Source organism: Achromobacter sp. SIMBA_011 (assembly GCF_046535435.1).
In the GTDB taxonomy this organism is placed as follows: Bacteria; Pseudomonadota; Gammaproteobacteria; order Burkholderiales; family Burkholderiaceae_B; genus Achromobacter; species Achromobacter dolens.
The window spans coordinates 279,092-335,230 of sequence record NZ_JAWRWN010000005.1; the positions used below are offsets into that span (position 1 = coordinate 279,092).

At 62.2% G+C, this 56,139-nt stretch carries 53 protein-coding genes (2 of these 53 only partly in view); 20 read left to right on the forward strand and 33 right to left on the reverse strand.

Annotation, left to right across the window (positions count from 1 at the left end; all coding sequences use genetic code 11):
* Positions 1-1,045: the 5' portion of a CaiB/BaiF CoA transferase family protein gene (locus tag SB816_RS19525; protein ID WP_006385429.1), read on the reverse strand. The gene continues 188 nt to the left of window position 1, outside the view; 1,045 of the gene's 1,233 nt are visible here — the first part of the coding sequence; the start codon lies at positions 1,043-1,045; its stop codon lies beyond the left edge, outside the window.
* A 193-nt stretch (positions 1,046-1,238) separates the two neighbouring features.
* Between SB816_RS19525 and SB816_RS19530 the strand changes: the two genes are divergently transcribed.
* Positions 1,239-1,700, forward strand: a complete 462-nt coding sequence (locus tag SB816_RS19530) for a MaoC family dehydratase (RefSeq protein ID WP_006385428.1) — start codon at positions 1,239-1,241, stop codon at positions 1,698-1,700.
* Positions 1,701-1,737: 37 nt separating this feature from the next.
* Here SB816_RS19530 and SB816_RS19535 read toward each other — a convergent pair whose 3' ends face one another.
* The gene (locus tag SB816_RS19535; protein WP_006385427.1) at positions 1,738-2,730 is read right to left on the reverse strand and encodes a Bug family tripartite tricarboxylate transporter substrate binding protein; all 993 of its coding nucleotides are present in this window, start codon (positions 2,728-2,730) and stop codon (positions 1,738-1,740) included.
* Between the two features lie 438 nt (positions 2,731-3,168).
* On the opposite strand from SB816_RS19535, the gene SB816_RS19540 reads away from it, so the two are divergent.
* A complete protein-coding gene (locus SB816_RS19540; protein WP_232295992.1) occupies positions 3,169-3,264 on the forward strand; it encodes a DUF2188 domain-containing protein in 96 nt (31 codons plus the stop codon).
* A 977-nt stretch (positions 3,265-4,241) separates the two neighbouring features.
* On the opposite strand, the gene SB816_RS19545 is transcribed toward SB816_RS19540, so the two are convergent.
* From SB816_RS19545 to SB816_RS19600, 12 genes are all read right to left on the reverse strand, one after another.
* On the reverse strand, positions 4,242-5,687 hold the full coding sequence (locus SB816_RS19545) for an IS1182 family transposase (RefSeq protein ID WP_006385425.1): 1,446 nt from the start codon (positions 5,685-5,687) through the stop codon (positions 4,242-4,244).
* A gap of 143 nt (positions 5,688-5,830) precedes the next feature.
* A complete protein-coding gene (locus tag SB816_RS19550; RefSeq protein ID WP_006385420.1) occupies positions 5,831-6,370 on the reverse strand; it encodes a carboxymuconolactone decarboxylase family protein in 540 nt (179 codons plus the stop codon).
* Between the two features lie 68 nt (positions 6,371-6,438).
* A complete protein-coding gene (locus SB816_RS19555) occupies positions 6,439-7,632 on the reverse strand; it encodes an MFS transporter (RefSeq protein ID WP_006385421.1) in 1,194 nt (397 codons plus the stop codon).
* Between the two features lie 57 nt (positions 7,633-7,689).
* Positions 7,690-8,448, reverse strand: coding sequence for an SDR family oxidoreductase (locus tag SB816_RS19560; protein ID WP_006385422.1), 759 nt, complete (start codon positions 8,446-8,448; stop codon positions 7,690-7,692).
* Between the two features lie 128 nt (positions 8,449-8,576).
* Positions 8,577-9,527: a GlxA family transcriptional regulator gene (locus tag SB816_RS19565; RefSeq protein ID WP_006385423.1), complete on the reverse strand. Its 951-nt coding sequence runs from the start codon at positions 9,525-9,527 to the stop codon at positions 8,577-8,579.
* Between the two features lie 120 nt (positions 9,528-9,647).
* Complete coding sequence (locus SB816_RS19570) at positions 9,648-11,006, reverse strand: MATE family efflux transporter (RefSeq protein ID WP_006385424.1); 1,359 nt, start codon at positions 11,004-11,006, stop codon at positions 9,648-9,650.
* A 202-nt stretch (positions 11,007-11,208) separates the two neighbouring features.
* Positions 11,209-11,331 (reverse strand): hypothetical protein, encoded by a 123-nt coding sequence (locus SB816_RS19575; RefSeq protein WP_080564215.1) that lies wholly within the window; start codon positions 11,329-11,331, stop codon positions 11,209-11,211.
* Positions 11,332-11,850: 519 nt separating this feature from the next.
* Entirely contained in the window at positions 11,851-12,642 is a 792-nt protein-coding gene (locus SB816_RS19580) for a transporter substrate-binding domain-containing protein (RefSeq protein ID WP_410547385.1), read from the reverse strand.
* 91 nt (positions 12,643-12,733) lie between these two features.
* Positions 12,734-13,504: an MBL fold metallo-hydrolase gene (locus SB816_RS19585; protein ID WP_006384551.1), complete on the reverse strand. Its 771-nt coding sequence runs from the start codon at positions 13,502-13,504 to the stop codon at positions 12,734-12,736.
* A 4-nt stretch (positions 13,505-13,508) separates the two neighbouring features.
* Positions 13,509-14,480 carry a Bug family tripartite tricarboxylate transporter substrate binding protein gene (locus SB816_RS19590; protein ID WP_006384550.1) on the reverse strand — a complete coding sequence of 324 codons (972 nt, stop codon included), beginning with the start codon at positions 14,478-14,480 and terminating at the stop codon, positions 13,509-13,511.
* Between the two features lie 27 nt (positions 14,481-14,507).
* Positions 14,508-15,554 (reverse strand): Ldh family oxidoreductase, encoded by a 1,047-nt coding sequence (locus SB816_RS19595; RefSeq protein WP_006384616.1) that lies wholly within the window; start codon positions 15,552-15,554, stop codon positions 14,508-14,510.
* Between the two features lie 34 nt (positions 15,555-15,588).
* The gene (locus tag SB816_RS19600) at positions 15,589-16,581 is read right to left on the reverse strand and encodes a Bug family tripartite tricarboxylate transporter substrate binding protein (RefSeq protein WP_410547386.1); all 993 of its coding nucleotides are present in this window, start codon (positions 16,579-16,581) and stop codon (positions 15,589-15,591) included.
* 109 nt (positions 16,582-16,690) lie between these two features.
* Here SB816_RS19600 and SB816_RS19605 point away from each other — a divergent pair, with 109 nt between their 5' ends.
* Positions 16,691-17,590: a LysR family transcriptional regulator gene (locus SB816_RS19605; RefSeq protein WP_006383830.1), complete on the forward strand. Its 900-nt coding sequence runs from the start codon at positions 16,691-16,693 to the stop codon at positions 17,588-17,590.
* Between the two features lie 325 nt (positions 17,591-17,915).
* Here SB816_RS19605 and SB816_RS19610 read toward each other — a convergent pair whose 3' ends face one another.
* The 6 genes from SB816_RS19610 to SB816_RS19635 form a co-directional block, all read right to left on the reverse strand.
* Positions 17,916-18,902, reverse strand: coding sequence for a GntR family transcriptional regulator (locus SB816_RS19610; RefSeq protein ID WP_006383831.1), 987 nt, complete (start codon positions 18,900-18,902; stop codon positions 17,916-17,918).
* A 58-nt stretch (positions 18,903-18,960) separates the two neighbouring features.
* The gene (locus tag SB816_RS19615; RefSeq protein ID WP_269875120.1) at positions 18,961-19,986 is read right to left on the reverse strand and encodes a Bug family tripartite tricarboxylate transporter substrate binding protein; all 1,026 of its coding nucleotides are present in this window, start codon (positions 19,984-19,986) and stop codon (positions 18,961-18,963) included.
* Between the two features lie 69 nt (positions 19,987-20,055).
* The gene (locus SB816_RS19620) at positions 20,056-21,363 is read right to left on the reverse strand and encodes a CitMHS family transporter (RefSeq protein ID WP_006383833.1); all 1,308 of its coding nucleotides are present in this window, start codon (positions 21,361-21,363) and stop codon (positions 20,056-20,058) included.
* 99 nt (positions 21,364-21,462) lie between these two features.
* Positions 21,463-24,114, reverse strand: coding sequence for an aconitate hydratase AcnA (gene acnA, locus SB816_RS19625; protein ID WP_006383834.1), 2,652 nt, complete (start codon positions 24,112-24,114; stop codon positions 21,463-21,465).
* A 12-nt stretch (positions 24,115-24,126) separates the two neighbouring features.
* The gene (gene prpF / locus SB816_RS19630; protein WP_006383835.1) at positions 24,127-25,323 is read right to left on the reverse strand and encodes a 2-methylaconitate cis-trans isomerase PrpF; all 1,197 of its coding nucleotides are present in this window, start codon (positions 25,321-25,323) and stop codon (positions 24,127-24,129) included.
* Positions 25,320-26,387 (reverse strand): lactonase family protein, encoded by a 1,068-nt coding sequence (locus tag SB816_RS19635; RefSeq protein WP_262761357.1) that lies wholly within the window; start codon positions 26,385-26,387, stop codon positions 25,320-25,322. Before SB816_RS19635 ends, prpF begins: the two co-directional genes overlap by 4 nt.
* A gap of 616 nt (positions 26,388-27,003) precedes the next feature.
* Here SB816_RS19635 and SB816_RS19640 point away from each other — a divergent pair.
* The 3 genes from SB816_RS19640 to SB816_RS19650 are packed head-to-tail and all read left to right on the forward strand — an operon-like array spanning position 27,004 to position 29,607.
* Positions 27,004-27,975, forward strand: a complete 972-nt coding sequence (locus tag SB816_RS19640) for a tripartite tricarboxylate transporter substrate binding protein (RefSeq protein ID WP_006383837.1) — start codon at positions 27,004-27,006, stop codon at positions 27,973-27,975.
* Complete coding sequence (locus SB816_RS19645) at positions 27,947-28,216, forward strand: hypothetical protein (RefSeq protein WP_157140411.1); 270 nt, start codon at positions 27,947-27,949, stop codon at positions 28,214-28,216. Before SB816_RS19640 ends, SB816_RS19645 begins: the two co-directional genes overlap by 29 nt.
* Positions 28,213-29,607: an Asp-tRNA(Asn)/Glu-tRNA(Gln) amidotransferase GatCAB subunit A gene (locus SB816_RS19650; RefSeq protein ID WP_006383838.1), complete on the forward strand. Its 1,395-nt coding sequence runs from the start codon at positions 28,213-28,215 to the stop codon at positions 29,605-29,607. The genes SB816_RS19645 and SB816_RS19650 overlap by 4 nt, the downstream gene beginning before the upstream one ends.
* Positions 29,608-29,619: 12 nt before the next feature.
* Here the strand turns inward: SB816_RS19650 and SB816_RS19655 are convergent, their stop codons facing one another.
* From SB816_RS19655 to SB816_RS19670, 4 genes are read right to left on the reverse strand one after another with little or no spacing between them, the layout of a single operon-like run.
* Positions 29,620-30,528, reverse strand: a complete 909-nt coding sequence (locus SB816_RS19655; RefSeq protein WP_269875123.1) for a LysR family transcriptional regulator — start codon at positions 30,526-30,528, stop codon at positions 29,620-29,622.
* 45 nt (positions 30,529-30,573) lie between these two features.
* Complete coding sequence (locus SB816_RS19660; protein WP_232295933.1) at positions 30,574-31,422, reverse strand: enoyl-CoA hydratase-related protein; 849 nt, start codon at positions 31,420-31,422, stop codon at positions 30,574-30,576.
* Positions 31,419-32,405, reverse strand: a complete 987-nt coding sequence (locus tag SB816_RS19665) for a Bug family tripartite tricarboxylate transporter substrate binding protein (protein ID WP_006383841.1) — start codon at positions 32,403-32,405, stop codon at positions 31,419-31,421. The genes SB816_RS19660 and SB816_RS19665 overlap by 4 nt, the downstream gene beginning before the upstream one ends.
* A 60-nt stretch (positions 32,406-32,465) precedes the next feature.
* The gene (locus tag SB816_RS19670; RefSeq protein WP_006383842.1) at positions 32,466-33,638 is read right to left on the reverse strand and encodes a CaiB/BaiF CoA transferase family protein; all 1,173 of its coding nucleotides are present in this window, start codon (positions 33,636-33,638) and stop codon (positions 32,466-32,468) included.
* Between the two features lie 235 nt (positions 33,639-33,873).
* Here SB816_RS19670 and SB816_RS19675 point away from each other — a divergent pair, with 235 nt between their 5' ends.
* Positions 33,874-34,677, forward strand: coding sequence for an IclR family transcriptional regulator (locus SB816_RS19675; protein ID WP_006383843.1), 804 nt, complete (start codon positions 33,874-33,876; stop codon positions 34,675-34,677).
* A 195-nt stretch (positions 34,678-34,872) separates the two neighbouring features.
* Here the strand turns inward: SB816_RS19675 and SB816_RS19680 are convergent, their stop codons facing one another.
* On the reverse strand, positions 34,873-35,826 hold the full coding sequence (locus SB816_RS19680; protein ID WP_175236162.1) for an aromatic alcohol reductase: 954 nt from the start codon (positions 35,824-35,826) through the stop codon (positions 34,873-34,875).
* Positions 35,827-35,919: 93 nt separating this feature from the next.
* On the opposite strand from SB816_RS19680, the gene SB816_RS19685 reads away from it, so the two are divergent.
* The 7 genes from SB816_RS19685 to SB816_RS19715 all read left to right on the forward strand — a co-directional run bounded on the left by SB816_RS19685 (position 35,920) and on the right by SB816_RS19715 (position 43,950).
* Positions 35,920-36,345: a winged helix-turn-helix transcriptional regulator gene (locus SB816_RS19685; protein ID WP_006383845.1), complete on the forward strand. Its 426-nt coding sequence runs from the start codon at positions 35,920-35,922 to the stop codon at positions 36,343-36,345.
* A gap of 346 nt (positions 36,346-36,691) precedes the next feature.
* Positions 36,692-37,258 carry a FlxA-like family protein gene (locus SB816_RS19690; RefSeq protein WP_232295934.1) on the forward strand — a complete coding sequence of 189 codons (567 nt, stop codon included), beginning with the start codon at positions 36,692-36,694 and terminating at the stop codon, positions 37,256-37,258.
* A gap of 296 nt (positions 37,259-37,554) precedes the next feature.
* Positions 37,555-38,823, forward strand: a complete 1,269-nt coding sequence (locus tag SB816_RS19695; RefSeq protein WP_006383847.1) for a PepSY-associated TM helix domain-containing protein — start codon at positions 37,555-37,557, stop codon at positions 38,821-38,823.
* 109 nt (positions 38,824-38,932) lie between these two features.
* Complete coding sequence (locus SB816_RS19700) at positions 38,933-39,442, forward strand: sigma-70 family RNA polymerase sigma factor (protein ID WP_006383848.1); 510 nt, start codon at positions 38,933-38,935, stop codon at positions 39,440-39,442.
* Entirely contained in the window at positions 39,439-40,386 is a 948-nt protein-coding gene (locus SB816_RS19705; protein ID WP_006383849.1) for a FecR domain-containing protein, read from the forward strand. The genes SB816_RS19700 and SB816_RS19705 overlap by 4 nt, the downstream gene beginning before the upstream one ends.
* Before the next feature lie 165 nt (positions 40,387-40,551).
* Positions 40,552-42,942: a TonB-dependent siderophore receptor gene (locus SB816_RS19710; protein ID WP_410547387.1), complete on the forward strand. Its 2,391-nt coding sequence runs from the start codon at positions 40,552-40,554 to the stop codon at positions 42,940-42,942.
* Between the two features lie 510 nt (positions 42,943-43,452).
* Positions 43,453-43,950, forward strand: a complete 498-nt coding sequence (locus SB816_RS19715) for a JAB domain-containing protein (protein ID WP_006383851.1) — start codon at positions 43,453-43,455, stop codon at positions 43,948-43,950.
* A 53-nt stretch (positions 43,951-44,003) separates the two neighbouring features.
* On the opposite strand, the gene SB816_RS19720 is transcribed toward SB816_RS19715, so the two are convergent.
* Positions 44,004-45,494, reverse strand: coding sequence for a tyrosine-type recombinase/integrase (locus SB816_RS19720; RefSeq protein ID WP_080564176.1), 1,491 nt, complete (start codon positions 45,492-45,494; stop codon positions 44,004-44,006).
* A gap of 507 nt (positions 45,495-46,001) precedes the next feature.
* Between SB816_RS19720 and proP the strand changes: the two genes are divergently transcribed.
* Both proP and SB816_RS19730 read left to right on the forward strand, forming a co-directional pair.
* Positions 46,002-47,540, forward strand: coding sequence for a glycine betaine/L-proline transporter ProP (proP, locus tag SB816_RS19725; protein WP_175189250.1), 1,539 nt, complete (start codon positions 46,002-46,004; stop codon positions 47,538-47,540).
* A 115-nt stretch (positions 47,541-47,655) separates the two neighbouring features.
* Complete coding sequence (locus SB816_RS19730) at positions 47,656-48,117, forward strand: carboxymuconolactone decarboxylase family protein (protein ID WP_144655296.1); 462 nt, start codon at positions 47,656-47,658, stop codon at positions 48,115-48,117.
* Here the strand turns inward: SB816_RS19730 and SB816_RS19735 are convergent.
* The 3 genes from SB816_RS19735 to SB816_RS19745 form a co-directional block, all read right to left on the reverse strand.
* Positions 48,098-48,700 (reverse strand): LysE/ArgO family amino acid transporter, encoded by a 603-nt coding sequence (locus tag SB816_RS19735; protein WP_175189251.1) that lies wholly within the window; start codon positions 48,698-48,700, stop codon positions 48,098-48,100. The genes SB816_RS19730 and SB816_RS19735 overlap by 20 nt on opposite strands.
* Positions 48,701-48,821: 121 nt before the next feature.
* Entirely contained in the window at positions 48,822-49,073 is a 252-nt protein-coding gene (locus tag SB816_RS19740; RefSeq protein WP_054501140.1) for a hypothetical protein, read from the reverse strand.
* A 207-nt stretch (positions 49,074-49,280) separates the two neighbouring features.
* Positions 49,281-49,505, reverse strand: a complete 225-nt coding sequence (locus SB816_RS19745; RefSeq protein WP_049075356.1) for a YdcH family protein — start codon at positions 49,503-49,505, stop codon at positions 49,281-49,283.
* Between the two features lie 271 nt (positions 49,506-49,776).
* On the opposite strand from SB816_RS19745, the gene SB816_RS19750 reads away from it, so the two are divergent.
* Entirely contained in the window at positions 49,777-50,922 is a 1,146-nt protein-coding gene (locus SB816_RS19750) for a sterol desaturase family protein (protein ID WP_054501141.1), read from the forward strand.
* A gap of 11 nt (positions 50,923-50,933) precedes the next feature.
* Here the strand turns inward: SB816_RS19750 and SB816_RS19755 are convergent, their stop codons facing one another.
* The 4 genes from SB816_RS19755 to SB816_RS19770 form a co-directional block, all read right to left on the reverse strand.
* Positions 50,934-51,662 (reverse strand): anti-sigma factor domain-containing protein, encoded by a 729-nt coding sequence (locus SB816_RS19755; RefSeq protein WP_410547388.1) that lies wholly within the window; start codon positions 51,660-51,662, stop codon positions 50,934-50,936.
* Positions 51,659-52,228, reverse strand: coding sequence for a sigma-70 family RNA polymerase sigma factor (locus SB816_RS19760; protein ID WP_054501143.1), 570 nt, complete (start codon positions 52,226-52,228; stop codon positions 51,659-51,661). Before SB816_RS19760 ends, SB816_RS19755 begins: the two co-directional genes overlap by 4 nt.
* Positions 52,229-52,325: 97 nt before the next feature.
* A complete protein-coding gene (locus SB816_RS19765) occupies positions 52,326-52,889 on the reverse strand; it encodes a DUF3455 domain-containing protein (protein ID WP_064524082.1) in 564 nt (187 codons plus the stop codon).
* A gap of 138 nt (positions 52,890-53,027) precedes the next feature.
* Complete coding sequence (locus SB816_RS19770; RefSeq protein WP_064524084.1) at positions 53,028-53,963, reverse strand: AraC family transcriptional regulator; 936 nt, start codon at positions 53,961-53,963, stop codon at positions 53,028-53,030.
* 312 nt (positions 53,964-54,275) lie between these two features.
* Here SB816_RS19770 and SB816_RS19775 point away from each other — a divergent pair, with 312 nt between their 5' ends.
* The 3 genes from SB816_RS19775 to SB816_RS19785 form a co-directional block, all read left to right on the forward strand.
* Entirely contained in the window at positions 54,276-55,322 is a 1,047-nt protein-coding gene (locus SB816_RS19775; RefSeq protein WP_410547389.1) for an aldo/keto reductase, read from the forward strand.
* A 137-nt stretch (positions 55,323-55,459) separates the two neighbouring features.
* Positions 55,460-55,849, forward strand: a complete 390-nt coding sequence (locus SB816_RS19780) for a hypothetical protein (protein ID WP_175189252.1) — start codon at positions 55,460-55,462, stop codon at positions 55,847-55,849.
* A 9-nt stretch (positions 55,850-55,858) separates the two neighbouring features.
* Positions 55,859-56,139, forward strand: partial view of a YoaK family protein gene (locus tag SB816_RS19785; RefSeq protein ID WP_054501147.1) — the beginning only. Its footprint extends 478 nt past the window's final position; only the first 281 of its 759 coding nucleotides appear in the window; its start codon is at positions 55,859-55,861; its stop codon lies off the right edge, out of view.

The window sequence follows — 56,139 nt, forward strand, 5'->3', positions numbered from 1 at the left end:
CTCGGACCTCCATCTCTCGATGTCTAACCTGAGGATCATCGAAAACCTGGCTTAAATCGTTGACGGGTCCGCAGGGGACGCCATTTTTTTCTAGTTCAGCTAGTAGGTCCTCTGCCTTCCATTCGGCCACGATGGGATCCATGATTTCCGCCAAGGCCTTTCGATTCAGACCGCGCCCAAGGTTCTTCTCGAATCGAGGATCAACCGCGAGTTCCGGCGTCCCGATGACGCGGCAGAACCTGACGAACTGTTCGTCATTGCCGATAACGATAACGATGACTTGATCCGCGCAAGAGAACGTCCGTTGGGGCATGCCACCATTGCCTTCGTTCCCACGGCGTACGGGAACTTCGCGCGACAAGAGATAATGACTCGAATAGTGCGAGATGGATGCGACAATTGAGTCCAGCAAAGCGATGTCGATATGCTGACCTTGACCGCCACTCACATCGCGATGATATAGAGCGGCCAGTACAGCGGATAAGGTGAAATGGCCCGCTTGTATGTCGGCGAGACTTGGGCCGACTTTCATCGGTCCCGCACCGGGTAGTCCTTCAGCGACCCCGGTGACGCTCATAAGGCCGCCCATGGCCTGGAAGACGAAATCATAGCCAGGCCGGTGACTGTACGGCCCTGATTGCCCGAAGCCGGTGACGGAGCAATAGATCAGTCGAGGATTTACGGACTTCAGGCTTTCGTAGTCCAGCCCGTAGCGCTTCAGATCATTGACTTTGTAGTTCTCGATCAGAACGTCCGATTTCGCTGCCAGGTCGCGAATCAGCGCTTGTCCCTCCGGCTTGGTAATGTCTACCGTGATCGACTTCTTGTTGCGATTGGCGCTCAGATAGAACGCCGACTCTTGCGTGTCATTACCGTGGGCATCCTTTACGAAGGGGGGGCCGAAACGGCGAGAATCGTCTCCTGACTTGGGCCGCTCGACCTTGATCACTTCGGCGCCGAAATCGCCCATTAATTGGGCCGCCCACGGGGCAGCGAGGATGCGACTGAGATCGAGAACACGGATTTTTTCGAGAGGTAGCGACATAAAGAACCTTCGTACAAAAGATGTGAGGCTAGCGTAGCGTTGAGCGTTAAGCGCAGATGCGAAAAAGATTGATTTCTGCTTGATACAGGGTAGTCGTTGTGACAGTATCCGCAACACGCACGGCTCGACCGTTGACTTATGCTGACTGCCACGGCCGTGAGCGCCTGGTTGCAGGGACAGAACAAGGAAATGTATGCAAGTATTCAATTCCCAAGCTGAACTTCTGGCATTCGTTGGTCGCGCGGCCAGATCGCCCGAGTCTTTGATCGAGCAGGCCTTGGTCGATTCCTTCGCAGAAATTACTGGCGACCGGCAATGGATACACACGGATCCGCAGCGCGCGGAAAGAGAGAGCACGTATGGTGGAACGATCGCTCATGCCATGCTAACGCTATCGCTTTTACCGAAGCTCTATGCGCAGACATTTGAATTTCGAAATCGAAGCTTTGGATTGAACTATGGTTTCGATAAAGTGCGGATACCCTCGGCCTTACGGTGCGGGCAGCTGATAAGCGCTGCATTTCTGCTGGTCGCGGCTGAGCCACAGCAGGGTGGTGTCCGTTGCACGTGGGACGTAACAGTAACCGCTTCCGGTGCTGCGAGGCCCGCCATCGTGGCCCGATGGCTGACTCTCAATCAGTACCAATCCGCCTGATGATGAGTGCAAGCCACCGTAGCCACTCGCGTCCGTGCTACTGGCGCTGGAAGTTCAGCTTTTTGGTAACGGGCGTCCAGCGCTTTATCTCGTCGCTAACGAATTCGGCATACGCCTGGGGGCCCGATGGCGGAATGGTCATCCCAGCTTCCTCCGCGCGTTGCTTGAAGTCGTCCGACTTCACGGCGACAGCGGCTGCTGCGCTCAATTTGGTGATGACTTCAGGGGGCGTATCTTTCGTGACGTTCAAGCCCGCGAAGGTGTGCACTAGTAAGTCCGGGTAGCCGAGGCTCTGGAGGGTCGGTAGGTTGGGGAACAGCGCATTGGGCTTGTCTCCGGTGGAGGCGTAAGCCTTGACCTTGCCTAACTTGATCATGGACTGTGCGGTCGTCGGCGTGGCCATCATCAGATCGACCTGACCGGCGGCAATGTCGACCGCAGCGGGCTGCTCGCCCTTGTACGGAACATGCACCATTGGAGACTTTAGCTCGTCGGCAAGCATTTCCATGCCGAGGTGTTGGATGCCGCCCACCCCGCTCGATCCGTAGGTGAACTTACCTGGGTGCGCCTTGATGTTGGCAATTAGCTCCTGAGCGGTATCCGCTTTGATAGTGCTTCGGCCAATCAGTATGTAGCCGGTCTTGTAAAGCATGCCTACCGGCGCTAAGTCGCGCGGATAGTTCTCGGCTGCCTTGTCGATCAAAGGCAGCAAAACTTGAGGGCCGGATCCGCATACGCACACCGTATAGCCGTCGGGAGGGGCAGCGATGGTGGCCGCCGCCATGACGGAACCCGCTGCGCCCGTGCGATTTTCAACGACAACCGGTTGACCAAGCTCCTTGGACATTTCAGTCGCCGCGGCTCGACCCATAATGTCGGTGGTGCCGCCGGCAGAGAAGCCGATGATCAAGCGAATCGGGTGGTTTGGATATTCGTCCTTGGCATTGGCGTGGGACGTGTACAGCATAGGCAGCGAAAAAGCGTAAGCCATTACCAGCCGTTGCATAGGGCGCCGCAGGGAAAAAGGCATATGTCTCATAGTTATTGTCCTTTGTTAAATAGGTTGCAGCGATAGGTTCCGCAGTGTGGAACCGGTATCTTGCTGTGGAATCAAAGTTTAGGCCAGTCCATGGCGATGTCAAGCAAAAGCGCTTAGTGCGCCGCTCTGGGTATGTAACGTGCCGGCTGGATGGGCAGGTCTGACGTGGCGTTGGCCCGAGCGAGCTCACAACGGTCATCCACAGCCCCGGCTTTCGATGTGATTTCGGGGCATGAAATCTGAGTCGTATCGTGAAGTGCAATTGGGACCACGTTGACGTTCACGTCGCCAAAGGGAGATATCGGATCGGAAAGAACCTGCACGTTGCAAATACGGATGACGGGTGGGAGTTCGTGGCAAAGGAAATGGTCACGATAGTCTCATCATCAGACGCATGAGAAGACGCGCCAAGCAGCACGGGGCATCGCGATCAATCAATGCAGCGGAGTAGTAATTCATCGAGAGGACGGTCGCATCCGGGACAAGGACAGCTACGGGACCGATCCTGATCCCCCGAAAGGCTAGAGAAGCAAGGCGGCTGCAGGTTCATTCTGCAGCCGCCTTGCCGTGCCCAATGAGCGCAACCTTGTTCTCCGGGACTCGACAAGCTGTCAGTTAGTTGTCCTTATGCGGGCCATGAACGTGGCTGGCCCGATAGCTTAGGAGTTGGCCACATAGGTCACTACCTTACTAAAGGGCCAGCCCAGCAATGTTTGAACGGGTGGTGACTCAGTGCATGGCCTGGTTGGCTTCTGAAATCGGCCCGCGGGGTGCGATACCTTGCTGTGCGTGTACGCAACAAGCTGACCGATGGCGATGCGCTGCTCAAAGCTTGTTGAAGAAGTGCGGGATTGACGAAATTTTCAGGCTGGCTTTCTGAAGATGGACTGCGCTCTGGCTCGTTGAGCGAAGTGCATCTGATGCTCATCACAACGATGCCTATCAGTGTACTGTGGCAGAAGACCCGGAACCCCCGCCAAAAAATGCGGCTCACAGAGTATGAATTGTTGCGGACAGCTGATCTTAATCCTCCGTTCTTTCGCCCCTAGATCGGAAAATTTCGCGGCCGCGGAATCCCCAGAGAAAAGATGCTATCGGACTACTGAGTCCCTTGTGCGGGGTTTTGGCTTTTTTTGCCTGAGAGGGACTATCGAACTGGAGCTCTAAGTTGGGCGATTGGCGGAACAGATTGAACGAATGCGCTGACCCTCCGTCGCTAGACACTGGCTCCTTGTGGTGGGCTCCAGAGAATGACCATTGGTCATTGGCCAGAGCCAACAGCGCATAGTGACGCCAGTTTCGACACCTCTCTTTGTTGACGACCGATCGCCAATGGGTCGAGGCTGTGTGGAAACTCCACTCGCCCTAACAACCACAGCGAATTCACCTGGACCGCATCAACTTGGGCGGTCCTCACTTCGATTTTTCGACGCGAGACGCCCTAAAGGCTGTTTGAGCGGCGCGGATAGGATTTGAAGTGCGTCATTGGTCACAAGAAGGGCTCAGCCCCCCATCGACAGCATCGCTTTCATCGTTTGCTTGAAGCCCAGGATGCGCATGACTCGCTTAAGGTTATAGGCCAGTACATTCAAGCTCATCTCCGTGCTCACATTTCCCAAGCGACGAGTTAGGAAGTGCGTATAGCCCATCCAATGCTTGAACGTGCCGAACACATGTTCCACCGTGCGCCGCCGCACCTTCATTGCATCTGGCATTCGGTCTAGACGGCGCTGCGCCGCCTCAAGCACGGCCTCATGTTCCCATCGACTGATGCGCCGATACGCGCTAGGTGTGCATCGCTCCTTCATAGCGCATTGTGGGCAGGCACTACTCCAGTAGCGCCGCAATTGAAGACCATTCTCCTCTCGCGTAAACCGGTGGATGGCGCGCTGGCCCGCAGGGCACTGGTACTCGTCGTCCTTCGCGATGTAAATGAAGTCCGAACGGTCGAAGCGGCCTTCGGCCTTGGCATTGGAAGTCGTCGGCTTGGGCAAGATCGCATCAATACCTGTCTCTGCACATGCCTTGATCTGAGGCGCGCTGTAGTAGCCACGATCGGCAATCGCGCGCAGTCGCTTCTTGCCCATCGCCTCCCGCGCAGCTTGTGTCATCGATGCCAAGAAGTCCCTGTCATGTCCTCGGTTCGTCACTTCGTGCGCGACGATCAGATGGTGCTTGGCTTCGACAACCATCTGCACGTTGTAGCCGACCATCCCCGAGCCCCGACCGCTGGTGGCCATCGAGCGGGCATCCGGGTCGGTCACCGACAGTTGACCGTCTGGACTGTCTTTGAGCTTCTCCTTGACTTCATCAAGCGTGCGCATTTGTTTGCGCAGACGTTCGATCTTGTCATTGAGCCGATTGGTCCTGGCCTCGATCTCGACAGGTTGCGTTCGGTCGGCTGTGTCGAGCGCCGCCAGATAGCGGTGGATGCTCTCCTCAATCTGCTGCTGACGTTTGTCTATCTTGGCAGCCGTGAAGTTCTTGTCGCGCGTGTTGACTGCCTTGAACTTACTTCCATCAACGGCAACCAGGGCTTGGCTGAATAGCTTGAGATCTCGGCATACGGCAACAAACCGCCGGCAAACGTTGCGAATGCCCGAGCCATTATCACGGCGGAAATCGGCGATGGTCTTGAAGTCTGGCGCCAGACGGCCGACGAGCCACATCAGTTCGACGTTGCGTTGGCACTCTCGCTCGAGTCGACGACTGGACTGGACCCGATTTAAGTAGCCGTAGATGTAGATCTTCAGCAGCACGGCCGGGTGATACGACGGGCGGCCGGTAGCTGCTGGTGCCGCCTTCTCAAATCCCAGCGATTCCAAGTTGAGCTCGTCGACGAATGCGTCGATTATGCGCACCGGGTTGTCGTCGGCGATGAAGTCATCCAGGCATTCCGGGATCAACGCTACCTGCTGCCGGTCCTGACCTTCGATGAATCGGGGCATGTCGACTCCCGTTATCGAGATACCAAACTCTATCTAGATCACCGTAGCGGCGTCAAAGAGTTTTCACACAGCCTCGGTCGGGAACGATCATCGACCCGACCCGACCGCCCCTCCTTACTGCTCCCCTTCCCCCGTCACTCCCATTACTTCAGTTCTGGAAATTCCACCACGGTGTCATTCGCACGATTGAACACGTTCGTAAACGTGATGACGGCGATGGCCAATGCGATATCCACGACGGCCTCGTCCAGATAACCCGCCGCGCGCAAGGCCATGAATTGCTCGGCGTCGAGGGTGCCTCGGCCTTCTTGAAGGTGCCGGACAAATTGGATCAGCGCATCGCGCTTTGCATCGCCGGTCGGCTGCAGCGCCCTGATGGCGCGCACGGTGTCCACGGGCAGGCCGGATGCCTTGCCCGCCAAGCTGTGTGCAGCGACGCAGTAGTCACAACCGGCAATCGCGCTCACCACCAACTTGATGGTTTCGCGGTCCTGCGCGGACAGGACGCCTTGCGCCAGCACCGCGTCGGCGGACAGCATCACCTTAAGTGCGGGCGTATTCAAGGCGCCAATGGCCGCATAGGCGTTGGGGACCATGCCCACCGCTTTGCGGATAGCGGCGAAAACGTCGGCGGTTTCGCCGGAGGCGCTAGCGGCGGCGGGCGTGTTGATACGGGAAGTCATTTTCTTGGTTCCTTTCAAAGTGGTGTTGCTGAAAACCGGCAGCCGTGAACCCGCCGATACAGAGAAATTCAAGTTCTACGCGCAATGGCGGCGTTCAGGCCCAAGGCGATCAGTTCCGCCATGGCCGCCACGACGCCAATTGCCCAAATGGCGCCAGCGCCCAACACGGTGGCACCTAGGGCGCTGCCGATTGAAAATCCGAAATACATCGTCGAGGTGTTAAGCGCTAGCGCAACGGGCGCTTGCGAGGGGACGCCCGCGCCGATAAGCCGTGCCATCTGCGCGGGAAAGAATGACCACACCGTGAAGCCCCACACAGCCACGGCGCTCATGACCAGACCCAACGAAACTCCCGGTGGCAGCACCGTTGCAACGGCCAAAGCCAGGAACGACAACGCCAACAGCACGAGTGACCCGCGCACCACCGTGCCAGCCCCGAAGCGATCGTTGAGAACCCCACCGGTCATGACCCCCGCCGCTGCACAAAGCCCCCAGAGCGAGACAGACGCTGTGATCTCCAATGGGCCAAAGGCCAACACGGCGCTCAGATACTCGGCGATATATGGGTAGGCAGCAAAGGCGCCGATTGACCAGAACAGGCTGACCGCCAGCAAGCGCAACACGGAACGCTGCGCCACCACCGAGACACGTTCGCGCAAACTGGCCACCGCGATGCCCTGCCCCGCGTCACGGTCGATGCCAGTCAAAATGCCTGCAATGGCCACCAGGCTCATCGCGCCGACCAGCAGAAAGGTTGCCCGCCAGCCGAACGCGTGGCCGATCAGTCCGCCAAGTGGCAGACCCAGTGCGATGGCCAATGTCTGCCCCCCGCTGACAATGGCAAGCGCACGCCCCCGCATCGTGGGTGGGACGATGACGCCGGCCAGGCCATTGGCGGCGGGCACATATAGCCCCGCCGCAATGGCCATCAGCACGCGCGCGGCGATCAGCACGGTGAACGACGAAGACAGCGCGGCCACGACGTTGCCAATGGCGAACAGGGCCATCGCAATCAGCAGCACCTGCTTGCGGGCCATGCGGCCGGTCGCCACGGTGGTCACCGGCGACGACAATGCCAGCACCAGCGTGAACACGATCACCAACAGCGCGATGGTGGGCACGGGCAGCGCAAAGTCCTTCGCCATGACCGGCAGCAAGGGCGCGATCATGAAGCCTTCGGTGCCAATGGCGAACGTTCCCAAGGCCAGGAATCCCGCCGGTAGCAACACCGTGCGCGAATTGTTGGCAAGCGTTGCGGTCATGACGCAACTCTCCTACAAGTGCAGTCTGTGCGGGCACGAGCCCGCCTGTCAGGCGTCTTAGACGGGGATGGGATTGGCGGCGATTTCAGTGTTGAAACCGTCAATCAGCTCATGTTCGCCAATGCCGGGGTTGTCGCGCAGGGCACGAATCGCCTCAACAAATACTTCCGGTGCGTCGGTCGCCAGCCCCTTCATCGTTTCGGCGATGAAGGCGTCCAGCGGCATGGCGCGAGGGTCACCGCTCTTTTTGATCAGGTCGGTGTCGACCCACGGAGGCGCGATTTCCTGGACGGACACGCTCGTGCCTTTGAGCATGAAGCGTTGCGACAAGGCATACGAGTGCAGCGCCGCCTTCGAAGCGGAATAGACGGCATTGGTGGCGATAGGCACGTAGGCCAGGACCGAGGTGTTGTGAATGATCGTCGCGCGCGGCTGCGTCTTCAGATGTTCGATCAGCGCAGAGGTCAGCCGGATAGGGCCAAGCAGGTTCGTGTCGAGAATCTGGCGCGACACGGCATCATCGATTCGGCCCGAGGGATCGTCGAACGGCATGATCCCCGCATTGTTGATCAGTACATTCAGCGTCGGGTAGTCGCGGATCAGTTGCGCGGCAACGCGGTCGATGTCGGCCGCATCCGAGATGTCCAGGGCGATGCCCTCGATCCCCGGATGGGCGGCGGCCACTTCATCCAGCAGGGCCTGACGGCGCCCGGCGATGATGACCTTGTTACCCAGGGAATGAAACTGTTCGGCAAGCGCGCGGCCAATGCCCGAGGTGCCGCCCGTGATAAAGATTGTGTTGCCCGTCATCTGCATGATTTGTCCTTGTGTGGCGCCTGGATGGCGCCTTCGATGGACGTACTATGCGCGGGTCGGGTGAAGTCTCAAATGCCATAGATCCGTCAAAAACGGACACCGGTTATAAGCAGGCCGCCCAAGGTCACTTAGGCGGCGTCGCGGTCTTGCATCGACACCAGGCTCCGCTTCACGCTGGCCGGGGGCTGGCCAAGGTTGCGCAGGAAGGCGCGCCGCATTCGGTCACGGTCAGCAAAACCCGTGTCACGCGCCACGATTTCCAAAGGGTGACGACCGTCTTCCAACATGACGCGCGCAGCCTCCAAGCGCAGCATTTCCACGGCTTTGGCCGGAGACCGCCCGGTTTCTTCGCGAAATACCCGGCTGAACTGACGCGGTGAAAGGCTGGCAGCCTCGGCAAGCTCTTCGACAGACAAGGGATTGCGCAGGTTTTCACGGGCGTAGGCCAGCGCGCGCTTTACCCGGTCAGAGCGAGGCTCCAGCGCAAGCATCGCCGAAAATTGCGATTGCCCGCCGTGGCGACGATGGTAGACGACAAGCCTACGAGCCAGTGCCCGGGAAAGCGCAGCCCCATGGTCGTCCTCGATCAGCGCAAGCGTCAGGTCGATGGCCGATGACATTCCCGCCGACGTCCAGATGTTGCCGTCACGGATGAAAATTCGGTCCTCTTCGACCCTGACCTTCGGAAAGCGCGCCCGAAGCGCCGGCGCATGCGCCCAGTGCGTGGTGGCGGTACGGCCGTCAAGCAGACCGGCGTGCGCTAGTACAAAAGCGCCTGTGCATACCCCAGCCACCCGGCGGGCTTGTTCCCCCGCACGGGCGAGATACGCACGCAGCCCGGGCGAAATATCCTGGGGCGCCAATTGGCCGGCAACCATCAGGGTATCGGGTATGACACCTAGCGGCGTTGTTTCGATACCTGCGTTCATGGACGACCTGACCGTGCCGCCTTTTTCAGAGAGCACCGTCAGCCGATAGCCCTTATCGCCCAGCTCAGTATTGGCGAGCTCAAAGGCAGAGAGCGCCGCCAAACCCATCAGCTGGAAGCCATCTTCCAGGATTAAACCAACGTGCCGCATCATGCTTCCTTTTCAGGCAATGAAAGATCAGCTTAATCCGGCACGGGGAACTGCATCCACGTTGTTGAAAAATATCGGCCCACTTTGTTGCGCCATTTGGACGTCGAAAGCCATCCTTCGTTATTCCTGTTTCCGGCAATCGCGCAGCAGCGCATAAAGCCCCGCCGCACCAAAAGCCGCCATACCCAGGCCCACGCTGACGAATAGCCCGGTCTGCGTGGTGGCGATCAGCCCCCCACCCAATGCCACCACCGTGCGCGCCAAGGCCCCCGCCAACGGTACCGCCATCTTTCCGGTGCCTTGCGCGGCGCAGTACTGGGTGAATCCAAGCCCGAAGAAGCCAAAAAAGGGGCCAACATGGCGCAGGTAAACGCTTCCCGTCGCCACACTTTCGGGGTCCGTCAAAAACGCGCCCAGCCATAACTCGGGCCATATCGCAACCACCAACCCAATAGTCTCGGCAACGCCGAACCCCAGACAGGCTGCGATCAACGCGGCGCGGCGTGCGCGATCGATCCTGCCTGCCGCCGCGTTGGTGCCAATCAGGATCGCGGCAGGCCCGCCGATGCCGAAACTGAGCGGCACCAACAAGAATTCCAATCGCGCAGCCGCGCCGTATCCGGCCACGGCCGCCAGACCGTACGCCCCAACGTAGCCGGTAACGATAGCGATGGTGAGATTGGTACTTGACGCGATAACGGCCGACACGCCGCCGACCTTGAGAATTTCGGCAAATAGCCGACGTTGCAGCCGCACCGGTCTGGCGGCCGGCTGCAGCACCCCTTGGCCACGCCAAAGATATATTGCGAAAACCAGGCTACCAACGGCGTAATACAAAACCATTGCCAACGCGCCGCCTGTCACGCCCAGCCCCTGAAAGCCTGCCGCGCCAAAGATCAGCAGCCACGATACCGGTATCAGGATGACGCCGCCGCCGCACACCACCCGCATCGGCAAGCGCACATTGCCACTGCCCCGAATGAGCGCCAGCAGTGCATTGAACAGCCATATCAGCGGTGCGCCGCCAAAGACGACGGCGGCATAGTGGTCGGCGTGCGCAAGCGCTTCGCCGCTAGCTCCCATGGCACTGAACGCCGCAGAGCCAAAAGCCAAGACGAGCCCTGCCGTGACAAGCCCAAACGCCACCGCAATGGCGACAGCATGCCAAACCAGCGCATTGGCTTGCACGCGGTCGTTGCGCCCCAGCGCCCGCGCAACCGCGCCAAGCATTCCCCCACCGACCGCGCCGGTCGCAAGCGCCGTCGTCAATGCCAGCAGTGGAAACACAACCGACACGCCAGCGAGCACGTCTTCACCGAGCTGGGAGAGAAACCACACCTCCATCAGTCCAACAAACGTTTGGCTGAGCATCACCAGCAGTGTCGGGCCGGCAAGCGACAACATCACAGGCAAAATCGGGGCGGTCAGCAGGCGCTCGGTCTGGACGTCACGGCTGCGGGAATCGGTCTGCGCGGTCATGACGGCACTCGAAGACGGTTCTGGGCGGGCGCAGAATAGGCCAATGTCGTGTTGGCGGGAATGTCGAATACACGGCAATTCGCGCCATGCTGATAGCCAGATGCGAAAAAATGGGGTCAGGCTGGACTCACCCGGATTTCCCCGGTTGCTCAAACCAGCCCACATCTGACTCATGCGCCCACGCGCTGAAGCGTCTTCAGTTTCAAGCCATGTGCAGTAGCAGCTTGCCCACGGTGAAACGGCTTGCCATCTCTACGGGGGCCCTTGCGGCTTCGGCAAGTGGATACTCGCCTCCGATAAGCACTCTGAGCTTGCCTTCGGCTATCCAATCGAATTTCCGCTACCGGCCGAGGTTGTGTGAGAACTCACCGTGCTGAGGGTCATGTCGGAAGTTGGCCTCTCAGATCAACTCAGGATCGACGATCGGAGTTGAGGGAAGGGTTTGAACACCCTCGAAAACAAGTCCATCACGAGTTTTCACACAGTCTCGGCCGGAACCGGTCAGTCGTGAGATGTGGGCAGGGAGAGTCGCTAAGAATGTGAGCCAGTGCAGGAGCATCTGTCGCGGGGGGGCGGCTGCCTGCCCAGATTCGGGAGAGGAGCGGCATCGCCGTCCAGAGTAGGCGACGACGCTGCACTGACGCCCACGCTATCTGGTCGAGACATTGCATACCGAATTCAATGAACGTGTCGTCTAAGACTTCCATGGTCAACGAACCGCGCAGCCCAAGGTGCATGCATCAGATTTCACTACGCCTTCGATTTAGATAGAGCATTCGGTTCGAAGTTACATGAAGTTCGACATTCTGCCGATCCCATCGGGGCTTCTCAAGCATCCCCTCCTTTATCGACTTGTAGGCGCGACGGCCGCGCCCTCAACACCAAGGCTAGCCAAGGATTGCTCGACGAATCCGCTCAGTTTCATTTCTTCTACGAAGCCGGCCAGGACCTTTTGCGCCACTTCGCCGCGGCTGCGGGGCAGGCCCATGGCCTGGCGGATAGTCATGAAGCTGCCAGGTAATAGGCGCAGGCCACCCAAGCGCGCGGCGTCGGCTTCGAGTTGTTGGCGTACACCGGCTGCCACGTCCGTGCCGTCTCGCAGGAAGGTGTCAACGACGGTTGGCGAGGTCGCGGCCCGGGTGATGGCGGCGCGTTGCAGTTCGCGGGTCAGGTAGAGATCGTAGGCGCTGCCCAGGCCAACGGTGACGCGGTGGCGCGGGTCGTCGACTTCGGCGATGTCGAGCAGGGGCGAATCGTCGCGCACCAGGTAGGCGCCTTCGATCAGGACGTAGGCGTCGGTAAAGGCGATGCCGGCGGCGCGCTTGGGGTCGATGGCGAAAAAGCCGATGTCGGCGGCGTCCTGGCTGACGGTGTCGACTGCCTTGCCGGCGCTGTCGAGGACGATGAGTTCCAGGGCAACGCCGAGCCGCTGCGCGAAGGCGCGGGCCAGGTCGACGGAGACGCCGGCGGGGGCGCCACTGGCGTCGCGGGTGGCCAGGATGGGGTTGCCCAGGTTGATGGTGGCGCGCAGCACGCCGGTGGGGGAGAAGGCCCGGACGATGTCGGCGGGGATGTTGGAGGTGCCGGAATGGACGGGGGCGTCCGAACGGGCGGTAGTGTTTGAAATTGTGGTCATTGCAGTCTTGGCAGAGGACAGTGGGAAATTCAAAGGCGGTGGCGGATGGCTGACAGGTCGTAGCGGATAGGTCATAGCCGTAACAGCCAACTCACACGCTGTACCGCCCCGCACCCGGCGCACAGCACAGGTCGATCCGTTGCGGCTCTAGGTCGTTCCCGAACCACGCATTGATCGCGGCGCGGCGTTCGCCGACATAGACCGGCGCGCCATCGGCGTCGAGCTTCATGCCAAGGTCATGGCCCGGCACGAGCAGCGTACCGGGGCGCTTGCGCCACCACTCCCAGATGCGTTCCAGGCTGGCGTGGCTGGCGGCGGCGTCGACGGTGTCGGCCACCTGGCCCGAGACCAGTTCGGCGCGGTTCTTGGCCGCGTCACCGGTGAACAGAATGGGTTGGCGTGGGTCATCGACGTAGAACAACAAATGCCCGGGAGTGTGGCCGGGCGCGGCGATGGCGGTGATGCCGGGCAGGAAGACGTCGCCGTCGCCGATGCGGCGCACTCGGTCGAGCTGGTCGAGTTCGCGCACGTACAGTTCGGGCAGCGGGTTGAAGCCGGGCGGCTGCGCGGCGGCCCATTGCAGTTCCTGCGCTCCGATCCAGACGGTGGCGTTGGGAAACAGGGTGAAGTTGACCGCGTGGTCGTAGTGGGCGTGGGTGAGGACGACCTCGGTGATGTCGGCCGGCGCGACGCCGCAGGCGTCCAGGTGGCGGCCGAGCAGGTGGCGCACGCCGAACGCTCCCACATCCACCAGGATCTTGTGGCGGTCCGAGCGCAGCAGCGTGCTGGTGCTCCAGCCCAGGCCGCCGTGGCAGACGGCGCGGCCGGGGTAGCCCTGGATCAGGATGTCGATCTGGTACATGGGGTCACTCCGCGGTGATGTGGGCCTGGCTGATCAACTGGCGATAGCGTTGCAGGTCGTCGCGCAACTGGCGCGTGAATTCCTCGGGCGTGCCGGCGACGATTTCATTGCCGCCTTCGGTGGCGAGCTTGCGCACCACCTCGGGGTCCTTGACCGCCTGCACCACGGCGTCGTGCAGGGTGGCGATGATGCGCGGATCGGTGCCGGTCGGAGCCAGCAGGCCCTGGAACTGGGTGATGACGAAGTCCTTGTAGCCCAATTCCTGCATGGTGGGTAGGTCGGGCAGGCTGGAGGCGCGGCGCGGGCCGGTGACGGCGTAGGCGCGCAGCTTGCCGGACTGTATGTGCGGGGTGGCGGTGACGGTGGTGTCGAAGGTGAAGGACAGCTGCCCGCCCAGCACGTCGGTCAGGGCCTGGGCGTTGCCTTTGTAGGGCACGTGCGTCAGTTGAGTGCCGGTGCGCAGGGCAAGCAGTTCGCCGGCCAGGTGGCCGCCGGCGCCCAGGCCGGCCGAGCCGTAGGTGACCGCGCCCGGCTTCTTGCGGGCGGCGGCGAGTAGGTCTTCGATGCTGTGTGCGGGCGACTGCTGCGGCACCACCAGCGCATACTGGTAGCTGGTGATCTGGCTGATCGGGGCGAAGTCCTTCAGCGGATCATAGGGGGTTTTCTTGTACAGCGACGGGTTCACCACCAGCGGGCCGCTAGCGTCCAGCAGCAGGGTGTAGCCGTCGGGCGCGGCCTTGGCGACGAAGTCGGTGCCGATCATGCCGTTGGCGCCGGGCTTGTTCTCGACCACGATGGTGCCCTTCAGGGTCTTGCCCATGCGGGCCGCGACCACGCGGGCGGTGATGTCGGCCGCGCCGCCGGCCACGTAGGGCACGATCAGGCGGATCGGCTGGCTGGGGTAGTCGGCGGCGCCGGCCTGCGGCGCGGCCAGGGCCGTCGCCAGGCCCAGGGTGAGCAGTGCGATGTGCTTCATTTTGGGGGTCTCCTCCGGAATGCCGGCTCAGCCCTGGCCGGCGTGTTGGCGCAGCAGCGCCAGGACGTCTGCGGCGACTTCGATGCCGTGGGCGCGCTGGCGCGCCAGCTTGGCCAGTTCGATCTCGCCGGGCTGGATCACGGGGCGGGCCGGGTCGGCGGTCGGGCTGGCGTGCAGGATGGCGGCGAAGTCGTTCATGCGTTCGGCCAGCCATTGCGTCGAGCCCAGGCGGCGGGTGTCGATCAGCAGGAAAAAGTGACCCAGGTTCTGCGGTTTGTCGGGCGCGTCGACCCAGGATTTGACGTGAGTGAGGTAGGCGGCGTTGGACAGCAGGCCCGCGAACAGGTCCACCATCAGGGCCAGGCCGTAGCCCTTGTGGCCGCCGATCGGCAGCAAGAAGCCGTCCAGGGCCTGCTTGGGGTCAGTGGTGGGCTGGCCTTGGGCGTCGGTGGCCCAGGTGTCGGGGATGGCCTGGCCCGCCTTCAGGGCGTTTCGGATCTTTGCGCGGGCCACCACGCTCATCGCCATGTCGAGCAGGAAGTGGGCGCCGTCCGGGTTGGGGACGGCAAAGCCGATGGGGCTGTTGCCGACGCGCGCGTCGGTGCCGCCCCAGGGGGCGATGGTGGTGGTGGCGTTGCTGCCGATGATGCTGGCGTAGCCGGCCTCGGCGGCGATCAGGCCGTAGGGCGAGATCGGGCCGAAGTGGTTGCTCTGGCGGGCGAATGCTAGGCCCACGCCGCATTCGCTGGCGGCCTGCATGGCGGCGCGCAGCGCGTGCATGCCGACCAGCGGGCCGACGCCGTTGTCGCCATCGACCAGGCGCAGCGCGGGGGCGGGGCTGTCCACGCGGATGCGGGCCTGGTGGTTGATGCCGCCGACCTGCAGGCGTTCGCCATACGATTCGATGCGCGACAGGCCGTGGGTCGACAGGCCGAACAGGTCGGCCAGCACCAGGATGTCGACCACGTCGACGGCGTCCTGGCGCGGCAGGCCCAGGCCTTCGAAGGCGCGCACGCCCAGGGCGCGCAGTTCGGTTTCCGGGACGAGATAGGGGGAGCCAGCGGTGGCGGCCATGATCAGCAATCCTTGTGTGAAATAAGAGAGGGGCTTATTCGGCGGAAAGACGCGCGTCTTTCACCACCTTGTTCCAGCGGCGCTCTTCGGCGTCGATGAAGGCGGCGAATTCGGCGGGCCCGGCGCCGGACGGTTCGGCGGCGTCGTGGGCCAGGCGCTGGCGCACGGCGTCGGTCTGCAGGGCGCGCTGGGCGGCGGCCTGCAGCCGTGCGATGGCCTGCGGCGGCGTGCCGGCCGGGGCCAGCAGGCCGAACCATTGGGAGCTTTCGAAGCCGGGGTAGCCCTGCTCGGCCACGGTGGACACGTCCGGCAGGATCGGCAGGCGCTGGGCCGAGCCGACGGCCACGATCTTGATCTTGCCGGCCTGCGAGTGCGGCAACAGGCCGGGGATGCCGGCCGCGGCGGCATCGATGTTGCCGGCCAGTAGGTCGGTGACCTGGGCGCCGGTGCCCTTGTACGGCACGTGCACCACGTCGATGGCGGCGGCGGTCTTGAGCATTTCGAAGGCCAGGTGGCCGGCGCTGCCGTTGCCGGCCGAGCCGTAGTTCAGGACGCCCGGTTTGGCGCGCGCCAGCGCCGCGAATTCGGGCAGGGTGGTGGCCGGCACCTTGGCGCCCACGGCGAATACCATGGGCAGCTTGGCCAGCAGGATGATCGGGGCGAAGTCGCGGCGCGGGTCATACGACAGGTTGGGCATCATGGTCGGATTCACCGCCAGGGTGCCGACGTGGCCTAGGATCAGCGTGTAGCCGTCGGGCCGGGCGCGCGCCGCTTCCACGGTGGCGATGCTGCCCTGGCCTCCGCCCTTGTTCTCGACGATGACCTGCTGGCCCAGGTCACGCGACATCTCCACGGCGACGGCGCGCGCCACCACGTCGGAACTGCCGCCGGGGCCGTAGGGCACCAGCAGCCGAATCGGGCGTTGCGGCCAGGCGTCGGCGTGGGCCGAGAAGGGGGCGGACGACAACAAGGGGGCGGCGGCCAGTGCCAGCGCGGTGCGCAGGCAGGCTCTCCGTAACGGCTTCATGGGTGAGGTCTCCTGTTCGGGCCGCTATTGGTTGCGGCTGGGAGACATCGTGCCCCGCCCTCGGAATCGAGTAAAGTGCAAAAATTCGTTCAATTCTTGATGAAAACGCATGAATTTCGATCTTGCCGATCTGCGCGCCTTCCTGGCGGTGGCCGACCTGGGCAGTTTTCGCGCGGCGTCCGAGGCGCTGCACCTGTCACAGTCGGCGCTGTCGCGCCGCGTGGACAAGCTGGAGGCGGCGCTGGGCGTGCAACTGATGACGCGCACAACGCGCAAGGTCGAGCTGACCACCATCGGCCGCGGCTTCGTGCCGCGCGCCCGCAGCGTGCTGAATGAGCTGGAGAGCGCGTTGGTCGGCATCCGCGACGTGGCTGAGCGGCTGTCGGGCATGGTGACGATTGCCTGCGTGCCTTCCGCGGTGGCGTATTTCCTGCCGGATGTGATCCGCGAATACCACGCCAGTTATCCGCGCATCCGCATCCGCATCATCGACGAGTCGTCCTCGCTGGTGCTGACGGCGGTGGCGCGCGGCGACGCGGATTTCGGCCTGACCTACATCGGCGCCAACGACGCAGAGATCGAGTTCAAGCCGTTGCTGGAAGAGCCGTTCGTGGCGGCGGTGAACCGCAAGCATCCGCTGGCCAAACGCAAGTCGGTGGATTGGACCGACCTGGAGGAGCATCCGTACATCACCCTGGCGCAGGGCAGCGGCAATCGTTTCCTGATGGACCAGGCGCTGGTGCACAGCGGCAGCCGGCCGCGCCATTTCTGCGAGGTGCAGCACGTGCCGGCGCTGGTCAGCATGGTGGAGGCGGGCCTGGGCGTGGGCGTGGTGCCGCGCCTGGCGATGCCGGATGAGAATCATGGCACCCTGGTCAGCCTGCCGCTGCGCAATCCAGCCGTGAGCCGCACGATCGGCCTGATCCATCCGCGCGGTAAGACCTTGAATCCAGTCGCGCGGCTGTTCTACGACCTTCTGGCGCAACGAGTAGGAGCGCGCCAAAAGTAATGGCCCTCTAATGGCGGCCTGATCTGCCGATTCCGATATGGCTTCAAAGGTCCGAACGGGAAAGCCGTTGGTCGCTGGGCGTCGTCCACTCTCTGAGCGTGTAGGGACGGCTGCGCCATGCCGAGATGGGCAGGAGTTTGGAGACGTGACGGCAATCTGATTGCCTCGGGCGGCGCGGGCGAGCCTATAAATAAAAAACTGAGATGGCCGTTCGCTCTTGGCCGCGAGCTGACCTTGGCGGCCGTCTGCGGAGACTCAAAAAGTCATATCGATGCTGGTCAGGCCCCCAGCATGGAGCCATATGCGATCCGCAATGCGATGCGGATCAAGACCTTTCTTGCGTGGAAGCCGTGGAATCTTCCATCCCTTGAAGCGCTAAGACACTATTTTGCCGGTCCTGGACCTCTTTGGCAGAGAACCCGCTCTGTCCGTAGACCTTCGCGCGTCTGGCATCCTCGAGATGTTTGCGCATCAGGCCGGCAGCTTCTATAAGATCCTGCGTTTGAATCGCGGCGAGAATGGCCAGATGCTCTTCTGCTTGGGTGCGCCGTGGCGTACGCGCACTGGCCTGGCGATACTCTACCAGGCGGCGAAGTTCATTTAGTCGTTGAATCGTCTGCAGGACAAATCGGTTGCCAGACCATTTTGCTAGGGTTTCATGGAAGTGGCAGTTTGCTTCAAAGAGCTCAATTGCAGTCATCGTTTGATAGCCACCGTCAACGATGAAACGCTGTTCTCGGATCAAGCCTTGGAGCTCGTTTCGATCTGCTGTAAACCACGGGCTCAGAATCGCGGCTGGTTCTATCGACTGCCGGAACAAATAGCTCTCTTCGTAGGCCTGTGGGGAGTCGATCATAGGTAGGAACAACCAACCGTTACCGACCCGCTGTTCCACCCACCCCTCTTTTGCTATCCGGGAAAGTACCTTTCGCAGAGTGCTGCGCGCGACGCCGAATAGCCTCATCAACTGAGCTTCACTGACCTCGTCAGGCAGTTCCCCCGCTTGCCGTGCGCGGGCGATCCTGTCGTAGAGAGGATCGTCTGGCTCTGCAAGCAAGGTCCGCGCCTCTTCTTCCAGGTCCTGCGCAGCGCGTGTCAGCACGAAGCGGCGGTTGGCGTCCCGGTGCACGAGGCCCAGCTCCGACAGATGCCGCAAGGCAACTTGTACGGGGCTTCGCGACGTACCGATCGCTTCCGCAAGCGCGACTTCTGCAAGAGGGCTCCCCGCCTCGCGCTTTTCACGGCGCACTAGTGCGACGATCTCGCGGACGACGCGGGCTTGTACCGAGGTAAGTTCCTTCGTCTTCTCCATGGCAGGATTCTAGCGCGTCGCCGTCGATGAAGCGGCGTAGCGGCCGCCGTTGCGAGTATCAGTCGATTTTGAGCTGGAACTTGGATATCAGCGCGGACATCTTTTCCGAATCCTTATTGATAATTTCGCGTAGCGCTTGCGGCCCGCCCGCAACAGGCGTGGTCATTGCGTCGTTCAGGCGCTGACGGACCGATGGATCTCCCATCGCTTGCCGCGTGGCGTCGGCCACAGTTTCAATCCGGTCCACGGGTGTCCCTTTGGGCGCGACCAGGCCCATCCACGACGTGAATTCATATCCCGGCACGCCGCTTTCAGCGACCGTGGGAACGTCCGGCAGAGCGGGGTTGCGCTGGCTGCTGGTAATGGCCAAGGCCTTCAGCTTGCCAGAGCGTATGTGCGGCAACGCGGCCAACGGAAAGGCAACGACCGTGGATATCTCGCCGCCCAAAACACCGATCATTGCCGGGCCGCCGCCTCGATAGGGCACATGAACGAGATCGACTCCCGCCATGGATTTGAGCATCTCTCCTGCAAGGTGATTGGCACTGCCATTGCCGGCAGTGCCGTAGGTGAAGCCGCCAGGCTGTTTGCGGGCAAGCGCCAGGAACTGGGCAAGGTTCGCGGCGGGTACTGACGGATGCGCGCAGATGATGAGATCAATCGACGTCATGAGGCTCACGGGAGCGAGGTCTGCCACGTGATAGCCGGGGTCCTTGTATAGAAACGGGTTGATGGTCATCGTTCCCTGGTTCACAAACGTCAGCGTGTAACCATCACTCGGCGCACGGGATCCGGCGGCTGTGCCGATGTTGCCCGCGGCCCCGGCGCGATTGTCTACGATCACGGACTGGCCCAGCGCCTTTTGCCAAAGGGGTTGCAGCAGCCGACACACGGCGTCCGCATCGCCGCCGACGGGTTGCGGAACGATGAGCGAAATGGCCTTTTCGGGATACTGGCCCGCCGCCAAGCTGACCCGGGACAGCGGCAGGGACAGCGCCGCCATGGCCAGGCCCGATAAGGATCGCATCGCGCGGCGCCGGGATTCGTTTTGAATGTGATACTTAGTAGCCATGTGAATGTCCATGGTTGTCTCCTCAGTTGTTTTGTAATGTGCTTCCGTTATGTACTTCAGTCTGGGCTTGGCTGCTGCGCGTTAGTACAGCGGCACCACGCCGATCAAACCGGCCACGGCAATCATCACCAGCGCCAGCAGCACTGCCCATTTCCACGTGAACCGCTGGTGCGCGCCGAACTCCACGCCCGCGATGCCTATCAGTACGTAGTTCGCGGCCACCAGTGGACTTAATTGGTGGACCGGCTGCCCCAGCAACGAAGCGCGCGCGATGATCTCGGGCGCGATGCCGTAGGCCTTGCCCGCCTCGGCCAGGATCGGAACGACACCGAAATAGAAGGCGTCGTTCGACAGGAAGAAAGTCATCGGTGCGCTGAGCAGCGCCGTGATCAGCGGAAGGAAATTGCCCGCCGACTCCGGGATGATGCCGATCACACTTTGGGCGATGGCGTCAGTCATCTTCGTGCCCGACAGGATGCCGGTGAAGATCCCTGCGGCAAAAATCACGGAAACCACGGCAACCACACTTGCTGAGTGTGCTGCCATGCGCTCTTTTTGGTCTTGCAGCGACGGGAAGTTCACCGAGATCGCGATCGCGAACGCGCCCATGAACAGCAGCGGCAATGGCAGTGCACCGACTACCAGCCCGACCATCAGCGCGCAGGTCAGGATCAGGTTGAACATCATCAGCGGCTTGCTGCGAGGATGGCTGGACAGCTGCACGTTGCCGCCCAGCGGAGATTCCATGACCGGCGCGGCGTCGCGCCATTGAATGGTCTTGAGCCGGGCGCGTTCCCGGCGACCAAACCACCATGCAATGCCCAGCGTCACGGCGGACGCGGCGATCATGCCCGGAATCAGCGGAAGGAAGACTTGAGAGGCATCCAGATGAAGCGCGCTCATGACGCGTGCTGTCGGGCCGCCCCAGGGGGAGATGTTCATGATGCTGTTGCTCAGCATCGCCAGGCAGGGCAGGATCAGCGGATTGATCCCCAATTGGCGGTGCAAGGGCAACATGGCTGTCAGGCACAGCAGGTAGGTTGTTGAGCCATCGCCATCCAGCGACACCAACAGCACGAGCAGGGTAGAGCCGACGATCACCCGCATGGGGTCGCCCTGGCAGACGCGTACGATGGCGCGAATGAGAGGGTCGAACAGCCCCACGTCGATCATCAGGCCGAAGTACAGAATGGCAAACATGAGCAAGACGCCGGTCGGTGCAATGGCGCGCAGGCCGCTCATGACCATCGGGCCGATCTCTGGGCCAAAGCCGCCAAGCAGGGCGAACAGAATGGGAACAGTGATCAAGGCGATCAGGGCGGTAGCACGTCCGCTCATGATGAGCGCCATGAACGCGATGATCATCCCGTAGGCAAGCAGGGTAAGCATGGGTTTGTCTCCTGGCTTTGTTATGGTTATCGAATTGCAGGGCGAACGATGCCCCGCCCGGTCGATGCCGGGCGAGCCTTTCGCGCCGCGGGGAGGGGGTTAGGGTTGGCTGTTTTGGTGCAAGTAGTCTCGCCAGACGAGGGGCATGATTCCGCCATGGCGCCAGTAATCGACGTCCTCGGTCGTGTCCAGCCGCACGATCAGCGCAATTGTGGTCGTGGTGCCGTCAGCTCGGTGAATGGCGGCCTTGACACGATCCCCAACAGCTAGTTGTTCGGTCAAGCCCAGGACATCAATCGTTTCAGAGCCGTCAAGCGCCAGCGAATCGGCTGTGGTGCCAGGTTCGAACTGCAAGGGCAGTATGCCCATGCCCACGAGATTGGTGCGATGGATGCGTTCGAAGCTTTCGGCGATCACGGTCTTCACGCCGAGCAATGCCACGCCCTTGGCCGCCCAGTCGCGCGATGAACCGCACCCGTAGTTGCGGCCTGCAATCACGGTAAGCGGCGTTTTCCGTTGCAGATAGGCCTCTGCCGCCTCGAAGATCCGCATTTGCTCGCCTTCGGGCATCAGGCGTGTATAGCCGCCTTCGACGCCGGGAACGATACGATTGCGCAACCGGATGTTCGCGAACGTGGCACGCACAGCGACGTCATGGTTGCCGCGACGCGTGGTGTAGTTGTTGAAGTCCGCCTTTTGCACGCCTTTGGCCAGCAAGAAATCGGCGGCGGGCGTGCCCAGGCTGATCGCGCCAGAGGGCGAAATATGATCCGTGGTGACGGAGTCGCCAAGGATGGCGAGCGGCCTCATGCCGATAATGTCGGACACCGGAGAAGGTTGCGCACGCAGCCCGTCGAAGTACGGGGGCTGGCGGATGTAGGTGCTGTCGGGCTGCCAGTTGAAACGTTCGCTGGCCGTACCCGACAGCGCATCCCACTGCGGGCCGCCGTCGAAAAGATCCGCGTATTTTGCGCGGAAGATTTCCGGTTCGTACGTGGTGTCCACCAGCGCGGCAATCTCCGCGGCGGTGGGCCACACGTCTCGCAGGTACACAGGGTTGCCGACCTTATCCACCCCGATGGGGTCGGTGGTGACGTCGCGCAGCAGCGTGCCGGTCAGCGCATATACGACGACCAGGGCGGGCGAGGCCAGGTAGGCGGCGCGCACATTGGGATGGATTCGGCCTTCAAAATTCCGATTGCCGGACAACACGGCGGTGGCTACCAGCTTTTCACGTTCGATGGCTTCTGCGATGGGCTGGGGCAGCGGGCCGGAGCCACCGTTGCACGTTGTGCAGCCAAAGCCTGCGACGTGAAAGCCCAGGGTATCCAGGGCGTTTTGCAAACCGGCCTTTTCCAGCACCGCGGCGGTCACATGGCTGCCGGGCACGAGTGATGTCTTTACCCATGGCTGCGTGCGCAGTCCCAAAGCAACGGCTTTCTTCGCCACCAGGCCAGCCGCCATCATGTTGACTGGGTTGGCCGTGTTGGTGCAACTGGTGATGGCTGCAATGACGACGGCGCCGTCGTGCAGCGCGTAGTCCGCGCCCTGTACGACCACCTTACGACGGTCATCCACGGGTATCCCGGCGATGTCGATGTGATGCTGTTCGAACGCGCGCCTCGCCTCGCCCAACAGCACGCGATCTTCGGGGTTGCGCGGGCCGGCAAGACACGGAGCGATGTCGTCCAGCACGATGGTGATGACACGGTCGAAGACCGGCGCCGGCGTGGCGGCATCGCGCCAGAGGGCCTGCGCCTTGGCATAGGCCTCCACCAGTTCCAGTTGGGATTCGTCGCGGCCTGTCATGCGCAGGTAGGAGAGGGTGCGGTGGTCGATGGGAAAGTAAACCGCCGTGGCGCCGTATTCCGGTGCCATATTTGCGATCATCCCCCGGTCGCCTAGGGACAGGGTTTCGAGGCCGTTGCCGAAGAACTCGACGAACTGGCCTACCACCCCGATCTTGCGCATCTGCTGCGTGATGGCCAGTACAAGATCCGTGGGCATGACACCTTCGCGCAGTTGGCCGCGCACCTCAACGCCTACCACTTCGGGCAACGCCAGCGCAACTGGCTTTCCGACCATCACGGCTTCTGCTTCGATGCCGCCCACGCCCCAGCCCAGGATGCCCAGGCCGTTGATCATGGGCGTATGGCTGTCGGTGCCGACACAGGTATCGGGAATGGCCAATTCCTCGCCTTGCTGCGTTTCGATGCGAACCACCTGCCCGATGTTTTCAAGGTGGATCTGATGCATGATTCCTTTGCCCGGCGGCACGATACGCACGCCTTCGAAGCTGCTGCTGCACCAGCGCAAGAACGCGAAGCGCTCGCCATTGCGTTCGTACTCTTTGTCCAGGTTGACCTGGCGCGCGTCGGCGCTGGCCCAGCGGTCCACCTGCAGCGAGTGGTCAATGATGACGTCCACCGGCACCTTGGGGCGCACCGCGCTGGCGTCGCCGCCAGCATCGGCGACGGCATCCCGCAGCCCCGCCATGTCGACCAGCATGACCTGGCCAAGGATGTCCTGGCCGAATACGCGCGCTGGGTAGAAGGTAAGTCCGGCCCCGGTGTCGCGATTCAACAGCGCGGACATCTCGGACGCGGTGTCCAGCCCCTGGCGCGCTTGTCGCGCCAGATTTTCAAGCAGGATGCGCAGGGAAAAGGGAAGCCGCTCCACACCGGGCAAGCTGGCGATCGGGACGTAGCGAATCGTGCGGCCGGCCAGCGGCAGAATAGGAAGATCGTTCATGATGCGTGGTAATTACAGAACAAGGGATTCGGGCACGTAGACCTGGCCGTCCATCAGGCGACGGGCTGACCGGCTCATCAAGGCTTTTTCCACGACCCATTCGCCGTCGTGTTGCGCCGCCTGTGCGCCGACGTTCAAGGTGCCGGACGGATGCCCAAAACGAATCTCCGCACGGGCGGTGTTGCCCAACAGTTCTGACACCTGAGTGCCGGGAATGGAAGCGGCAACCGCGATGGCAACGGCGCCGGTTCCCGTCATGGCGTGGTGCAGCTTGCCCATTGACAGGATTCGAGCGCAGATGTCGATGGATGCGGTATCGACGGGTTTGCCATCGGACGCGATGTAGCCTGTGGGCTTGGCGACGAAGGCGAGTTTTGGCGTGTGTGGGCGCTTCTCGGTCGCTTCCTGAGCGCTGGCGGCCAGGCCCATCGCAACCGTGGCATGTGCACGGATCGCTTCGCAGCGGGCCAACAGTCCGGCGTTGTTGTTGACGTCCTCCTGCAATTCGTTGCCCTGCAAACCGAGCGCCGAGGCGGCGACGAAGATCGTCGGGTTGCCGGCATTGATCAGCGTTGCCTGTACATCGCCAACCCCGGGCACTCGCAAGGTATCGATACGGTTGCCCGTGGGGAACATGGCGCCGCCTTCGCTATCGGCATCGGCGCCGGGATCCAGGAACTCGAGCTTGACCTGCGCAGCGGGGAACGTCACGCCGTCCAGCGTGAAGTCACCCAGTTCCACCACTTGGCCTCCACTGACGGGAACGTGCGCCACGATTCGTTTCTGGATATTCGCTTGCCAGATGCGAACCGTGGCCCAACCCTCGGCTGGGGCATCGACCAGCCCGCGCTGGATCGCGAACGGGCCGACGGCCGAGGTGAGGTTGCCGCAATTGCCGCTCCAGTCGACCACCGCACCTTCGATGGCGACGGCGCCGAACAGATAGTCCACATCGCAGTCGTCGCGCTCGCTGCGGCTGACGATCACGACTTTGCTGGTGCTTGAGGTCGCTGCGCCCATTCCGTCAATCTGTTTGCCATAGGGGTCTGGGCTGCCGATTACACGCAGCATCAGCGCGTCGCGGGACGCGCCGGGGTGACGCGCGCAATCAGGCAGGTCGTCAAGCGTGAAGAACACGCCTTTGCTGGTGCCGCCGCGCATGTAAGTGGCGCGGATTGGGGCTTGGCGGGGAAGGGGGGGCTGGGTCATGCTGAAACTCCGGGCTTGAATACGATGCAGACTGGGCTGCCGGTATGAACGATCGGTTGAAGTGGGCCGGTACCATCCAGGCACTCGATGACATCGCTGTCTTCGTTGGCGACCAACAGGCGCTGCTGATCAGGCGTCGCCGTAATGAAGCGAGGAATCGTGCCGTGCGTGAGGTACCAGCGTGGGGAAGTCATTCGGCTCCCTTGGACGCTGAACGCAACGACGCTGCCGTGGCCTCGGTTGGAAACAAACAGTCGGTCATCGGACAGCAACACAATGCCGGCGGCGGTGTTGTCGCCCGTGTAGGTGTCCGGCAGGGTCGACAGCCGCTGCGTGGGGGTGAACGTGCCGCTGTCGGGGCATACGGCGGCGGCAAGAACCTGGCTGGACAGTTCCAGCGTGATCCATGCAGTGGCGCCGTCGGGGCTGAAAACGAGGTGACGAGGGCCGCTGCCGGCGGGTAGGCGCGCGTTGCCTTGCCATTGCAACGCGCCCGTTGCCTCGTCGATGCGCACGGTATGGATGGCGTCCGTGCCTTTGTCCGGCACCGCGATCCAGTCGCTGGCAGGGTGGTAGACAAGCTGGTGCGGGTGAGCACCCGTTTGCTGCGTGCGATGCGGCCCGGCGTCTCCGGGCAAGGCGAGCGACGACGCAACGGGCCCCAATGCGCCGTCGGCGAGAATGGGCAACGCGCTGAGGGTTCCGGTGGCGTAGTTCGCCACCATCAGCCAGCGACCTGATCGGCTTACCAGCAGATGCACGGGATTTCTGCCGCCGCAGTCCCTCCGGCCGATAGGTGCTAGCCCGCCGTCCTCCGCTGCCTGGTATGCGCTGACCGTCGTGCCGTCGCCATGCACGGCATAAAGCACGCGACCGCTGAGGCCAAATGCTAGATAGGACGGGTTTTCCGGCGTTGTCTGCTCGCCCAACGAAGCCAACTGGCGTGGGCCGGCGAGGGCGAATACCGCGATACCCCTGCCTCGGCCCTGTCGAGCGGCAGAGCTTCTACAGCCCGTGTATAGGACGGCTCCCGAAGGCCGCCGTTGATCTGGTTGTGTCTCCATTGGATTCTCTAATGTATTTTGTGATTAGATTAATCCGAAAATTGAGCGTGTGCAAAGCCGTCTTTTAGGTCTGCTCCGAGTTTCGCTGCTAGAAATGCCGCTTTGCTCGCGAAGTCCTAGGGAAATCCCTAGATGAGGGGATCGGCTCCAGATCTGTCTTATGTGTACAGATAAATCAATTTGTCGCGCGAACCGTCCAAGAGGTTCTAGTTGTTGGAATCAAGTTTTCGCCCAACCGCGCACAGTTGACCGTGGCTGCGTTGAAGCAGACCAATCTCTTGCGGACAAGCGAATGGAAATTTGCCTCATGGAGGTATCAACGATTCGGCCGCAGGGGAGATGCTTTCGGCAGCCGGCCGAAGGCGGGCGCGGCTGCGGTGTCCAGGATCGTGCCAGCAGCATCACTGGACTAGATGCCGTCTTCCTAGATGGTCGTGCCTTTTCTCTATGGGGTGCTCCTCATGCAATGTGCCTATCGAGGATGCAGATAGTGGATTCAATCTTTTGAATTGGACGCCTCGGGGGGGGCGTCACTAGAGTGTCGGCTCATGGTTTGAAAGAACCGTTGTGCAGACTCGATAACGAAATCAACGCCGTCGCTTGGGGAAATGAATAAATGAAAAAACTTTGCAGAATCTTTTGTGGTGCGCTGTTGACTCTCGCGCTTGCACCGGCTCACGCCGCATGGCCAGAGCGCCCCATCACATTGGTGATCCCGTTTCCACCGGGCGGCGGGACGGATGTTATTGGCCGCATCATCGGGAAGGAGCTTGGCGATAGTCTCGGCGTCAACGTCGTCGTCGAGAACAAATCGGGTGCGGGTGGGAACATCGGTACGCGCTATGTGACGAGTGCCAAGCCCGACGGGTATACGCTGCTGATGGGTACGACCGCCCAGACCATTTCGGCCGCACTCTATAAGGCGCCGGGCTACGACCTTTTGAAGCAATTGGATGCCGTGGTGACGATCAATAGCGGCCCGATGATTCTGTTCTCGCGCAACAGTCTGGAGGTCTCTTCTGTCAACGATCTGATCAGCCTGGCAAAGCAGAATCCCGAGAAAATCAGCTACGCCTCCGCCGGCTATGGGACGTCCTCACACATGGCTGCTGAAGTCTTCACACTGGCGACGGGCATCAAGCTGTTGCATGTTCCCTTTCAAGGTGCAGCGCCCGCGATGAGTAGTGTTGTAGCTGGCCAAGTCGATATCACTTTCGACATGCTGTCCACCGCCAAGCCGTTCGTCATGGACAACAAGGTCAAAAGTATCGGGATGGGTGGTGGCGAACGCTCGCCGTTGATGCCCGAGTTGCAGAGCCTGAGCGAGCAGAATCCCGAGCTGTTGAAGAGCTTCAATGAAACCGCCTGGAATGTGCTCATGGTTCCCAAGGGGACACCGGTGGAGATCCAACAGAAGATCAATGACAAGATCAAGGTGATCCTGGACGACGAGAAAATCAAGGCCCGATTGATGGACATGGGCAGTGTGCCGTTCTGGAAGAACGTGCCGGACTCCGGCAGTTTCGTTGCTGACGATGTGGCCAAGTGGAAAAAGGTAGTTGAAGATGCCAACATCGAGCGGATGTAGTGGGCGTGCCAACAGTGAAGGGCAAGCCCACATTGTGGGCCAGGGCGATCAGCAGTCGTTGCAGGGCTTGCTGGATGCGCTTGCTGAACAGCGCATCGTTGTGCCACTGGATAGAATGGATTTGGTTCTCCACGAGTTCACCGTGTTGCAGCGTCAACGCGCCCTGATCAACGGCGTCGTCGAGAGCGAAGGCCTCTCAGGCATCCACACTGTCATTTCCCGTTCGAGAGGGGCGTTGTGAGCAGGGAACTTTCCATTAGCGAAATGGCGCGCGCGCTGCGGTCTGGCGCCGTCAAATCCGAGCAACTGGTCAGGGCTGCGCTTGACCGAATCAACGCCTGCGACACCCGCATTCATGCGTTCACTCAGTTGAACCGCGAGTATGCCTTGAATGAGGCTCGCGCCTGCGACTTGCGGCGTCGCGAACAGGGTGCCGACAATCTGCCGGTCTTGCACGGAATTCCTGTTGCGGTCAAAGACATCTACGATCTTGCTGGTCAACCGACGACCTGCCATTCGAAGTTGCGTTTGGATCACATCGCCGAGCAGGATGCGGGGAGTGTGCAACGCCTGAAAGATGCCGGCGCGATCGTGCTGGGAAAACTGGCCACGCATGAATTCGCCTTGGGCGGTCCCAGTTTTGATCTGCCATTCCCGCCAGCGCGTAACCCGTGGAGTTTGCGCCATATTCCTGGCGGATCATCGTCGGGGTCAGGCGCTGCCGTCGCGGCCGGTTATACGCGGCTTGCGTTAGGTAGTTGCACAGGTGGTTCGATCCGCATTCCGGCCGCATGGTGCGGCGTCGTCGGCCTGAAGCCGACTTACGGTAGAGTCTCGCGACACGGCGTGTTTCCCCTAGCCTGGACATTGGACCACTGTGGTCCCTTGGCACGCAGTGTGGAGGATACCGCCATCGGGCTACAGGTGCTTGCGGGGCACGACCCGAGAGATCCCGGCAGCGCTGACGAGCCTGTAGATGATTATTGCTCGATGCTGGATATCGGAGTTCGCGGGTTGCGGATCGGCGTGGCGCGCTCGCGGTTTCAGCATCTTGCCCAGACGTCTGCTGAATTCCTTCGAGGCTTTGACCGGGCTAGCCAATGGCTGGCGCAGGAACAAGCCAATATGGTCGAGGTGTGCCTGCCCGACGATGAAGAATGCGTGGCGGTAGGGCGGGTGATCCTGGCGGCCGAGTCTTTTGCGCTCCACGCCAAAGACTTGCGCAGTCGGCCGCTGGACTATGGCCACATTACGTTGTCCCGATTGGTCCAGGGTGCAGCGGTATCTTCCGAAGATTATCTGAATGCCTTGCGCTTGCGCCGTGAACTCGCGGCGCGCATGGACACTGTTTTCGAACGCTGCGATGTGGTGCTCACTGCGGTAACGCTGGACACTGCACCGGCGTTTACTTCGGCGGGGACGGCGCACGGCTGGCCCGCGCAAGCCTATGCGTTTAATGTCACTGGACATCCGGCCATCAGTGTACCGATCGGGCTTTCGTCACAAGGGCTGCCCATGGCTGTCCAAATCGTAGGTCGATATTTCGACGAGGCGCTCGTGCTCAGGGTTGCGCGGGCCATCGAGAAACTCTCTGGATGGGAGGCGCAGCCACTTCCCGAGTTGGAGTCGTGATCCCGAAATTTGTCATCCGGCCATCTGACTTCTCTGCTGCTTCCAACCGAGTGCTGAATCCCGGAAGCATGAGTAGAGGTGCGTCTCGCCTTTGCGCAGGTTGATAAGGCCCAGGTTCAGGCGCGGAGCTTCGATACCAGAGATGGCTCGGACGCCGACTTGCGGGGAAAATCGTTTGGCCAGACTGGCGGGCACGAGAGATAGCCCCAATCCCGCCTCGACCAGAACGATCACGGTCTGCACCTGAACGGCCCTGTGGGTAATATTGGGTGTCAGGCCTTCCGCTTCAAACAAGGCGTCGATCAAGGGCGCCAAGGCAGCCTGGACCTCGCCTGTGTAATGAATGAATGGATAGGGAGCGATCTGCGCCAACGTGACCTCTTCGTTCTCGGCCAGCGGGTGGCTTTGTGGCAGCGCAATGGTTAAATGGTCATCCAGCAAGTGGGTGAAGGCCAGGTCGGAATTCGACTCGGTGGGAAGTCGGCCGAGTCCGGCATCGATCTCGCCTGCCCTGATACGTTCTATCAGCTGTGAGTTCGTGGATTCATGCAGCTCAAGTTTGATCTGTGGGTACTGACCGCAGAATCTGGCCAGAAGCTCAGGTAACACTGTTCGGACGGCAGTTCCAACGAATCCCAGTCGCAACGTATTTCCATCGCCCGCCAGGGCGAGGCGGGCTCTTTCCCGGGCCATGCGCAAGCTCACCGCTGCAGCGCGCAGTTCAACGGCCGCGGCCTGACCAGCAACGGTCAGGTTCACGCCGCGGCTGGTGCGATGGAACAACTGGCAGTCAAACTCCTCCTCCAGCTTTCGAATGGAAGTGGAAAGTGCCGACTGGCTCAGGTGCAGCTTCTGCGCCGCCACGCTGAAGTTGCGGGTCTCGCTCAACACGATGAACTGCCGGATCTGTTTGGCGTCCATAGAATTCTGGTTGTTGATGGCGCAGCTACCGATCGGGTCTGCAGCCTACTGCTCGTTCGTCCACACTGGCGCGCGTTTTTCAGCGAACGCCTTTGCGCCTTCGGTCCTGTCACGGCTCGTGTATAGCGCTTTGACTGCGGGAAAGGCTTTTTGGATGGGGTACATCTCTTCTAGATTGCTGTTTTGGATGCCCTTGTAGGCCAGCTCTTTCGACGCCTTCACGGACATCGGTGAGCATTTCAGTATTTGGTCCGCCCAGCGGCGGGCGGCGTTGAGGGCTTCGCCTCTTGGAACCACTTCATTGACGAAACCCAGCGTCTGGGCTTCTTGCGCCATGACGCGGCGCCCAGTAAGGATGATTCCCATCGCCTGCTTCGTCGGGATTTGCTGCGGCAATCGGAGTATCCCGCCGCAAATCGCGGCCAGTCCCACCAAGGGCTCGGGTAGCGAGAAGAATGCGTTCTCAGACGCTACGATGAGATCGCAGGCGAGGGCAATCTCGAACCCCCCACCCATGGCGAGCCCATTTACCGCAGCAATGACGGGCTTGTTCATGGCAAACCTCGCCGTGATGCCGCCGAAGCCCGCCTCGGGGTAGGTCGTATCGTTGCCGGCTGCTTGGTACTTAAGATCGTTACCTGCGCAGAATGCGTCGTCGCCTGCGCCGGTCAGGATCGCCACCCTCAGATCAGGGTTGTTTTGAAAATCGTCGAACGCTTGTTGCAGCTCGAGGTTCGCTGGCCGATGCAGCGCATTGCGTACTGCAGGGCGATTGATCGTTATGATGCACAACTTGTCTTCGTGAGAGACATTACAAAATTCGTACATGATCTGATGTTCCGTTTTGGTGAGTTCTCGACGCAGGCTGCGGCCTGCGTCGAGACCGACGATCATTCCTGGCGAAGTTTGGTCTTCTGAGATAGGTCGGTGACGGTCTTGATGTCTCCGTTGATCTGATCTTTGAAGACCTCGGGCGAGCTGCCGATGATCTCGAGAGACATGCTGTTGGCGGCCTTGACCAGGTCGTCGGATTTCAGGGCCTTGTCCAACGCGTGGGAAAGGGTGGCGACCACGTCGTTCGATGCTTTTGCAGGCACCATGAGGCCAGACCACATGGGCATGTGGACGCCCTCTATGCCCGCTTCCTCGATGGTGGGCACGTCGGGCAGTGCACTCATGCGCTTGCCGCCTGTGATGGCGATCGCGCACAGCTTGCCGGCCTTGACCTGGGGCAGTTGAACCGGCGAAAGGAACGCGAGGTCGGTTTCCCCGCTGATCACGCTCATCGCAGCGGGCGACTCGCCTTTGTAAGGCACGTGCGTCAAGTCAGTCTTGGTGGCCAACTTGAGCATTTCGCCGATGATGTTGCCTGTGCTGCCGTAGCCCCAGGATGCGTAATTGAGCTTTCCAGGGTTCTCCTTTGCCCGCTTCACCAGGTCAGCAGGAGTCTTGATGCCTGAGCTGCAGGAAACCGCCATCATGAAAGGGACGTTGGTGATCATGCTGATCGGAGTGAAGTCGGTCCTGATGTCAAAGCCAGCCTCTTTGTTCAGCACGGTCTCCGACGCGGTTGAGGTGGTACCGAACAAGAGCGTGTATCCATCGGGCTTTGAGGCAGCTGCTGCGCGCGCGCCGATCGAACCGGATGCGCCCGCCTTGTTCTCCACGACGAACGGCTGCCCCATCACTGCCTGCAGGCTCTTTGCGACGAGCCGCGCCTGGACGTCCGTCGAGCCGCCCGCAGCGAACGGTACGATGATTGTGACTGGCCTGCTGGGATAAGGCGTCTCGGCTGTCGCGGTCGTTGTCCCGAAGCCGGATGCCAGCAATAGGGCCGCAGCCGCGGCTGCGCGCTGTGAAACTCGAATTTGCGTCATGTGTATGTCTCCTCGTAATTCTTTTTGGGGTAGATTCTGTCTGGATCAGTGATCGAGACTTCAGCTTTCAGAATCGGTCGTTAGTGCCTGCTCTGAAGCGATGCCGAATCTGGCAAAGATCTCCGCGTTGTGTTGGCCGATGCCGGGCGGTGCGAAGCGCAAGCTTCCTGGCGTGCGGCTAAGCTTGATGGGGATGCCGGCGCCGCGGTAGCCGTCCATTTCAAGAACCATCTCTCGGTCGCGGGTGTGCTGCAGCTTCAGGGCTTCGTCAACGGTTAGAACAGGGGCGCAGGGCACGCCCGCCGCCATAAGCGTGGAAAACAGGTGCATGCCATCGTGCTCGAGCAGCTTTTCCGCCAGGTGCGCGGTGAGTTGGGCGCGATGGGTCAAGCGGCCGACGTTGGTCGCGTAAGCGGCGTCCTGGACGATTTCCTGGAGGCCAAGATGTCGGCAAAGCGTTGCAAACTGCCGATCATTGCCAACTGCGATGAAGATGGGAATCGTGCCTGTCTGGTATAGGTCGTACGGCACCAGATTCGGATGTCCATTCCCTGTCCGGGGGGCTTCGCCGCCATAGAGCACATTGGCGGCGTGTGGATGAAGCAGGGACAACGCAGTGTCATACAGCGTGGCCTCCACCATCTGCCCCTTTTCGGAACGCCCGCGTTCATAGAGCGCAAGCATGACGCCAAGCGCAGCCTGCATGCCTGTGGCCGCGTCCACCAAGGGGATTCCAATCCGCGCCGCGTTCACAGCGGGATCGCCATTGGTGCTCATCAGACCCGACATGGCTTGAATGGCGGCGTCATAACCTGGCAACCCGCCGAACTGACCCGTCTCCCCAAATCCGGAAATCCGGCAATGGACCAGTCGGGGAAACCTCGCCGACAGCGTTGACAGGTCATCGATACCCCACTTGCGCCAGGTGCTCAACTTGAAGTTTTCGATCAGCACGTCGGCAGATGCCAGAAGCGAAAGGAGTGCGTCGAGCCCGCTGGCTGAATTCAGATCCAGCGCGACATTCTTTTTGTTGCGATTGAGGCCCTGGTAGTAGGGCGCGCTCCCATCCGCGACGGGAGGTCCATAGCGTCTTGTGTCGTCGCCGTCGAAGGCCTCTACCTTGATGACGTCTGCCCCATGGTCACCAAGAATCTGACCTGCATACGGGCCCGCCAGAACCCTTGATGCATCGACGACAACCACGCCCTCGAGCACGGACTGCGTTGCGCTCATAACCAATCTCCCATGAATGTACGGACTTCTTGCGCCTCGGAGGGCACGCGTCACGCCTTGGGCTGGATTCTATGGATGCGCACTTCATGTGTCAACGTGCAGTAATAAATACTGCATAGCAGAATTACAGAGCGGCGGTGCGGCAGGGGAGCAATACGTGATGGGGCGGGAGCATGCTCTACACTTCCGGCGTCGACTTCTACGGATAAGTGTCTTGGCTCGAACTTCAAACTTATTGACCGACCTGCGCGCGACGCTGGACGAGAAAAAGGATTCAAGGCATTTCGTCACGGCGCTGAGCCGCGGCTTGGATATCCTTGCGCTGTTCACGCGTGACGTCACAGCAATGGGCAACGAGGAAATCGCGCGCAGCACAGGGCTCGCCCGGTCGACGGTGACACGCTTGACCTACACGCTGGCAACAACGAAGCACCTGGTGTATGACAGTGCGCTCAAGAAGTACAAGCTGGGTCCTGCGACGATGTCATGGAGTTACGCTGTCATGGACAGCGTCGCAGGTGTCCAGGCGTTGAGCCCTTTTTTGCAGGACTTCGCGGACCAGATGAGGGCCTCCACGGTCGCGCTCAATATTCAGGCCGGCTCGGAAGTAATCTATGTCGCCCGCGTATCGGGACCTGCCCAGGTGCAGATGAGAACGGGCATCGGGACTCGGCTCAAGCTTTGGCAGGCTGCGGCTGGTAGAGTCTTCTGGTCGATATCTGATGAAACCAGGAAGCACGAGGTTCTACAGGAATTGCAGAACCAGCCAAGCGACATTCGGGACCGGATCGTGGAAGAAATGGAGGCGGCCCAGGCCGAATGGGACCGTTACGGATTCTGCACGAGCATCGGCGCCTGGCGTCTTGGAATCAACGCTGTCGCATGCCCTTGCGGAGATGGTTCAGAGAACGGTTGGAAGTACGTAGTGTCTTGTGCAGGGATGAGCGAGGAATACGATTTGGAAACGCTCAAGCACAAGATTGCTCCGCAGTTGAAAGACTTTGCGCGTTTTCTGGCGCCCAAGCTCGCTACTTGCTGATTCGCCACAGGTGGCTGATCGGTTGAGGCTATGGCAGTTTCGGCGAGCCCGCGACTTGCGCGTGCAGCAGGACTTTGATTGAACTGAGCCGCGTCCGCGCCGGAGTGCAGAAGCTGCTGCCCAGTTGGGCAACAGCGTCTTGTGTGGTGCCGCCTAATGGTTGCGGTCGCGGCTTGCCGGATGCCTGGCGGACGGTTACTGGGTTCGGAGCGACCCAAGATTTGCGCTGATCCAAGACGCGACGTCGGTAACCGGAATCCCTCTGCGCTGATTGAACGTCTCGCTTTTGTCCCACGACATACCCCTACCTTGTGCAAAGGCTGCGCGGTATTTACTCATCATGTTCTGCGGGTCGCGCGACAGTTCATCCAGCAAATATTCGACGCTCCAGGCCGAACGGGTGAAGGGACGGCCGAGGCCCGCTTGCAGTTTGTCGGCGACTTCGCCGTATGTCACGGTGTCGCCGGCCAGATAAACGATCTCGTTCCGGATGCGAGGCGTTGCGAACACGATTTCGGCGGTCAGCACGCCAATATCATCGGGCGTCGTCAGTGTGACGGCGGTGTCGAGCGTGCCAAGCCCATGGACGGCATCGTTCTGTAGGTCAACGACGCCGAACTCGGGCTCGAACAGGTAACTCATGAACATGCCGGTCGAGATGATGACCCACTCGGTCTGGTGCTGGCTGCGCAGCAGTTCGCGCACGTCCAACTGTGCGTCGAAGATGTCTTGCGGGCCGCCACGACCGATCACGTCAAAGTCGACTCCGAATTGCCACGGGAAATACCGCGGGATGCCTGCCTGCAAGGCGGCGCGGGCAAGCTTCATCGGCGTGTCGATTCCCGCTGCGTAGCCGGCACATCCGATCACGGTGTCATACCGCGCAAATACAACCGCCAGCTCATCGATGGAACTCCTTACAAGATCGCCTACAACGATTTCAATGCCGAGGCCTCGGATCTCCGCGATATCATTTTGCTTGCTTGGCTCGCGCGACTCGACGGCGCTTGCGCGCAGCAGCACGCTGATCTTTGCGCCCTCGACGTCTTTGGCTTTACGCGCAAGATTGCGTAGCACCGGGAGACCGAGTTCGCCTGCCCCAAGTACAAGGATGTTTTTAGACGTAGAGTTAAGGTCTGTTTGGTTCATGGTGAAGCCCTCTTCAGATTTCGATGAGGCAGTCTAGCAACGCTTTATCGTGAATGTAAGAAGGTACACGCGTGATACTGGGAGCTGCATGTGATGGATCGAGACGAAATTCTCCGATACTCACAGACCGTTTGTGACGGCCTGCGAGACGATGACGATGGGCTGCGGCGAGAGGTACTCGCACATGCTGGTAGCCGCTGGTCTCTGGGTGTTGTCCACACGCTCGGCGTTTATGGAAGGCTGCGGCATGCCGAGATCGGCAGACGCATGCATGGAGTCACGCAACGAATGCTGACGCTCACCTTGCGGCAGCTCGAACGGGATGGCTTAGTGTTGCGGCATGACTTCGAAGAGGTGCCTCCCAGAGTCGAATACGAACTCTCTGATACAGGCATGGAGTTGCTCGTCCGCATGGTCCCGCTGTGGACCTGGATTGTCGAGAATGCGGACCGCTTCCGAGAAGCGCGGCAAAAGTTTGACAGGCTCCAGAGTGACGGTGGGAAAGGCCACTCTACGTGAGCTGTTCTGGCCGGAGGGGGCTTGTCGCAGATCTACGCGAAAGACGCTTCTTGGCACAAAGCGGAGCGCATCGCCGCGCAGGGGAGTTACAGCGGGCGAGCCATGCCGCAAATGCTGGCTCGCCCCTGGCCTACTTGGTTTCGATATTCGCGACAGCAGAGACCTCGAGCATCATTCACACAGAGCGAAGACTGTGCACTTCCTACGGCTTCTTCGGAAAAAAGGTCGATCGCCCGGAACGTCACCCGCGCTTGCCCTTCGAAGTTGCCGGCTTGTGATTGCCCTTGTTCATCAGCTAAGCCGATCCGGCCGGATGGCGCCTGCGCAGGCATGCTGACCGGTCGGAATGTACATATTGGAAATTGAGCGTTTGATACGCAAGGCTCTGTTGTGTTTAACGCAAGTCACCTACTGCCTTGGCAACGTTAAAGTTCTGACGCCTCATGCCGTATTGGTGGTACCTCGACATTTACAGAAAGGAGCAATTATGGCGATAAACAGCATCAGTGGTACTTCTCGGATCAGCAGCCTCGCGGACCTGTGGGCAGAAAAGATCCAGGCCAACAAGGAAGCCAAGGGGGGCTCGCGGCAGGACGCAGTTTCGGTGTCAGAGGAAGGCAAGATCCGCGTTAATAATCCTGCCGCCGCTAAAGTGGCAAACGCACAGGCTGCCGAGGAAACCGACAACGAGGACGAGTTCACTCGCCAGATCAAGCAATTGCAGAAGCAGCTCAAGCTCATCATGGACCAGATCGCCAAAATTAAGGCGAGCGGCATGTCGGACGAGATGAAGGCGCAGCAGATGATGGCGCTCAATGCCCAGGCAGTGCAGATTCAAGGCCAGATCACGAAAGTGCTTGCGCAGCAGGCCAGCGCCGCGAAAAAGAACGGTGGGGTGTCCGCGACTGCCTGACCCTTCGCGAATTTTACCGGTGTGGGGCGCTCGAACCTTCGAGGCGCATCGAAGTGGAACTATCGCGCGGCCTTCGCGAGTGTCCATTCCATGACGTTGCGCCTCACACCGCTCCGCTGCCCTAAAGGCAGGATCCCAACTTGTGTGACGTAATCAGGCCGATGTCAGCGGCGCATCTCCCGCATTTTATTGTCCTGACGATGATGTCATTCCCCACTCGCACTGTCACTTTCTACGGCCTCGTCCGGTATAGACAGTAATGCCTCCGCATTCGGCGGGCGACGACGGGTCTCATCATGAAAGTTGCCTCACGCTCTATCGGTTCCCCATCCGGAAGCACGTCCAGCGACGCCTCGCCGCGCAAGTGGTTCTTTGTTATTCACGGCTGGGCGGGTCTGAAGCTAAGCGTGCTGATGGCGTTTATCTGTTTGACCGGAACCCTTGCGGTCATCTCGACCGAGCTGGATTGGCTCGTCCATTCTGAAATGAGAGTCGAGCCCGCATCGAGTTTGGCGAGTTGGGGAAAGATGGCCGGCGCCGCCCAGGCCGCGCATCCCGACTGGACGTTGCTATCGTTCACCGCGCCTTACGCCTCACGCTTCGCCGCAAGGGCGTTGATGCGCACGCCGCAGGGCGAACAGCGGTTTGTGTGGGTGGATCCTTACCGGGCGGTCGTGACGGGCGACACGTCCTGGTTCAACATCCAGCGCTGGTTGCGCAACACGCACCGGCATCTGTTCTTGCCGACCCAATGGGGGGTGCCGTTGGTGTCGGCGCTTTCGCTGTTGCTGATCGCGCTGGTGGTCACCGGCCTAGTCATCTACAAGCGCTGGTGGCGCGGCTTTCTGGCGTGGCCGCGCTGGGGAAAGCGCCGGTTGGCCTGGGCCGACGTGCATCGGCTGGTTGCGGTCTGGAGCTTGTGGTTCACCTTGCTCATCGCCGTGACGGGCCTGTGGTACTTGATCGAGTCCCTGGGAGGGCATGCGCCGCCGTTGCCGGCGCTGTCGTCCAAGGAACCCCGCTCTGCATCTGCGCCGCTACACCCAAGCGAGATTGACGCGGCCGTGGACGAAGCGCAACGTGCGTGGCCCGGGCTGACCATCCGCGTCCTGCGTCTGGAGGCGGGGGGCAGGGCGGTGCAGCTTGAAGGGCAGACAGACGCCTGGCTGGTGCGTGACCGCGCCAACGCCATTCGCATTTCTTTGCCTAGCGGGGCGTCCACCCGCCGCAGCGCGGACGAGCTCGACGTGCATCAGCGCATTTCAGAGCTGGCCGACCCGCTGCATTTCGGTGCTTTTGGCCCCTGGCCCGTACGCGCCATCTGGTTCCTGTTCGGTTCCATGCTGACCGCGCTGAGCGTGACGGGTGCCTATCTCTATGGGCTGCGCATCGCGGGCGCCAGCGCCAAGATCCGCGCCAAGGCGGGGCATGACGGGCCGCCGGCCTTGCCGCTGCGCGAAGCCTGGGCGGGCATGCGGCAATGGCGGTGGGTGGCCGTGATCCTGCTGGTGATGTCGCAAGGCTTGTTTCTGGGGGAGGCGATGGGCTGGCTGCATCTTTTCTGACCGCCGGAATTTGAAGGGCTGCGACGCGCGCGGTGGGGCAAGCGCCAAGGTTTCCAGTATTATTAACGGCTCTCATTCGCAATTAGATTTGTTTGCAGATCCTGGTGCCATGTCTCAATCTTGCGCGTCCCGTCCTTCGGCCTTGAACGGTCTGTATGTCGATCATCATCAATGGCTGTGTGGCTGGTTGCGTAAACGGCTGGGCAACGCATGGGATGCCGCGGATCTCGCGCATGACACGTTTCTTCGCGTGTACGCCAGCAACCGCTCGCTGGAAATGCCGGAACCCCGGGCATTCCTGACCCATGTAGCCAAGGGGCTGGTGGTGGATCTGTGGCGGCATCGCAATGTTGAAAAAGCCTATGCCGAATCGATCGCGGCCTTGCCTGCCGACACCGTTCCCTGCGCAGAAAAGCGCGCCCTTATTCTGGAAGCGCTGTCCAGCATCGACCGCATGCTGGACGCCATGCCCGTGCGGGTGCGCAATGTGTTCCTGCTGGCGCAGCTGGACGGCTTGAACTACGCCGATATTGCCGCTGAGCTGGGCGTGTCCGTGCGCACGGTCAACCGCCACATGCAGCAGGCCTACCTGGCGTGCCTGACCGCCATCGATGCATGACGGCCGGACACATTCCTGATGCGCTGCTGGCCGAAGCGGCAGGCTGGATGGCCCGGTTGCACGACGCGCCGGACGATGAAGCCAACTTGCGCGCCTTGCATCGCTGGATGGCAAGTAGTCCCGCGCATGCCCAGGCGTGGGAGAAGGCCGAGCGTGTCATGGGCACCTTCGGCCAGGTGCCGCCGGCCATGCGCGCACAAGCGCTGCAAGGGCTGGCCCGGCCGGACCGCCGCCGGATGGCGCTACGGCTGCTGGGTCTGATCGCCGTTGCGCCCGTATCGTATCTGGCCTGGCGTACCCAGCAGTCCGATCTGGAAAGCGGCACCGGCCAGATCCGCCAGGACACGCTGGCGGATGGCACGACGTTGACGCTGGATACCGGCACACGTCTGGACATCCGGTACACCGACACCCTGCGCGCCGTCTGGCTGCGGGCAGGGCGCGTGTATGCCGCCACGGCGGCAGACGCCGGCGGGCGCGCACGACCCTTCATCGTCCAGACGCCGATGGGCGCCGTGCAGGCGCTGGGCACGCAATTCACGGTCAGCCTGCAAGATGACGGCGTGGGGGTGAACGTGTATGACGGCGCCGTACGGGTGAGCCCCAGCGGCAGCGCTGGCAGCCAGATCGTGCCCGCCGGACGACGGGTCCGTTTCAATGCGGGGGGCATGCTCAGCGAGGCGGGCTTGTCCGAGTCGGCGCCTGCTTGGACTTCTGGCGTGCTGACGGCCGATGACATGCGGCTGACGGACTGGGCAGCGGCCATGGCGCGATATCGCGCGGGCGTCATCCGATGCGCGCGCGACGTTGCGGACCTGCGCGTATTCGGCTCGTTTTCGGTGTTGGATACCGATACCAGCCTGGCGCTGTTGGCGCGGACATTGCCGGTGCAGATCGTGTTCAGGACCCGCTATTGGGTGGAGATTCAGGGGCGCAGCGCTTGACGCGCGCATAGGACCGCCGCAAGCCGTGTTGCCGCCATGGCATGTTTTCCGGCGTCCTACGGTGTACAGGATATAGGCCTTGAAACCGCATCGGTATCAGGCCGGGTCCTACCCGGACCATTACCTGCCTTCTCCCTGATATTTCTCTCTTGCGGCGTCTTCCTCATGTCCCATTCCCGTTCCTTCGTGGTTCGCACCACCACGATGCTTTGTCTTTCCGTCCTGCTGCCGTTGACCGGCACCGCCGCGCATGCGCAGCCCGCCGCTGAACAGGCGGCCACGCGCGACTTCCGGCTGGCGCCGGGCACGCTTGGGTCGGTGCTGGCGCAGTTTGCGACGCAGGCGGGCGTGCGCTTGTCGTTTGGCGGCGGCATGGTGCAAGGCTTGCAGTCGCCCGGCTTGAATGGCAGCTACACCGTGGAAGCGGGCTTTGCCGCGCTGCTGTCCGGCACCGGTTTGAGCGCCGTGCGCGCGGGCGCCAATGAATACACCTTGTCTGCGGCCGCTGCGCCGGTCGCGCAGCTGGAAGCGGTGACGGTCACGGCGGCCTACTCGGGCGGGCTGATGCCGGCCTTCGCGGGCAACCAGGTGGCCAGCGGCGCCAGCGCGGGCATGCTGGGCGAAAAAAGCATCATGGACACGCCGTTTTCCATCACCGCCTACACCAGCGCGCTGATGCAGCAACAGCAGGCGCAAAGCGTGGCGGATGTCGTGTCCAACGATGCGTCGGTGCAGAACACCAACCCGCGCACCAGCCGCTTCGATCAGTTCTCAATTCGTGGCTTTCCCGTGTTGAACAGCGACATCGCGCTCAATGGGCTGTACAGCGTATTGCCGACCTACGCCCTGGCCGTGGAAAGCCTGGAACGCGTTGAAGTGCTGAAAGGCCCCAACGCGCTGTTGAACGGCATGCCGCCCTCTGGCGGCGTGGGCGGCGCCATCAACGTCGTGCCCAAGCGCGCAGGCGATACGCCGACCCGGCAGGTGACGGCCAGTTATGGCACTGACGATGTCGCGGGTGGCCACGTTGACCTGGGCCAGCGTTTTGGGGACAAGGGCGAGCTGGGCATCCGCGTCAACGGCGCGTACAAAGGCGGCGACACGGGCGTGGGGTCGCAGCATACGACGCGCGGCCTGATGACGCTGGGCATGGACTATCGCGGCGAACGCACGCGCTGGTCCGTCGATGTCGGCCATCAGGGCCGCAAGGTGGACGCGCCGCAGGAGCGTGTGGGCGTGGCAGCCGCCGCACCCGTGCCTGACGCACGCCGCGTGGATCGCGGCTACGCGCCTGACTGGACGTATTCCAACTCGCGAGACAGCTACATTGCGCTGCGCGCAGAATACGACGTGACCGACAGCACGATGGTGTACGGCGCATTCGGTGCGCGCGATGGCGACTACAAATTCCTGCGCATGAACGTCACCGTGCGCGATGCGGCCGGCAACTTTGGGTCCAGCCCCAGCTACTTCCTGCGCGACGAAAACGTGCAGACGGGCGAAATCGGTGCGCGGACGCGCTTTGCCACGGGCGCGATCTCGCATTCGGTGGCGTTCAGCGCCACGCAGTTCGAAAAGACCTTCGGCAACCTCAGCTACGATTTCGCGCCGGTTCAATCCAACCTTTTCTCGCCCTTGCCGACGACGGCGCCGTCGCTGGCGGGCTTGAGTTCTGACATCCCCCGGTCCGGCAAGTCTCGCCTGACCAGCATCGCGCTGGCCGATACCTTGTCCGCGTGGGACGAGCGCGTGCAGCTGACGGTAGGCGGGCGTTCGCAGCGGGTCGTGACGGATCAATACGATGAAAGCGGCAGCCTGACCAGCCGCTATGACGAGCGCAAGATCACCCCGGCCATCGCGCTGCTGGGCAAGCCGTCGCAGCACGTTTCCCTGTACGCGAACTACGTCGAAGGACTCAGCGAAGGACCCACGGCGCCGTTGACCGCCGTGAACGCCAACACGGTGTTTGCGCCGATCAAGTCCAAGCAGATCGAAGCCGGCGTGAAGGTGGAATACGGTGACGTGGGCGCGACCCTCAGCGCTTTCCAGATCCGGCGTCCCAGCGGGCTGACCGATCCGGTGACCGGCATCTACTCCGTGAACGGCATGCAGCGCAATCGCGGGCTGGAACTCAACGTGTTTGGCGAACCCGTGTCCAATGTGCGCCTGCTGGCGGGCCTGATGTATCTGGATGGCCGACTGACGAAGACAGGCAATGCGCTGACGGAAGGCAATGTGGCGCCGGGCACGCCGCGCTACAGCATGAACGCGGGCGTGGAATGGGATACGCCGTTCCTCCCCGGGTTGACGGTGACGGCGCGCGCCTTGCGCACCACCTCGCAGTATCTGGACGCTGCGAACAACAAAGAGATTCCTGGCTGGACGCGGGTTGACGTCGGCGCGCGTTATGCGTTCCGCGCAGGCAACACGCCGGTCACACTGCGCGCCACGGTGGAAAACGTCTTCAACAAGGCTTACTGGGCCTCAGCATCTTCCAATGGACTGACGATCGGTGCGCCGCGTACGGTGCTGTTGTCTGCGACCGTGGACTTCTGACTGACGAGAGTTTCCAGGCCGGATCGGGGGGGGCACGAACGCTGATCTCGGTGGCGGTAATCAGCATGGGCAGAAGGAAAAGGGCGTAAATGGTGGGACATCGTGGTCCGCCGCGCGAAGTTAAATTTGCATCGCTGGTGACAGTCCACTTCTGGCGCGAGCTCCCGTTGATGACGGGCCCTTCCCGTGCGGCGCAGTCGGGCCGAAGAAAGGTAAGAAGGTCGAGAAGCAGCCAGCATTCCCGGGCAAAGGAAAGGAGCGCGAGGGTTTTCTCACTGCCGGTCAGTGGGACGCGCTCGCTTCAGGCGGCCGAGCATGAGCACTGGCTCCGTGTGGTGGGCTCCAGATAATTGCCATTGGCCATTGACCAGAACTAACAGCGCATGGTGACGCCAGTCTCGCCACCTTCCGATGTTGACGACTGATCGCCATTGAGTTGGTAGGCGATCATCGCTTTGGGAGAGAGCAATGCAACTAAGTTTCAGTAGTGCGTGAGCAGGAGAAAGGCGGATGCAGGACGACGTCCAAGACGCACCGGTGGTACGTGAGGTGGGCGGCCTTTATCGAGCCGCTACCCCCCAAGAGTTGCTACGCGCGGCTGCGCATCAATTGGAGGGGGCGCTGAATAGGCGGTTGCCAGTGGCCAAACCATCGGCCGCGATCGACTATATCGTGACGCGGCTGGCGCTGTCGGACGTCGAGGTGTTCGGCGTAATGTTCCTTGATGCGCAGTTGAGAATGATCGCCTTCGAAGAAATGTTCAGAGGCACGCTGTCTGAGACGAGCGTGTATCCACGCGAGGTCGTCAAGGCGGCTATTCGGCACAACGCGCATTCCATCTTGATTGCCCACAACCATCCTTCGGGTTCGTCACAGCCAAGCAAGGCGGACGTTGAGGTTACGCGGCGCTTGAAGGAAGCCGTGGCTCTGGTGAATGTCACATTGGTCGATCACGTGATCGTGGCGGCAGGTAGCGGCCACTCTATGGCGAAGATGGGCTGGATCTAGACTTGCCTGTATGCGTCCAACAGCCGAAGACCGAACGGTCTTCGGCTGTTTTTTTACGCGGCTAGTAGCTGCTTGGCGGTTAGCCTCTTTTGAAGCTCCGCCGGCGCCACGGCTCCCGAAAGCAGTCTTTCCAAATATTCGCCCAGCTTCGCCCATGCTGCTTGTTTCTCGTCGGCGTAGTCGTAGAGCTGGTAGTGCCGCCTGACTCGGTTCTTGCCCGTGTGAATAACGTGATTTTGGCAGCGGTCGATGATGTTTGGATCGATTCCTAGCGACTCCATGATCGTCGACCCCGTCCGCCGTAAATCATGAGGCGTCCAATTGCCGTTTTGGCCTTTGCCGAGAACCAGGGAGTTGTCCGAAGCGCGACGTGCTTTGGGCTTTCCGTTGAGCATGGCTTGCCGATCTTTGATTTGCTTAGTAAAGGCCTGCTTGTACATCGGTTGGTCCACCTCCGCGTCATCATTGTCGCGCGAAGGTAGGAGCCAGCGGGATGATCCTGCCAGGCTAACAAGGGTCTTGAAATGCTTGACTGCGAAGGGTGAAAGGAAAACCAGATGGTCGCGCTTCTGTGATTTTCTGCCCTTTACGTTCGCCTTAGGAATGAACCACGTGCCTTCTCGGAGATCGAGATGAGTAATTTCAGTTAAGTGCAATTCCCCTATCCGGCATAGCGTGCTCAAACAGATCCAGGAGACTGCCTGCAACGCCTTGGACGGAGGCTTCCTCTTTCGCTTGTCATCCGAAGCGAGATACTGCTCCTCCAACTCGCGGTATCGAGTCTGGAGCTCGACAATCTCGATGGGAGGGAGAACGCGTTCGCGCGCGTTATCCGGGTCGTAATCGTCCGCCAGGAGCACCCCGAGTTCAACCAGCTCAACCGGATTTCCTTCCGAAAGCAGCTTTCGCCATGGTTGGCGCTTCTCTGCCCAATGGAACATCTGACCCAGTATTTGGTAGGTCACCTCGGCAAGCCGATTGCAGCCGCGACCGACAATCGAGCGGATTACTCGCTCAATATCCTTCTCGCGAATTGATCGCACGGGAGTATCACCGATCAAAGGAAGCACGTCTTTTTCAATGATGCGCTTCACTTCGGTGTTGCCATCTGCTCGCTTCACTCCCGATTCCAGCCACCTTTTATACATCTCATGGAACAAAAGGGCGTCGGTCGTGGCCTCTTGTTCAGCGGCGGTTACCGCGGCAGATTCCGCTGCCATAGCTTCCTGCACCTGGGCTTTTTCCAAGTCGCGGACGGCCGACGGATTGCGGCCCGCCTTGATGTCCGCCCGCGCTTTGTTCCTGGCGGAGCGGATCTCGTCGAGGGTGCGTTCTGGCCATGAGCCGCAGTAGAATCTCTTTACCTTGTCGCCCATGCGGTAGGCGTATCGCCACACCACGGCCATCGTGCCGCGCTGAATGCGGATCTCCCCAGTCAGGCCGTCTCCATCGGCCAGGTGATCACCGGCCCATTCCGCCGGCACCGCTTCCAGTTCTTTGACGGTCCACCGCGCACCTTTTCCGCGTTTTGGGTATCTCGTCATATTTCCTCGAATCTCTCCATTCTTCTGTCTCAAGCGCCATATGGGACAACATATGGGACAACATTTTTGCGGCTGTCAGCGTACATTAGCGAACGTCGACGAACAAGGAGATTTGTATAAATCCTTATGAATCAGTTGGTTATTCGTTCGCTGACGTTCGCTGACGTTCGTGCGTTTCTAATTTGGGAGCAGAGGGTCGCGAGTTCGAATCCCGCCGCCCCGACCATATTCAAGTGATGCCAGCCGTCCGCGCATCTTTCCCACCATGCAACGGGTGGGCCGGCGGAGGATCCACGGCAAAAATGCCCTCTCATGTGTCGCATGAGAGGGTTTTTTTGCGCCATCTCATGGTGGGGATGATCCGGCATCGCGGCGCCGCGAATGGCCCGCGTCAGCCTGGCGCGCCGACCCATCTTCAAACCTGGATGCACAAGTCACATTTTGACGGGTGGCTAACGGTCAGGCGTCGGTAGAATTTCAGGGTCACATTGAATTCGCGGTGTTGCCATGGCCGAATCCACGTCCTCTTCTTCGCAGGAAACCGTGCGCCCCTGGCGCAGCGGCGATGTCACCGTCATCGATAACACCAAGCTGAAAAAGGCGGTGACGGCCGCGGCGCTGGGCAATGCGATGGAGTGGTTCGATTTCGGCGTCTATGGCTTTGTCGCCTTCGCGCTGGGCAAGGTGTTCTTCCCCGACGCCTCGCCGGCCGTGCAGACCATCGCGGCGCTGGGCACGTTCTCGGTGCCCTTTCTGGTGCGGCCGCTGGGCGGGGTGTTCTTCGGGGTGATGGGAGACAAGTTCGGACGGCAGAAGGTCCTGTCGCTGACGATCATCATCATGGCCATCAGCACATTCTGCATCGGCTTGATTCCGTCCTATGACTCCATTGGTCTCTGGGCCCCGTTGCTGTTGCTGCTGTGCAAGTTGGCGCAGGGTTTCTCGGTGGGCGGGGAATACACCGGCGCCGCGATTTTCGTCGCCGAGTATGCGCCCGATCGTCAACGAGGATTCCTGGGAAGCTGGCTCGACTTCGGATCGATTGCCGGTTTCGTGTTGGGGGCCGGCCTGGTGCTGCTACTGCAGACCGCGATGTCCGAACAAGCCTTCCTGGACTGGGGCTGGCGCGCGCCGTTCTTCATCGCCGGTCCGCTGGGCCTGCTGGGCCTGTATCTGCGCCACGCCGCCGAAGAAACGCCGGCCTTCACGCAACAGCTCGAGAAAATGGAGCAGGACGACCGTGATGCGGTGCAGGAACGGCCGAAGGTCTCGGTGCGCGAGATCTTCGCCAAATACCGCAAGGCACTCCTGGTCTGCATCGGCATGGTGCTGACGACCAACATCACCTATTACATGCTGCTGACCTACATGCCGACCTATCTGTCGGGCAGCCTGCACTATCCGGAGCAGCACGGCGTGTTGATCGTGGTCGTTGTGATGGTCGGCATGCTGTTCGTGCAGCCGGGCGTGGGCTTCGTCAGCGACAAGATCGGCCGCAAACCGTTCTTCATCACCGGCTGCCTGGGGTTGATGGTGGTGGCCATTCCGGCCTTCATGCTCCTGGGTAGCGACAATATCGGACTTATCTTCCTTGGCCTGCTGTTGATCGCGATCGTGCTGAACTGCATGATCGGCGTGATGGCCGCCACCCTGCCGGCGCTGTTTCCCACCCGCATCCGCTACAGCGCGCTGGCGGCCTCATTCAACGTGGCCATCATCATCGCCGGCCTGACGCCGACCGCCGCCGCCTGGATCGTCGAGGAAACCGACAATCTCATGATGCCGGCGTATTACCTGATGGCGGCCGCGGTCGTGGGCCTGATCACGGCCGTATTCATGCCCGAGACGGCCAACCGGCCTTTGCGCGGGGACACGCCGAACGCCGCGAACAAGGGCGAGGTGAAGGCGCTGCTGCAACAGGCCTACGATCACATCGAACAGAGCGTGCAGGACATGGATGCCGAGATCGCCGACCTGGAAGAGAAACTGGAAGCGTTGAAGCAGAAGCGGCAGCGCCTGGCGGATCGGCATCCGCACATCGAATGACCCGCGTGGCAGGCGCACATGGCCCAATCCGGAACCCGCTTCTTGGCCCTTCCGGAATAAACCGCGCCGGCGCAACATGGAGTCTTCGACAGCCATCTATCAGGACTCTTTCATCATGAGCCAGCGCATCGACTATGCCCGCGCCGCGCCCGAAGGCTACAAGGCTTTTGGCGCCGTTCACGCCTACCTGCGCCAGTGCGGCCTGCCGGAGGCGCTAGTCAATCTCGTGTACCTGCGGGTCTCGCAGATCAACGGTTGCGCCTACTGTATCGACATGCATTCACGCGACCTGCTCAAGCAGGGCGTGACGGTGGACAAGCTGGTGCTGGTGCCGGTGTGGCGCGAAGGCGGCGCGTTGTTCAACGCCCGCGAGCAGGCCGCGCTCGCCTGGGCCGAGTGCGTGACGCGGGTGGCCGAAACGGGCGTGCCGGATGCCGATTATGCCGCCGCTGCGGCCGAGTTCAGCGACAAGGAACTGGCGGACCTGACCTACGCGATCGGGCTGATGAACGCCTTCAACCGCTTGGGCGTCACGTTCCGCAATATGCCGGCCGCCGTCAGGGCCGGAGCAGCTTGACCGCGATTGCCAGCATGACCAGCCCGACCAGTGCGTCCAGCACCCGCCAGGCGGCCTGACTGGCGAACACCGGCCGCAGCAGCCGGGCGCCGAAGCCCAGCGTGAAGAAGAAGACGAACGAGGCCGCCATGGCGCCGAGCGCGAAGGCGACCTTGCGGCCCTCGTACTGGCTGGAGATCGAGCCGAGCAGGACCACGGTGTCCAGGTAGACGTGCGGATTGAGCCAGGTCAAGGCCAGGCAGGTCGCCAGCGTGGCGCCCAGCCCGGCGGCCTGGCGCGAGGACGGCGTCAGGCCGCCGTGGTTGCGCAACGCCGAGCGGAAACTGCGCGCCGCGTAAATCAGCAGGAACAGCGCGCCGCCGTAGCGCAGCACCGGCTCCAGCCAGGGCAGGGCGTTTGATGCCAGGCCGAATCCGGCAACCCCCGCGGCGATCAAAACGGCATCCGACAACGCGCACGTCATGCAGACGGCAAAGACGTGTTCCTGGCGCAGGCCTTGCCGCAGCACGAAGGCATTCTGCGCGCCAATCGCGAGGATCAGGCTGAGGCTGAGGAAAAAACCGGGGAAAAAGGCGCTGGTCATGTCGTACCCTGAAGCAAGGGCGACAGACTAGCGGTTGCAGCCTGATTAGAGAATCTAAAGATCCTAATCCATCTTTAGAAATGCTGAATATTCTCCAACGGCGTCATGGCGCCGCCCCGCCTCAATGGCGCGGACCGTCTTGGCCGGGTTGCAGCTTGGCCAACTGCGCCTGCAGCGAATCGAGCAGCAACTGCAGTTGCTCGGACGTCACGGCATAGACGCGCCCTCGTTCGCTGCGCGTGGCCGCCGCGGGCGACGGGGCGGCCAGGAAGTCCAGCCGCAGCAGCAACGAATCGTGTTCCACCAACGGCATCATGGCCCAGCCCGTCACCGGCGAGACGGCCTCGCCGGCCTTGAAATCTCTGTCTTGCACCTTTGCATCCTGTTCACGCGGTCGGCAGGCGACCGTATCCCGGGATTTTATTTATTCAGCTTATTGTCAGCAAGTGCGATGAAAAGGAGACTTCCGCGGACTGGTGATCGAAACTCGGACCGAAAGATAGGCGCCTGTGCTGAAAGCGGGCAACAAAAAGGCGCCCCGGAGAGGGCGCCTGTTGTCAGGCGAGTGCGTGACACCCGCCTAGCCGGCGTTCTGGTCCGCCGCGCGCAGCAGGCTGTACAGCTTGTCCTTGAGCAGCAGTTTTTCCTTTTTCAGGACTTCGACGCTGGTGTCCGAGGCCGGCACGATGCCCGCCTCCATATTCTTGATTTCCTGGTCCAGGTCGTTGTGACGCTGGAACAGGGCGGAGAAATGTCCGTTTTCGGCTTTCAGGCGGGTAATCAGTTGGCGGTACTCAGGGAACATGACGGCCTCTTGCGTGATCCGGTTGAAGGGGGGCTGCGCGGGGCCGGCGGGCCGGCCCGTAAATGAGCTGTCGGTTCCATGACAGCCCAATGGCCTGCCAAAGTCAACCCGCCAGGTGGCGCGCCGCAGGGCGGACTTGATGCCACGCAAAAGGCGCGTCAAGAGGAGCGCCGCGGGGGAGTTGCTTGGTCTTATCTTTTCACGTTTATTTACATGGACCGTTTCGGGCCGGGGATACACTCGCTTCCCCGTGGTCTGCCATAAAAGTGACATGAATCAGCGCGCGCCCATCTATCGCCGAGTCCTGGCGTTGTTCCAGCAGGAGGGCCGTATTCATCCGGGCACCGGAATGATCACCGGCGTGATTGCGCTATTCCTCGCGATCCTGTCGGTGCTCGGCGTACTGGCATTTCACTTTCCGGCGTATCTGACGACGCCCGAACTGCGTACTTTCTACACCGTCGACGCGATGCGCACGTTGCTGTTCGCCGCCTTGCTGGCGTCCGGCACCATCGCCCTGACCAACATCGTGTTCGGCCGCCAGCGCTGGCTCAACATCGCCGCGTTCGTGCTGGTGTGCGGCGCGGTCGCCGCCGGCGGCAGCCAGGTGGTAGTGACGACTTCCAACACCGGCCATCATCCCTACCTGGGGCTGGACTGGTTCATCCTCGACCTGCTGGCCTCCAGCACCGTTTTCATCATCTTCGAAAAGCTGTTTCCGCTATACCCGGGCCAGCCGGTGTTCCGCGGCGAATGGCAGGTGGACATGAAGCACTTCCTCTTCAACCACCTGTCGGTGGGCGCGGTGCTGCTGTGCATCAACTTCTTCGTGCACCGTTTGTTCTCGTGGGCCGCGTACGAACCGCTGCAGCAGGCGATCCAGTCGCTGCCTTACCTGGTGGAGTTGTTCGTGGCGGTGCTGGTGGCGGACCTGGTGCAGTACGCCGCGCATCGGGCGTATCACGAGGTGCCCTTCCTGTGGCGCATCCACGCGGTGCACCACAGCACCCGCACGCTCGACTGGCTGGCCGGCTCGCGCCTGCACATCGTCGAACTGCTGATCACGCGGGTGGCGGTGCTGGGCGTGCTGTTCGCGCTGGGCTTTTCCAAGCCGGTGCTGGATGCCTACATCATCATCGTCGGCTTCCAGGCGGTGCTGATCCATTCCAACGTCAAGCTGCCGTGGGGCTGGCTGCGCTATATCATCGTGACGCCGGACTTCCACCACTGGCATCACTCGTCCGACACCGAGGCGATCGACAAGAACTATGCTGCGCACCTGTCGTTCATCGACTACCTGTTCGGCACGGCGGTGCGCGGCACGGGCAAGCGCCTGCCGGAAAACTACGGCATTCTCGATAACGACATGCCCGGCACGTTCCTGGCGCAGCAGGCCTACCCCTTCCGCAAGAAGTAGGCCGTCCGGCGCTACATCATCTTGACCGCGCGGCCGATGAACTGGATCGGTCCGGTAGGCCTGCCGATGGGAGACCCGGTGGCGGGCTCCAGCGTCAGTTCGAACAACTGATTGGGCTCCAGCGGCGGCAAGGCATCCAGCGGGATGCGTACCGGTTCGCCGGGCTTGACCAGGCCCAGGGACACCGGAGCGGACCAGCCGTCGGCCTTGGTCCAGAATTCCAGGGCGCGGTCCGGCGGCACCTGTACCGCGGCAATCGGGACGAGCTGCACGTCGTGGCTTCCTGCCTGGGCCTGTATCACCCAACCGGGCGCCTGCGACTGCGGCGCCACCAGCACCACCATGTATTGCGTGGCCGCGGGCGTCGACACCGGACGCAGCGACAGGGCGACCGCCAGGGTCAGCGCCGCGGCCAGGCCGCAAGCGGCCGCGCCGCGCCAGAACGGCAGGCTATCCCAGAGCGTGGCGCGCGTTCGCCGGGGCTTGGGCGCGGGTGCGGCCTGGCCCGCGTCCAGCGTGGCCGCGATGCGCGGCCAGAGGCCGGGCGACGGGTCGATCGGGGTGGCCAGATCGGCCAGCGGCAGCAGTCGCGCTTCCCAGCGGTCGACGGCGGCGCGCAGCGCGGCGTCGTGCTCCAGGCGGGCCTCGACTTCGCGCCGGCGGGCGCCGGGCAAGATGCCCAGCACGTATTCGCCGGCCAGTTCGTCCAGGCCTTCCGGGGTCGTCGGCAGCGCGCTCATGCCAGACATTCCTTCAGCGCTTTGAGGCTGCGCTTGATCCAGGCTTTGACGGTGCCCAGGGGGGCGCCGATACGTTGCGCGATCTCGCTTTGCGACAGGCCCTCGACGTAAGCGTGCAGCAGGCAGTTGCGACGCACCGGCTCCAGTTGTTCGAGGCACGGGCCGATGCGGCCGGCGCTGTCACGCCATTCGAAAGCGTCGCGGGTGTCGTGCCAGGCCTGCATCGAGTCACGGATATCCAGGGCCGCGGCGGTGTCTTCGTCCATGCCGGTTTCGTGGCGGCTGTCGCGCACGGCGTTCAGGGCGAGGTTGCGGGCGATGCGGTAGAGCCAGCCGCGCGCCGAGCCCCGCGTGGCGTCGAAGCCGCCGGCCTGCTTCCAGATATTGACGAAGGCGTCGTGCACGATGTCTTCGGCGCGGGCGCGGTCGCGCAGGATGCGCTGGGCCACCCCCAGCAGGCGTGGCCCTTCTTGCCGATACAGCGCCTCGAGCGCCGCGCGGCGGCCCGCCGCGCACTCCTTGAGAGCCGCTTCGTAATCGAAATCCGGGGCGGGGCGTTGCGGCATGTGCGCGGGCCTGGCGACGGTGGGTGCGGACCCGGGCCGGGCCCGGGCGGGTGACAGCATATTACCGGAGTCCGCCCGCCCGCCAAGCCCCGCCGTGTCAGTCCGCCTTCCAGAAAATGTAGTCGGCCTGGTAGGCGACCTGGCTGCGCTGGCCCAGGGTCGCGGTCGTGCACGGCGTCTGTGGCGCCACGCCGCCCTTGAGCGCCGTGCGCTGGATATAGGCCACGCCCGTCAAGGCGCCCGCGCCCATGGCGGGATTGGCCTTGACCAATTGATAGGGCAGGTTGCCCGCCCCGGCCGGCGCCACGGCGACCTGGGTGCCGGTCAGCTTGGAGCCGTCCGCCGCTTCCCAGGTGGCGGGAGGCCCGTAGTACGTGCCGACCTGCTTGCCCTGGCGGTCGTTCAGGACGGCCTTGGGACCGGCGAAGACCCATTCAGCCTGGTCTTTCGCGTCGGCCTTGGCGCGGCACTCGTAGGTGATTTCACCCTTGCCTACGGTTTCCCAGGCCACTTTGTGGCCGCCGGGCACGCGGACGTCGGCGGGCAGCGCGTCTTGCGAGTACGCCATGGCCTGGAAGGCGCCAAGCGTGCCGCACGCGGCCAGCATGGCGGTGGCGAACAGGCCGGCGCCAGGGCGGCGGAGGGGGAGGCGAGTATTCATGAGCGGTCTCCTGCGGGTAGAGGGGATCTGTCTGCAACGACACACGGAATGCGCGCCGTTGCAGGTACTACACGCGAGAGACGGATTTGGATGCAGGGCGAACTGGCGCCGCAATGGCGGCGGCCGCGCGTCGGAGGATCAGGCAGTTGCCAGCGCCTCGTCCTTCCAGCGTCGCTTGTCGCGCAGGGGCGGGGTGCCGAACAGGCGGCTGTATTCGCGGCTGAACTGCGACGAGCTTTCGTAGCCCACGGCATGGGCCGCCAGCGCCACGCCTGCATCGTCGGTCAGCATCAGCCGCCGCGCCTCCTGCAACCGCAGGTGCTTCTGGTATTGCAGCGGGCTCATGGCCGTGGCCTGTTTGAAGTGATGGTGCAGCGACGATACGCTCATGTGGACGTCGCGGGCGATTTCCTCGACCCGCAGCGGCTGGGCGTAGTTGTCGCGCAGGATGCGGATGGCCTTGGCGACGCGGTTGAGCTGGCTGTCCTGCAGCACGGTCTGGCGCAGCACCACGCCCTGGCCGTTCATCAGCAGGCGGTACAGCAGCTCACGCTTGATCATGGGCGCCAGGATCGGGATATCGCGCGGCGTGTCCAGCAGCCGCAGCAGGCGCAGCATCACGTCCAGCAGCGTGCCGCCCAGCGGGTTGATGCACAGCGCGCGCGAAGATTCGGCCGGCACCAACGGCGGCAGGTTCTCGTCGCTGATCAGCTCGGTGATCTCCTCCGGGTTCAGGTCCAGCCGCAGGCCCAGGTAGGGCAGGGTCGGGCTGGCCACGGACACCTTGGCCACCACCGGCAGGTCGACCGACGAGATCAGGTAGTGGAAGGGATCGTACTCGTAGGTCTCCTCGCCGATCAGCAGCCGCTTGGAGCCTTGGGCGATGACCGCCAGCGCGGCCTTCTGCAGGCCGGGCTTGGGGCCGGTCGGCTGTGACAGGCGATGCAGGTACAGGCCCTCGACGGGGGTGTCGATGGATCCTTCCTGCGTGCCGGTCATGCGTTCCAGCAGGCACAGCAGTTCGTGCCGGGCGGGCTCGAAGACGGGGTTGGGGGTGTGGTCGGCGGGAGGCATGGACGGGCTCCGGGCAAGGCGGCCTTGCGCGCGCGTGGCGCGGGCCGCTGGAGAATCAGGCGATGTCCAGTGTAGACCCAGTCAGCACACGTTCGGGGGCATGCCGGAGGGGGGCGGAGAAATAGGCAAAAAATGCGGAGGATCGGGCGCGTCTCCCGCTGTCGGGTGCGATGGCCAGAGAATCGGGCAAAAAAAGGGCAGGATCGAGCATCCATCCCCCGGCGCTGGCGACGCATACTGTTTTCACCCCGGCCATGCCGGCGCCGTCCATCCCGGGACGGCCGCCCGCCGCGCCCAGGAAGGAGTGCAATGATGCGGTACAAGAAATTCGGTAGCACCGGCCTGTTCGTCTCGGAACTGTGCCTGGGCACAATGACCTTCGGTGGCGAAGGCGAGCTGTGGAGCAAGATCGGCGCCTTGCAGCAGGAAGACGCCAACCGCCTGGTGGGACGCGCGCTTGAAGCGGGCGTCAACTTCATCGACACGGCGGACGTGTATTCGGAGGGCCGTTCCGAGGTCATCACCGGCCAGGCGCTGCGCGACCTCAAGGTGGCGCGCGACGACGTCGTCATCGCCACCAAGGTGTTCGGCCAGACCGGCGCCGGCGTCAACGCCCGGGGCAATTCGCGGGTCCACATCATGGAGGGCGTCAAGAAGAGCCTGGCGCGCCTGCAACTGGACCATATCGACCTCTACCAGATCCACGGCTTCGATCCGGCCACGCCGATCGAGGAAACCGTTCGCGCGCTCGACAACCTGGTGCAGCATGGCCACGTGCGCTACGTCGGCGTGTCCAATTGGGCGGCCTGGCAGATCATGAAGGCGCTGGGCATCGCCGAGCGGCTGGGCCTGGCCCGCTTCGAATCGCTGCAGGCCTACTACACCATCGCCGGGCGCGACCTGGAGCGCGAGCTCGTGCCCATGCTGCAAAGCGAGGGCGTAGGCCTGATGGTGTGGAGCCCGCTGGCGGGCGGCCTGCTCAGCGGCAAGTACAGCCGCGATGGCCAGGCCGCCGCGGGTGATCGTCGCGCCCAATTCGACTTTCCGCCGGTCAACCGCAAGCGCGCCTTCGACAGCATTGACGCCTTGCGCCAGGTGGCCGACGCGCGCGGCGTCTCCGTGGCGCAGGTGGCATTGGCCTGGCTGCTGCACCAGAAGGCGGTCACCAGCGTCATCATCGGCGCCAAGCGCGTCGATCAGCTTGACGACAACCTGGCGGCCACGGATATCCGCCTGACGGCCGAAGAGCTGGCGGCGTTGGACCAGGTCAGCGCCCTGCCGCCCGAGTACCCGGGCTGGATGTTCACGCGCCAGGGCGAGTTTCGCCGCAAGCAGTTGAGCGAGTCCGACGCCGCGTGAGCGGGCAGGGACTTGGACCGGGAATGGACGGCGGTGGCGGCAAACCCCGCCGGCCAGGGCGATGAGGCGGGTAGAATCCAGGAACCGGGCGCGGCCCGTTCGCCGGCCGCGCTGCCCTTTTTCCGGGAGTTCCCGCTATGAAGCGCTATGCGCGCGCCGCCGGCCTGGCGGTCGTCATGCTGGTTGCAGGCGTTGGCGCCGCCTCCGCGGCGGCCCGGCCCTCTTTCGATAGCGCCCGCGCCAAGAGCGGCGCCGAGAAAGCCATTTGCGGCGATCCAACGCTGGCCTTGGCGGCGGAGCCCTACAACGCCCGCTGGCTGTGCGATATGTCGGGCAAGGCCGAGGCGCGCGGCGCTACCCTGGTGGTCCAAGAAAAGGATGCGCCCGGCTGGACGCTGGTGCTGCGCCGCAACGGCGCGGGCCTGGTCGCCCAGGAGGCGCGGCCGCCGGGCGGCAAAAGCGGTGACTCTACGCCCAACTGTGGCTCGGGCGGCTCCATGGACGGCACCTGTTTCGCCGTACACTAGCGCGCCGCCATGACCATTCCCTTCCTGCGCCAGCTCACCGCGGTCAGCCGCACGCCGCAGGCCAACCGGCGGCTGGCGTATTTCCTGACTTTCATCGCGGGGGCCGTCAACGCGGGCGGTTTCCTGGCCGTGCAGCAGTACACCTCGCACATGTCGGGCATTGTCTCGATGATCGCCGACCACATGGTGCTGGGCGGCCTGGCCGTGGTGGTGCAGGGGCTGGCCGCGCTGCTGTCGTTCGTGGCGGGGGCGGCCACCTCGGCCTCGCTGATCAATTTCGGCCGGCGCAC

Excerpts from the sequence above, each read along its gene's own strand:
- SB816_RS19690 (WP_232295934.1), top strand. The coding sequence starts at position 36,692 with ATGTACATATTGGAAATTGAGCGTTTGATACGCAAGGCTCTGTTGTGT.
- SB816_RS19760 (WP_054501143.1), bottom strand. The coding sequence starts at position 52,228 with ATGCCGCAACGCCCCGCCCCGGATTTCGATTACGAAGCGGCTCTCAAG.
- SB816_RS19680 (WP_175236162.1), bottom strand. The coding sequence starts at position 35,826 with ATGAACCAAACAGACCTTAACTCTACGTCTAAAAACATCCTTGTACTT.
- SB816_RS19610 (WP_006383831.1), bottom strand. The coding sequence starts at position 18,902 with ATGGAGAAGACGAAGGAACTTACCTCGGTACAAGCCCGCGTCGTCCGC.
- proP (WP_175189250.1), top strand. The coding sequence starts at position 46,002 with ATGGCCGAATCCACGTCCTCTTCTTCGCAGGAAACCGTGCGCCCCTGG.
- SB816_RS19555 (WP_006385421.1), bottom strand. The coding sequence starts at position 7,632 with ATGACCGCAACGCTTGCCAACAATTCGCGCACGGTGTTGCTACCGGCG.
- SB816_RS19590 (WP_006384550.1), bottom strand. The coding sequence starts at position 14,480 with ATGAAGCACATCGCACTGCTCACCCTGGGCCTGGCGACGGCCCTGGCC.
- SB816_RS19685 (WP_006383845.1), top strand. The coding sequence starts at position 35,920 with ATGGATCGAGACGAAATTCTCCGATACTCACAGACCGTTTGTGACGGC.
- SB816_RS19770 (WP_064524084.1), bottom strand. The coding sequence starts at position 53,963 with ATGCCTCCCGCCGACCACACCCCCAACCCCGTCTTCGAGCCCGCCCGG.
- SB816_RS19670 (WP_006383842.1), bottom strand. The coding sequence starts at position 33,638 with ATGAGCGCAACGCAGTCCGTGCTCGAGGGCGTGGTTGTCGTCGATGCA.
- SB816_RS19755 (WP_410547388.1), bottom strand. The coding sequence starts at position 51,662 with ATGAGCGCGCTGCCGACGACCCCGGAAGGCCTGGACGAACTGGCCGGC.
- SB816_RS19765 (WP_064524082.1), bottom strand. The coding sequence starts at position 52,889 with ATGAATACTCGCCTCCCCCTCCGCCGCCCTGGCGCCGGCCTGTTCGCC.
- SB816_RS19660 (WP_232295933.1), bottom strand. The coding sequence starts at position 31,422 with ATGATCGTCGGTCTCGACGCAGGCCGCAGCCTGCGTCGAGAACTCACC.
- SB816_RS19715 (WP_006383851.1), top strand. The coding sequence starts at position 43,453 with ATGCAGGACGACGTCCAAGACGCACCGGTGGTACGTGAGGTGGGCGGC.
- SB816_RS19565 (WP_006385423.1), bottom strand. The coding sequence starts at position 9,527 with ATGCGGCACGTTGGTTTAATCCTGGAAGATGGCTTCCAGCTGATGGGT.
- SB816_RS19635 (WP_262761357.1), bottom strand. The coding sequence starts at position 26,387 with ATGGAGACACAACCAGATCAACGGCGGCCTTCGGGAGCCGTCCTATAC.
- SB816_RS19530 (WP_006385428.1), top strand. The coding sequence starts at position 1,239 with ATGCAAGTATTCAATTCCCAAGCTGAACTTCTGGCATTCGTTGGTCGC.
- SB816_RS19745 (WP_049075356.1), bottom strand. The coding sequence starts at position 49,505 with ATGTTCCCTGAGTACCGCCAACTGATTACCCGCCTGAAAGCCGAAAAC.
- SB816_RS19735 (WP_175189251.1), bottom strand. The coding sequence starts at position 48,700 with ATGACCAGCGCCTTTTTCCCCGGTTTTTTCCTCAGCCTCAGCCTGATC.
- SB816_RS19655 (WP_269875123.1), bottom strand. The coding sequence starts at position 30,528 with ATGGACGCCAAACAGATCCGGCAGTTCATCGTGTTGAGCGAGACCCGC.
- SB816_RS19730 (WP_144655296.1), top strand. The coding sequence starts at position 47,656 with ATGAGCCAGCGCATCGACTATGCCCGCGCCGCGCCCGAAGGCTACAAG.
- SB816_RS19620 (WP_006383833.1), bottom strand. The coding sequence starts at position 21,363 with ATGCTTACCCTGCTTGCCTACGGGATGATCATCGCGTTCATGGCGCTC.
- SB816_RS19560 (WP_006385422.1), bottom strand. The coding sequence starts at position 8,448 with ATGCAGATGACGGGCAACACAATCTTTATCACGGGCGGCACCTCGGGC.
- SB816_RS19600 (WP_410547386.1), bottom strand. The coding sequence starts at position 16,581 with ATGAAGCCGTTACGGAGAGCCTGCCTGCGCACCGCGCTGGCACTGGCC.
- SB816_RS19710 (WP_410547387.1), top strand. The coding sequence starts at position 40,552 with ATGTCCCATTCCCGTTCCTTCGTGGTTCGCACCACCACGATGCTTTGT.
- SB816_RS19570 (WP_006385424.1), bottom strand. The coding sequence starts at position 11,006 with ATGACCGCGCAGACCGATTCCCGCAGCCGTGACGTCCAGACCGAGCGC.
- SB816_RS19665 (WP_006383841.1), bottom strand. The coding sequence starts at position 32,405 with ATGACGCAAATTCGAGTTTCACAGCGCGCAGCCGCGGCTGCGGCCCTA.
- SB816_RS19535 (WP_006385427.1), bottom strand. The coding sequence starts at position 2,730 with ATGCCTTTTTCCCTGCGGCGCCCTATGCAACGGCTGGTAATGGCTTAC.
- acnA (WP_006383834.1), bottom strand. The coding sequence starts at position 24,114 with ATGAACGATCTTCCTATTCTGCCGCTGGCCGGCCGCACGATTCGCTAC.
- SB816_RS19705 (WP_006383849.1), top strand. The coding sequence starts at position 39,439 with ATGACGGCCGGACACATTCCTGATGCGCTGCTGGCCGAAGCGGCAGGC.
- SB816_RS19700 (WP_006383848.1), top strand. The coding sequence starts at position 38,933 with ATGTCTCAATCTTGCGCGTCCCGTCCTTCGGCCTTGAACGGTCTGTAT.
- SB816_RS19595 (WP_006384616.1), bottom strand. The coding sequence starts at position 15,554 with ATGGCCGCCACCGCTGGCTCCCCCTATCTCGTCCCGGAAACCGAACTG.
- SB816_RS19550 (WP_006385420.1), bottom strand. The coding sequence starts at position 6,370 with ATGACTTCCCGTATCAACACGCCCGCCGCCGCTAGCGCCTCCGGCGAA.
- SB816_RS19605 (WP_006383830.1), top strand. The coding sequence starts at position 16,691 with ATGAATTTCGATCTTGCCGATCTGCGCGCCTTCCTGGCGGTGGCCGAC.
- SB816_RS19640 (WP_006383837.1), top strand. The coding sequence starts at position 27,004 with ATGAAAAAACTTTGCAGAATCTTTTGTGGTGCGCTGTTGACTCTCGCG.
- SB816_RS19750 (WP_054501141.1), top strand. The coding sequence starts at position 49,777 with ATGAATCAGCGCGCGCCCATCTATCGCCGAGTCCTGGCGTTGTTCCAG.
- SB816_RS19585 (WP_006384551.1), bottom strand. The coding sequence starts at position 13,504 with ATGTACCAGATCGACATCCTGATCCAGGGCTACCCCGGCCGCGCCGTC.
- SB816_RS19775 (WP_410547389.1), top strand. The coding sequence starts at position 54,276 with ATGCGGTACAAGAAATTCGGTAGCACCGGCCTGTTCGTCTCGGAACTG.
- SB816_RS19780 (WP_175189252.1), top strand. The coding sequence starts at position 55,460 with ATGAAGCGCTATGCGCGCGCCGCCGGCCTGGCGGTCGTCATGCTGGTT.
- SB816_RS19580 (WP_410547385.1), bottom strand. The coding sequence starts at position 12,642 with ATGACCACAATTTCAAACACTACCGCCCGTTCGGACGCCCCCGTCCAT.
- SB816_RS19615 (WP_269875120.1), bottom strand. The coding sequence starts at position 19,986 with ATGGACATTCACATGGCTACTAAGTATCACATTCAAAACGAATCCCGG.
- SB816_RS19545 (WP_006385425.1), bottom strand. The coding sequence starts at position 5,687 with ATGCCCCGATTCATCGAAGGTCAGGACCGGCAGCAGGTAGCGTTGATC.
- SB816_RS19695 (WP_006383847.1), top strand. The coding sequence starts at position 37,555 with ATGAAAGTTGCCTCACGCTCTATCGGTTCCCCATCCGGAAGCACGTCC.
- SB816_RS19720 (WP_080564176.1), bottom strand. The coding sequence starts at position 45,494 with ATGACGAGATACCCAAAACGCGGAAAAGGTGCGCGGTGGACCGTCAAA.
- prpF (WP_006383835.1), bottom strand. The coding sequence starts at position 25,323 with ATGACCCAGCCCCCCCTTCCCCGCCAAGCCCCAATCCGCGCCACTTAC.